This window comes from Pseudomonas sp. P1.8, from assembly GCF_001269805.1.
Classification (GTDB): domain Bacteria; phylum Pseudomonadota; class Gammaproteobacteria; order Pseudomonadales; family Pseudomonadaceae; genus Aquipseudomonas.
Map to the genome: position 1 here is coordinate 172,425 of NZ_LHVM01000016.1, position 55,676 is coordinate 228,100.

A 55,676-nucleotide genomic window follows, 5' to 3' on the forward strand; every position below is an offset into this window, starting at 1 on the left:
CAGTACGGCGGTCGACACGCGCAAGCCGCCATCGCTGCGCGTCACGGCGCGGCTCTTGTAGTCAAGGCTCGTTGTTGCCGGAGGCTGGGAGGCACAGCCGGCGAGCGCGGCTGCGATGGCTGTTACTGCGAGAACGTGTCTCACCATGCGATGCATCGCGTAACCTCATCAAATGAGCTTTACCAATCTCGCTGGCCTGCCAATGTAATCCGTGGCTACTACAAACATTAGTTTCTACATCGCAGCTTTTCATTATGAACCGCCCCGGGAACTCTGGAGGCTTTTTGGTATGAATCACGCCGCCATGGCAGAATAGTCGAACTATCGATAGCAGGCCGCTTCGGCCTTTGCAGGTAATACGTCACCGATGGGCTCCAGCGCCATCGATGGCTGCCCTTTCCCGCCCCGCTAGCAGAGTCTGATTTCGCCGATCAACGTTTTACAATGCTCCCTCCCGGCGAATGAGCCGATTGAAATGGACGTCACTCATGTTCGAACGTAGCAAACTGGTTCCGGAATTAATGGTCACTGACCTGGATAGCAGTCTGGCTTTTTGGGATTCTTGCCTTGGATTTGAAGTGGCCTATCAACGCCCAGAAGACGGTTTCGCTTACCTGGACTATAACGGTGCACAAGTAATGCTTGAGCAGGTTGACCCGCACGCCAGCCAATGGCTAACGGCCCCCCTGACAAAGCCGTTTGGAAGAGGAATCAACATCCAGATTGACGTTGTGGCTGTCGCACCCATCATCCAAAAACTTGGTCAGGCTGGGTTTCCACTCTATCTAGAGTGCAAAGACACTTGGTACCGGGCTAACAATGTAGAAGTCGGCCAGCGCGAATTCATCGTCCAGGATCCCGACGGCTATCTCGTTAGGTTGGTAGAGCGTTTGGGTGAGCGACCGGGCGACCTTTCTAGAGAAGTTACCTGCAAGAAATGAAGCGACACGGCATTCTAAGGAACGAGTTCAGCCTAGCGGACAACGAGAATTGTCTGTCGACAGGAATGGCTTGACGACACATTGGCATCAAAAAAACCGAGGCCGTGGCCTCGGCTTTTTTCGCAACCTAAGACTTATGGTCTGAATTGAATAGGCTTATTACCGCCGAAGTTCTTTTTTTCGATACCAGCTTTCGCGTAGGCCATGAGTTCTTCAGCATTTTTTCCGTCAACGGATTGCGCAAAAGATTTACCCTCTTCAGCGACGCCTAGTCCCATTGCTTTTGTCACTGTCGACGAGAACTCACGCTGCTTATCGGCAGGAAGGCTCTTCATCATTGCCTGAACCGATTCACCGAACGATTCGTACGAGCTGCCATCAATCTTTTTTTCGCCGCAGCCAGCGAGCATGCCCAGTGCCAGGGTCAGTGCAGCCACGCCAAAAAAATTAACTTGTTTCACACAATTATCCTTATCGATGTCGAAAACGAAGCATCACCGAGCATATCAGAGAGGCTTTTAATTACAGGCCGGCTGCGTTCAGCATTGGATTGCTGCTACCGCCAGCGGTGCCATTTGCCTTGTAGGCATTGGCCAGCACGCCTGCTTTGCTCCACTCGAAAACGGTCGACTCCGACTTGTTCTCACCGACGAAAGGGATAGCGGTGATCAGGGTGTAGTTGTACGTCCAGATTTCCTTGCCACTGATCTCGTTACGAGCCGGCGGGTAGCCGATTGCGGAGATCACGTCGGCCTGGCGGGTCTTGCCCTTGACGAAAGTAGCCAGCTGTTCAGGTGATACGTAGGTGCCGGTCTTCATGTCCAGTTTGTCTGCGACTTTCTGCACGCCAGCGCAGCCGCTGAGTAGTGCGACAGACAGAGCTGCTGCTGCGAAAAAGCTTACTTTGTTCAAACTGAATTCCCTATATTACGATCTAGTACGCTTGATGGCTCAGTGACATCTTCAGCGCTCAGATACTAGAACGTTTTCAGTGCGAAGTCACCCAAGATGGTCATTCTAGAGCGGTCGGCCTTTATTCGAACAAACCTGAACTGGAGCAGAAAATGTCCCGTCTCGCATAATTCCGTGCACTTGAACAACAGTTCGCCGCCCAGTTGGCCGAGCTCGAAACCCTGAAAAACGACGACGGTCTGAAGCGCGAAATGGAATTCGCGCAAAAGCTTCGCGACCTGTTGGGGTAGTACGGCTACAGGCGGCCATGGAACGGATCGAGTTACCTGCCACCACTGCACGCGAAATCTCTTCGCGCTCAGCCAACGTCAGCGCCAATCTGGACCTGCGGCGTACAGCGGGTCTGATACCGAATGTTTGCGCCAAGATGCGTGTATCGATGAATGGTTTCGATCAAATAGTTGGGCTATGTGCTGGAGAGAGTCACCTTTGTGCCAGTGATCCAACATCAGTTTTTTCTGGCTTTCGGTGTAATAGATCCGAGGTCTCTGTTTCATCTGCAACACTCCTTCTGCTTACACAGAATTTAGTTGTGTTGCATCGACCGGTTGAATCCACAAATTGATGCTGACCATCACCCTACCCTTGCACCGCCGCATGAAGTCGGCCATGCGCTCATAGTTTTCGAACGGAAAATCCACCCCGTAGCCTGTGGTCTGCCAGTACGGGGGATCCATGTAATGGAAGGTGTGCGCCCGGTCATAGCGCTCGGCGCATTCCAACCACGGCAGGTTTTCCACGTAGGTACCGGCCAGGCGTTGCCAAGCGTTCGAGAGGTTTTCTTCGATACGAAGTAGGTTGATCGACGGGGTGGTGGTGGCGGTGCCGAAGGTTTGCCCGGAGACCTTGCCCGCGAAGGCATGGTGCTGCAGGTAGAAAAATCGGGCGGCGCGCTGTCGGTGAGTCTTCGACGTAGCATTCATCGGGTGGAAACAACGGAATGAGGCGATCGGCCAGGCGGCGTTTGCCACCCATCCAAGGGATGATAGGTGCAGACATGGATAGCAAGGACCGACTCCACCAGGTATGCCTGCTGCGCCGGGCGTCGGGTCAAACGTTCCTGCGCGGCCCAGCGAAACGCCGTCTGCCGGCGCAGTTCATCGAAGGCTGCCGTGTCCAGGTTAAAGTAGAAAGGCCGTTCATTGACCTTCAGGGGGTAGAGAATCAGTAGGTGCGGGAACGGCTTCACCGCGTCGGGAATCGGCGACATGTCGCCGGCAAACCACTCGGTGGGGAAGATGTTGCCCAACGCGGCAGGCGCAAGTCAGCACCGGTCCGAGCGAATCGAGAAAAGGCGCTGCTGAGCGCAATATGGAACTACGCCAGAGACAAGGGTTACACGTCATTGGCCAACCCCTGCGCTGGTGTCAAGGGTAATAAAGAGACCGGTCGGGATACTTACGTCGAACTGCTCAAGCGCGTGCACGATAAGGCTGATACCGGCCTGCAAGATGCCATGGACTTGGCCTATCTGACCGGACAACGAGTGACTGACACACGACTGATGGACGAGCGCGATGTCCGCGACAGCCAAATATGGTTACTTCAGGGGAAAACAAAGGCTAAACGACGAATCGAGGTAACTGGTGAGTTGAAGGTATTGATTGATCGAATCATGACCCGAAAGTCGGGGCACAAGGTCCGCTCGACGCGGCTGATCGTGTCAGAGGATGGCGCACCGATGACGGTGGCGATGTTGCGCAGGAGGTTTGACATGGCCAGGGAGGCCGCTGGTGTTTCCAAACCGGAGTTTAAAATGCGCGTTTTGCGAGCAAAAGCCGGTACGGATAAGGCAGAATCCAGTGGTGACATGATGCAAGCCAAAGATCAACTTGGGCATACCACCGTTGTTATGACGGAGCAGTACATCCGCAACCGTAAAGGCAAAAAATTTTCGCCAACCAAGTGAATTCCGGACCAACTCCAAAACTGCGGACCAGAAACAAAAAAGGGTTTGCATCAGCTTTCGCCCGCAAACCCTTGATTTTAAATGGTGCCCGAAGCCGGAATCGAACCGGCACGCCCTTACGAGCGGGGGATTTTAAGTCCCATGCGTCTACCAGTTTCGCCATTCGGGCGGTAGCGCGGTGAAGCCGTCTAAAACTTGCCGAAATACACTCTGGCCGTCCTGACGCATTTGCAGCAGAGGTGGGAGAATATACATCCCGCCCCGGTGAAGCAAGTTTACAAAACCCCTTTTCAAGACTAAATCTTGCAAGTATTACAAATAAAAAAGCTCCGTAAATCATAGATCTACGGAGCCTGTTTATAAGTGGAGGCCGAGGTCGGAATCGAACCGGCGTAGGCGGATTTGCAATCCGCTGCATAACCATTTTGCTACTCGGCCTCAAAACATTTGCTGTCAGTAGCACAACATCAAATGCGTAAAAACTTGGAGCGGGGAAAGAGAGTCTAATTAACACCCTATCTCCTTGAAAACATTGAGCTTTTTTAGCCGTCAGTGCTTTCGATGGCGTGAATTATGTACTCATTTTTTGAGGCTGGCAACCCCTTGATTTCAAAAAAAATTCCGCTCGCGAATCGGATAACCCCATGAAGGTCCTTCCTCCGTTCGCGTACACCCGACGACAGGGCGTTTCGCCATCAAAACATTCTTTTTACTGCGAATGCATTAAAGCTTCGATTTCCAGGCTTGCCGCTGAGTATTGAGGCTTAAGCCAATAACGCGTGCTTCAACACCGAGTTGGTAGTGGTCTGATAATGGCTGGACAACAGTTCGCACGCCTTGTCGATGTCCTTGGCCAGCGCCGCATCCATCAGCTGTCGATGTTCGTCGGGAACATCACGCTGGCTGCTCTCTTTGTAATGCATCGAAAGAAAGCGATAGCGCGCGGTCTGATCGCGCAGTGATGTGCACAAGCGCAGGAGCGTTGGTGAATTGCAGCTGGAAATCAACGCCTGATGGAACAGTTCGTGGGCGTTTTCCCATTCCGGCTTGAGCAAGCGCTCCGGGCCTTCGACGATGGTCAAGCGATCGAGCCTGTGATGAGCGGCGAGGACCCGACTCTCCCACTCCACATCACCCTGACGAATGGAGTCGGCCAACGCTTTGCATTCAATGTGCAATCGTGCAGCGGTGATGTCGGCGATTTCCGCTGCGGAAATTCGCCCGACACTGAAACCCTTCTGATCCGCCGCCGAAACGAAGCCGCTGCTGGCCAGGCGCGACAAGGCTTCACGCAAGGGAATCACACCCACGTCATAGGCGTCGGCCAGCTCCTTGAGGCGCAGGCGACTGCCTGGGGCCAGTTGGCCGTTGATGATGTCCTGGCGAATCCTGGCTTCGAGTTGCGAGGCCATCGTGCGTTTTTCCGCGACGTCTACGGGTTGCCAACTGATCTGAGGGGAATTCACGCTCGACTCCTTACGCCTTGTTCTGCTGAATCATACACAGAAGGCAAAATTTCTCACATCTGCAGGAATATATATTTTTTGTTGACGATATATTTTATTGGTTTTAGCTTAGTGACTACGCGATCGGCTGCCTTTGAGCGCCGCCCCTTTTCAAATCCAACAAGAGAAACCGTCATGCGCTACGTCCGCTTCCTCAATCAAGGTCAACCTGTCCTGGGTGTCGTCACTGCCGAAGGCGTGCGCGTGCTCGGTACCGAATCTCTTGAATCGCTGCTGGCCCGCGGCGTCGACTTGACTACCCATGGTGCCGAAGCCAACGGGGCGCTGGTCGACATCGCCGAAGACGCTTATCTGCCATTGATGGCGCGCCCTACGAAGATCGTTTGTGTGGGTCTGAACTACGCCGACCACACCAAAGAGTCGCCTTACGCTCAACCAAGCTACCCAACCCTGTTCCCGCGCTGGAACTCCAGCCTGACGGCCCACAACAAACCGCTGGTGCGTCCGCGCGTTTCCGACACCCTCGATTACGAAGGTGAAATGGCCGTGGTCCTGAAAAGTGGCGGTCGTCACATTCGCAAGGAAGATGCGCTCGAACACGTTGCCGGTTACGCACTGTTCAATGAAGGCTCGGTACGTGACTACCAGTTCATTTCGCCGCAGTGGACCGTCGGCAAAAACTTCGATGACACCGGTGCATTCGGCCCGGTCCTGGTCACCGCCGACGAATTGCCAGCAGGCGGCAAAGGCTTGCTGCTGGAAACCCGGGTCAACGGCAAGGTCGTGCAATCGGCCAACACCGACGACATGCTGTTCGATGTCGCCACTATCATCTCCACGCTCAGTGAAGCGGTGACCCTGGAAGCCGGCGACGTGATCGTCAGCGGCACCCCGGCCGGCGTGGGTTTCGGTATGAATCCAAAGGTGTACCTCAAGGCCGGCGACGTGGTCGAAGTGTCCATCGAGGGCATCGGCAAGCTGGTCAACCCGGTAGTCGACGAAGCCTGACAACACCGTTCAAAACTCGTGCAGGGCTGTCCTCAAGCCCTGCACGCTACAATTACAATAATTAAAAATGGAGGCAATCATGAGCGTGTCCCATGGTGTGCATTCAATTGATCACTACGCGCTGAACGTTCCGTCGCTGGACGAAGCCTGCCAATTCTTTGAAAGCTTCGGGCTCGACGTAGAACGTGGCTCGGACCAACTTCTCCTGAGGGCGGCCGACGGACATGTGTGGGCGAAGATCCTGCCGGCTGCCTCCAAATCCCTGGCCTACCTGAGTTTCAATTGCTACGAACAGGACTTCGCTGCGCTGCGTCAGCAGATCGAAGCCGCGGGCGGCCGTTTTGAAGATCGTCCAGGTGCCGGCATCTGGTTCCGTGATCCGGACGGCAATCTGTTGCAGGTCAAGGTCGGCGAAAAAACCATGCCCGACCACAAGACCGCCCACCGCAGCAGTGACACCCCCGCCAATAGCCGTGGCGCAACAACGCGTGATGCCCAGGCACAGGTCCGCCCTCGCCGCTTGTCCCATGTGCTGTTGTTCACCCCGGACGTGCTCGGCGCCCTGCACTTCTATGAACACGCGTTGGGCTTGAAGCTCTCGGACAAGTCGATGGACGTCATCGCCTTCAGTCACGCCGCTCACGGCTGCGATCACCATTTGGTGGCGTTTGCCAAAAGCAGCGCCAAGGGCTGGCACCACGCGGCATGGGAAGTCGACAGCATTGATGAAGTCGGCTCCGGCGCCGCGCAAATGGCCGCAGCGGGACACACCAAAGGCTGGGGCACTGGCCGTCATTGCCTGGGCTCGAACTACTTCCATTATGTGCAGGACCCGTGGGGTTCCTTCTGCGAATACTCGGCAGACATGGACTACATCGCCGAAGGCAGTGAATGGCCCGCTGGCGATTATCCGCCGGAAAACTCCCTGTACCTGTGGGGCCCGGACGTTCCGGACAACTTCATTTTCAACACTGAAGCGCACGCTCCGGCGCCCACCTGAGCCACCTCTAAAAAACCTGACTTCCTGCATCGCGCGATTCCATTGAACCGCGCGACGGGCCCGGCCATGTCCGGAAATCATTGCGAAGTACACGAGGTACAGTCATGAATCAGCACACCACAGTCGATGTCGCCATTGCCGGTTACGGTCCTGTCGGCCAGACCCTGGCCATTCTGTTGGGCCAGATGGGTTACTCCGTAGCCGTCTTTGAACGGTGGCCGGCGCTTTATCCCCTGCCCCGCGCGGTTTTTTACGATCATGAAATCCGCCGTATCTTCCTCTCCATGGGGCTTGGTGAGGAGCTGGCAAAAATCTCCCAGCCATCGGCGCGCTACCAGTGGTTCAACGCCGACTGGAAAGTGCTGGTGGAGATCGACTGGTCAGCCGAATCCATCAGCGACGGTCCGTTCGGTTACCTGTTCAACCAGCCATCCCTGGAAGCTGTACTGGATCGCAAGGCCAAAAGTATCGGCAACGTGCAGATTCATCAGGGCTGGGAAGCTACCGCGCTCAAGCAAGACGCCAATGGCTGCGACATGATGCTCAATCGGGTGATTCGCGAAGACGGCAACTTCTCGCTCGGCGAAGAGCAGCAAAGCGTCCGCGCCCGCTATGTGATCGGTGCCGACGGCGCCAACAGTTTCGTGCGCCAGTCACTGAATATTGAATGGCAAGACCTGGGGTTCCAGGAAGACTGGCTGGTGGTCGACCTGCAGCCCAAGCCGGGTGTGGAACTGGATGTGCCGGACATCGGCCAATGGTGCAACCCCGAGCGTCCGACCACCATGGTCCCTGGCGGCCCCGGTTATCGCCGCTGGGAGTTCATGCGCCTGCCCCACGAGACCCTCGAAGACCTGCAAGACACCGACAAGGTCTGGTCGCTGCTGTCGCGTTGGGTCACGCCGGACACCGCCGACCTGGTGCGCCACGCGGTCTATCAGTTCCGCTCGCGCATTGCCGCGAACTGGCACAGCGGCCGGGTGATGCTCGCCGGCGATGCGGCCCACGTGATGCCGCCGTTCATGGGCCAGGGCATGTGCTCGGGGATCCGCGATGCATGGAATCTCTCCTGGCGCCTCGACCTGCTACTGCGCGGCCTGGCGGACAACAGTTTGCTGGACAGCTACACCCTGGAACGCAAGCCACAGATCCGCGCCGTGATCGAAGCCTCCATGGCCATGGGCAAAGTGGTCTGTGTGTCCGATCCGGTGAAGGCTGCCAAACGTGACACGGCGTACCTGAGCGGCAACGTGGCGCCACTGCCACCGTTCCCGGGTTTGACCGACGGTCTGTTGCAGGAGGAAGGTCAATTGCGCGGCATTCTCGGAGTACACGGTTCGATCGAGATCGATGGCAAGGTCAGCCGCTACGACGACGTCATCGACCGCGGTTTCCACCTGCTGGTCAGCGGTGACGAAGATCCGCTGACACTGCTCGATGCACAGCAACTGGACTTCATTCGCGCCTACGGCGTGCAGGTCGTGCGACTGGCAGCGCAGGCCAACAGCGCCAAAGGCATCTACCGCGACGTCTCCGGCAAGTACCTGCAGTTCATGGCAGAAGCCGGGCTCAAGGTCCTGGTCGTGCGCCCGGATTACTACTGCTTCGGTGGAGTAGCGCAACTGTCGGCCCTGCCGAAACTCCTCGACTCCCTGCGCCGGCAATTGCAGCAGAACGCCCCTGTCGCCAGTGGCGCCCGGGCCTGTCACGTCTGACACCGGTTTCTCGGGGGCATGGATGCCCCCCCTTTCAGCACTCTGACAACAAAAACAAGAGACAGACAATGCACAACATCAAGGTGAAAACGCTTGGTGCGGTTTTGGCCGCCTTCGCAACGCTCAATAGCCACGCCGCCGAAAGCCCCGAGACAGGCGAAGGCACGCTGTTTCGCAGCCTTTTCGGCGACACGCTGGAAAAGGACTACGGGATTCAGGTCTCAGGTCTGTTTGACGCCGCCTACTCACGCAACAACCGCTCAACCCACGACGAGCGCCAGGACGGCCTGAGTAACCTGCCCGTGGTCGGTTTCGCCGACGAAGGCCTGGAATGGGGCAGCCTGCATCTGTTCGTCGACAAGGCACTCAAAGGCGACATGGTGCCGCGCATCACACCCCTGCCCGGCCCGAAACCGACTGAAGCCTCCTTCGGTTTTACCTTCGAAGCAAACTACGGCCGTAACGCCCAATTCGCTCGCACCCAGGGCTGGGACATGCATTGGGACGTCAACTCCCCCGGCGATGACGACCTGGCCAAAGCCCAGCGGGACAAACAGAATTTCCTCGCCGTGCCGAACATCGCCGCGACCGCCTACTTACCCTACGGTCCTGGCATCACCGCCATGGCCGGGGTATTCGGCCCGGCACGGGGCTATGAAATCCCGCCCAACATCCGCGCCGCGCGCAATCCCTTTGGCAGCAAGAGCTACGCCTTCGTCAGCGAGCCCGGCACCGTCGGCGGCGTGTTGCTCGGCACCCGTCTGTACAACGGTGAGTCCGGGATTCTCGGTGCGGAGTTGGGCGTTGTGCAAGGCTGGAACAACCTGCGCGACAACAACGACCGCAAGGCGATGCTGGGCGCCCTGCGCTGGCGCACGCCCGACATGAACACCTGGATCGACTATGAGTTTCTCGTTGGCGATTCACAAAACGACAGTCGCAGCGACATACAAACACCCCGCGGCCGCGTGATCTCCGAAGATGGCCAATTCAAGCAACAGCACTCGCTCAATGGCTGGCACAAATTCAATGAGCGGTGGTCGATGGGCGGCGAAATGGTCTACGGTCGTCAATCGGGCGATGGCAATGCATCGACCGTGGACATCGTCACCGGTCCCGGTTTTGATGGCGCGCATTGGTGGGGAGCCAACGTCGTGTTGACTTACCAGCAACGCAAGGACTTGTCGTTTTCCGTACGGGCCGAGCATTTCGACGACCCGGACGGCTACGTTCTGTTCCCCTCTTCCATTGCTCGTGGCGCGTTCAATGCGCTGACCACCGGCCTGCGCTACGACTTCAACAAATACCTGTCGCTGCGCCCGGAACTGCGCTACGACTGGTTTAATGGTGACGGCGATGCGCGCCCTTTCGGCCAGGGTGATGCACGAAACCAGCTGACTGGAACCGTGGAAACACTGGTGTAATTCTGACATGAAGTTTTGAATGCTCCGGGGTAACGAGCTCTCGCTGCCCCTCCTGAATGACCGTCGATGTTTGAGCCAGACCGCTATGGGCAAATCACTACGCTTTGATCAGGGCGTGCCCGACTGCGCCACCGACACCGCTACCGATGATCGTGCCAATGGTTTCGCCCGCCAGGGACTACCGGGAGAACGCTCAAACACCCTCGAATTACACGTCTCGCTCGACCCTGTACGGATGACCCGAGGTTTCACACCGGCTGCAGCATTGGTTTTCAGACTGATCGGTCGCCCAACCATTGATCGAGCCTGGGCCACATCCGTTTGACCGCGGCCGGCCCCGCCACCAGGCTGACATGACCGCCCGGCAGCATCAGCTCCTCCTTGTCGAGCGAACTCACGCGAGCCACCAGCGGTTGTGCGCAGTCCGGTGGCACCAGGGAGTCGTATTGCGCGATCACGTGCAGTAACGAGACTTCGATATTTTTCAGATCAACCTCTTGGCCACCGATGCGCATGCCGCCTTCGCAAAGTGAGTTGTTTTTACCCAGTTCGTGGTAAATCTGCCGCAAATATTCGCCGGAAAGCGGCAAGGTCTCGGCACTGAAACGCGCCATCATCCGGTAACCCCTGACGTAGTCCTCGTTCCACAAGTTGTCCAGGAGGCGGGCCTTCCCGGCAATACGGCCCGCGGGGCGATGCAGCTCAATTGCTTTGATGATGGTCTCCGGCGGGACAAGGCCTGTCGCATCGATCAAGCGCTCGATGTTGATGTGCCGTTGTTTGGCCAGGGGCATTTTCGTCCAGTCGATGGGGGTGGTGAAACAGACCAGGTTCTTCAGCGGGCCGCCGGGATGCAGTGCGGCGTAAATTGTCGCCAGGACACCGCCCATGCAGTAGCCAATCAGCGTGACGTCTTCCACACCCGTGTCTTGTTGTACTCGACGGATACAATCGGGAATGAAGCCGAGCACATAGTGTTCGAGCTTCAGGTGGGACTCTTCCCGGGTGGGCGCGATCCAGTCCATGACATAGACGTCGTAACCCCTTGCGAGCAGAAACTCGATCAGGCTCTGCCCCTTGGTCAGGTCGAAGATGTCAGCCTTGCTGGTCGTCGCCATTACGAACAACAACGGCACGCGGTAAATCTCGTCCGCTGTCGCGTGATAGTGGTAAAGGCACAAGGTCCCGCGGCGGTGCAGCAGGGTCTTGGGCGACAGGCCTACGGCCGGTGGCGGGGTGCCGAGATACTCAATGCCCTTGAGGCCGCGCTGGACCATCATGCCGAGCTCCGAGCGCAATCTGCCAGCCAACGACGAGTCGGCGACCTTGTTGTCATTCGGCCGAGTCATCTTTGATCCCCTCCTTTTTTTTTCGTTTGGAGGCCGGCTTGAGAAGCGCCGGGCCTGCTTCCGCCAGTGGACCTCGCGTGCGTGGGGGGCGAGGTGCAATTGCCGTGCTGGTGGGCGGCGCAAGCAATCGGTCAAGCTTGTCTTCAACCCGCCGCAGGGACGCGGCAAGGGCGTCGATTTCGCCACGGCCTGGCACGTCCAGACGCTTGTACAAACGCTCCAGCGATGTTTGCGTCAGGTGCTGCAAGCCAAGCGAAACCCTGGTGTATTGGTCGATCACGAGACCCAGTTCTTTCGAGTCGATATTTCGCGCGGCCAAGGCATTGACGCCGTTTTCGAACCGGGTGACAGCCTCACGATACAGTTTGAACGGATCAGGCAATGCCATGATGTACTCCTCGATCAAGGGTTCACAGTGCAGTTTTTTTCTGTTGGCCAGGTTTGCCGAGCAGCCATTCGATCAAGACTGCAAATGGCTTTGCGCCGCATCATGACGGTCGGCAAGCACCACGGCTTGATCAACACCTCGCAGGCTCTGCTCGCCTTTGGCGACAGCAGGCGTAACAAGGCGATGCCCCACCGTTCGGTGACAACCCACGTGGTCAATGTAGTAGTCGCGAGCTCGTCGGTGACGGTACGCAGGCGCGAAGGCTTGCGTGGCAGGCAGTCAGCGATTTCAATCGTCCGGTCCGCCGCCGGTTGCCGCGCGAATGCGCCCTTCAATGCATTGCCGATGCGCTGCAGCGCATCGCGGCTGGCACCGTTGACCGAATCGAAATTGAGGAAACCATGGAACTGACCGCTGTAGTGCAACAGTTCCACCGGCACGTCATCAGCGCGCAGGCGGGCGGAATAATCCAGGCCATCGTCGCGGATTGGGTCGAAACCGGCACTGACGATAACGGCCGGTGCCAGGTCGTGCATATCGGGGTTGCGGCGTGGCGAATACCAGGGATCGAGCAAGTCCAGTGTGGCGAGCGAGGGTGCCAGGGTTCGCTCGATCCATTGCACCGCATGATCGGTCAGAAGGGTCCGCCCGTACGCGTTCTCCGCATAGGAAGGGAACCTATCCACCAACTCGGTTGCCGGGTAAACCAGCACTTGCAGACTCAGGGCCGGGCCGCCGCGACGCAGGCTTTCCTGAGCGACGGCCGCACAGAGATTGCCGCCGGCCGAGTCGCCACCAATTGCCAGGCGAGTCGTATCAATTCCTAGTTGCTCGCCATTTTTTGCCACCCATTCAAGCGCCGCGAGCGCATCGGCACGCCCCGCAGACAGATCGTGCTCCGGCGCCAGACGATAGCGCACGGCGATCACGATGCAGTTGGCTGCCAGAGCAATGCTGCGGCAGATTCCATCGGCGGTGTCCAGATCGCCAATGATGAACCCACCGCCGAAAAACCACATAAACGCAGGCTGCAGCTGCGTGGCCTCGTCAGGTTTGAAGATGCGCAAAGCGATTGCACCGCCCGGTCCCTTGATCAGTTGCTCAGTCACCGACCTCACAGGCGGATTGCGCCCCAGAGCAAGTGCCGTCAATCGCCAGCCCTGGCGCAACCTGGGCAGCGAGTAGTTCTCTGCCGGGCGAAGGCTGGCGGATAAGTTGGCCAGGCGCAGGAACGCACGGGCCTCGCTATCGGGTTGGTGTGCGCGCAATACGCGAGGCATGCCGACAGCCGATGGCTCAGGGACCACCCGTTGTTTTTGATTGTTTTTCATTGCCACTCCACTCGCAGGGCTTCCGTATGCCGTGCACGAGCAACAGCTTACTGAGCGCCACGGTTGCAGTGGCTACCCTCAATGGGGGGGTAAGCTTTTTTTCAGGCCGGCAGACACGATTTCAACCCGCTCACGGCTTTGGCATCTTTCGAACTGACGAACAGATACACGCCACACTCAATGAAGTAGCACGCCCCGTATACGCAATGCTCATACCGAACGCCTGGGCTCGTGCAGCCACTGCTCTGCCTATACGGCCCAAACCGACGATGCCCATTCGTGCGCCAGACACCCGCGCAGTCATCGGATGGCGGCCGGCTGTCCATTCAGATCATCCCAATATGGCGGATCGCCAATCGCACTGATGAAGTAATCCCACACCACGCGAACTTTCTGAGAGCGGAGTCGATTCTCGGAGGAAATCAAATGGATCTGGCTTGGCGTCTGCTCGACCGCCCCCTCCCAATCCGGCAAAAGCTTAATGAGCTGCTTGTTTATTAAACTCTCTCTACTGAAGAGCCAAGAAGGAAAAAACACAATCCCCCGCCCCGCGAGCGCCGCCTCTACCAGTACCTGGCCATTGTTACTTCTGAGCGGGCCATGCACCTCGATGATTTTCACCTTGTCACTGGCCGGTTTCCTAAAATACCAGCGCTGCGCCCCACCGGTTCCCTTGTAGACCTGACATGCGTGGCTCTGCAGATCCTCTGGCGAAACGGCTTTCCCATACTTCGCCAGGTATTTTTCGCTAGCGCATAAAACGTATTGTTGGTTGCAAATTTTCCGGCCAATCAATCCGGAGTCCCCCAAGTGCCCCCCCCGAAATATGATGTCTGCGCCCTCTTGAACCGGGTCGATAAAGGCATCGGTGACCGTCAGTTCAACAGTCAATTGCGGATACTTGTCATACAGACCATTCAACAGTTTCACGATATGCAGACTGCCGAACGCAACCGGCGCGTTGATCCGCACAAGACCACGGATCTCGCCTCCCTTACCAGTGACGTCCTCATCGGCGGCATCCAGCAACTCCAATACTTCGCGGATCTGCACGTAATAGCGCTCGCCCGCTTCCGTCAGCTTGACTGTGCGAGTATTGCGATACAGTAGCTGCTGGCCCACCTCCCTTTCAGCGCTGCGATAAAGCGTGAAACGGACGACGCAGGGACGCGAAAGTGTCGCGCCGTCGCCGAGAAGTTGCCGGTCACGGCAACCATGGCAAAGTACCGGTGCGCTTTGAGGTGCATAGGGGAATTCTCCAACAGAAGGCGCGGTGGATCTGTACTAAAACAGAACGGCTCCTGGTTGTCCTCTTGGACTCGCCGCCCAGACCTGTTTGCATCAGACATGAAAAGGCAGCCGCACCAAATACCGGTGACGGCTGCCAATAGCTCAGGAACTGGAACCTTGCCAGGTCGCGATTGCTTACCCTTGATGAGGCGCGTAATCGACATAACCTGCGGCCCCGCCGCCGTAGAAGGTTTCGCGCTTGGCTTCTGTCAGAGGCCAGTTGTTCTCCAGGCGCGCCACCAGATCGGGGTTGCTGATGTAAGCGGTACCAAACACAGCGAGGTCGATGAGGCCGTCATTGATCAGGTCTTGCGCACGTTGGCGCGACATGCCGCCAGCCAAAATGAGCGCCGTGTCAGGCAATTTTGATTTCAGGGTCGACAGCAAATTGATAAAAGGCGCTTTCGGACCATGACGTTTGGTTACATCGCAGGTACGACACTTGCAGGGCTGTCAGATTGGGAAGAAAGAGACGAAAGCAAAGGTACTGATCCGACTGTTTGAGTGACTGGCCAGGACTCAGAATAAGTCCATGAGTCAAAGCTGGGGCCACCCTTTAAAACCCACCGGTAAGGCACAGCCATATACCTGGCAACCAGGTGCATAATCGGTATGGATAGCTCTTGGCGGCTGGTTAAAGATTGCAAGGGCCGCCAGGATAAACAGGCAAAAGACTACCGTGGTGAAGAGCATTTTTTTTATATTCATCACTGAGCTCACGCAGGGATTTAAGGAGCTATTACACAAATTTTCCGAACACAAAAAACCTATCTTTAGAAAGCAGCTCACTTTCTTTTCACATCAGGTCTCAAGACTTGAATGACATGACTAAGACAGCTATTCGCCCCACTGCTGTTCAAAGAAACGTGCAAGACCTGCGATGGCTTCACGAGCCTCCTCCAGTTGGTCCACCATGCCTTGGAAGACGTGGATCATGCCCGGCCAGACATCCAGCACCACTTTCACATCAGCAGCTGCTAAGCGCGCCACCAGCTGGGTCGAGTCGTCCAACAGACACTCGCTACTGCCCACTTGAATCAATACTGGGGCGAGGCCGCGCAGGTCTGCCAGGACGGGCGATGCCAGCGGGTGGCGAGCATCCACACCGTTCAGATAGAGGTCGGCCATCGAAGGGCCTTGACCGAGGCGGCCTAGCATAGGGTCTACCGCGCGTTTGTTAGCCCAGGATGCGCCACTCTGGGTCATGTCTACCCAGGGTGACATGACCGCCGCAGCAACCGGCTGCGCTAGCCCGGCGTCGCGAATTGCAAGCAGCAGCGCCATGCTTAACCCACCACCCGCACTGTCTCCCGCCACCGCCAGACACTGCGGATCGATGCCACTGCCAAGCAAGCCGCGATACGCGACCACCGCGTCGTCTACAGCGGCTGGAAACGGATGCTCAGGTGCCAGCCGGTAGTCGATGGTGAGCACGCGCGCTTCACAAGCTGCCGCCAGATGGCTGGCCAACGAGCGGTAGGCATTGGCACTTCCGACGGCGTAACCACCGCCATGCAGATAGAGCAATACCCTGCCCGCTTTGACGCGTTGGGGGTGCGCCCACAATCCGGGCACACCACCCACCTGCGCCGGCTCGAAACTGCAACCTGGGGCGATAGAACCTTTTGATAACAGTTGTTCGGTTAGTTGTCGCTGCTGTTCGATGGGCAGCGTGCCCAGCGGCGGCATTTGTTCCAGCATGGCGACGATCGCCCGCAGTTCCTGTTGGCTCATAGCCTATCTCTCGAGGCGAATGACGTTTTACCGTGTTTGAGCTCGTTCGGCTTAACGCCCAGGCACATGTATTTGATTTCCAGGTAATACTCGATGCCGTACTGCGAGCCCTCTCGGCCAGGACCCGACGCCTTGATGCCGCCAAACGGCGCGACTTCGTTAGAGATCAGGCCGGTGTTGATACCCACCATGCTGGCTGTTGTTGCGGTATTTGGAGAGACCCATGCGCCGTCGATAAAGGCCTGCTGACAAAACAGTGAGGCGTCTTGCAATTGCATTGGTCACTCCAACGAGCCCGCCGAAACGGGCCCAACTCAATGGGGAAGGCTGTCCAGAACGCGCTGGCTCAATGGGTCATTATCGCTGTGCTTGCTGGCTTTGTGCTGCGCGGACGACGCTATTGGCCGCAGCGCCGGCTTGAGCAAAAAGCTGGCGAGCGCCGGGAGCAGGATCAGCGCGCCGAGCATGTTCCAAAGGAACATAAAGGCCAGCAAAATGCCCATATCGGCTTGAAATTTGATCGGCGAGAACACCCAGGTGGCCACACCAATTGCCAACGTGGCACCGGTCAACAGCACCACCCGCCCGGTAAACAGCAACGAGCGGTAGTAGGCCTCGGACAACGACTCACCATTGCGCATATGCACCAGTAGGATGCTCAACACGTAGAGTGCGTAGTCGATACCGATGCCGACGCCCAGGGCGATCACCGGCAAGGTGGCCACCTTGACGCCGATGTCCAACCACACCATCAACGCCTCGGCGAGAATTGAAGTGAGTACCAACGGCAGGATGGCGCAGGTCACCGCGCGCCAGGAGCGGAACACCAGGAAGCACAACAGCACCACGGCGCCATAAACCCAGAACAGCATTTCGCGGTTGGCCTTTTTCACCACGATATTGGTGGCTGCCTCGATGCCCGCCGTGCCGGCGGCCATCTTGAACTGCTGCTCGGCACTGTTGTTTTGCGCGGCAAAGTCTTCGACTACCTTGACCACACCACCCAGGGTTTCGGCTTTGTGGTCGGTGAGAAAAACCCGCAGCATCGACATATCGCACACCTGGCTGACCAGCGTCAGCGGCGCGTATTTCACCAGATTATTGATCACCGCCTGGTTGGGCAGCAAGCCAATCCACTTGGGATTTCCCTCGGTCAACTGGCTGGTCATGATCTTGATAAACGAGGCAAACGAGTCGGTCGCGGCCACACCTGGTTGCTGACGCAGTTGCCATTCGAGGCGGTCGATTTTCTCCAGCAGCGCGTAGTCCATGCACTGCCCCTCACGCGAGTTGACCATGACAATAAACACGTCGCTGGCGTTGCCGAAATGCGAGGTGATATAGGCGTTGTCCTGATTATAGCGCGAGTCCGTGCGCAACTCCGGCGCCCCCGGATCAAGGTCGCCGATTTTCAGGTTCAGGCTGACCGTAAAACCCACGAGACCCAACACCAGCGCCGCCACGAGCGTGGGGCCGGCCACCTTTCGCTTGGTGAACTGGTCAAGGAAACGCCAGAGCGGATGGCGAATGCCGCTGCTCATGTCGGCCTGTTCGTTGCGCAGGCTGCGCACGGCGGCCTTGTGCCCTACTCCCACATAGCTGAGCACCACAGGCAACAGAATAAGATTGGTGAAGATCAGAAACGCCACGCCAATACTGGCGGTCGTTGCCAACTGGCGGATCACTTCAATGTTGATCAGCAGCAACACGGCAAAGCCGACTGCATCGCACGCCAGCGCGACCAGCCCGGCCATAAACAAACGGCGGAAAGTGTAGCGCGCGGCGATAAGCTTGTGCGTGCCGCGGCCAATGTCCTGCATGATGCCGTTCATTTTCTGCGCGCCGTGGCTCATGCCAATGGCGAACACCAGAAAAGGCACTAGGATGGTATAGGGATCCAGGTCGTAGCCCAGCAGCGGCAACATACCCAACAGCCAGCTCACCGACACCATCGAACACAGCAGCACCACCAGCGTGCTGCGAGCGCAGCGGGTGTAGTTGTAGACCAGTACGCCGGCGATCAGAATGGCCACGGCAAAAAACACTAGTACCTGGCCCAGCCCGGCAATCAGGTCACCCACCACTTTGGCAAAGCCAACGATGTAGATGCCGGTCGAATCACTCTGGTATTTGTCGCGGATGTGTTCGAGCTTGGCGCTGAACGCGCCATAGTCAAGGGGTTTTCCCGTCTCGGTATCGATATCGAGCAATGGCACCAGTAGCATGCTCGACTTGAAGTCCGGCGCCACAATGCTGCCGATTTCGCCGGAGCGCTCGATGTTCAGACGCAAGCGGGCCAAGGCCTCGGCAGAACCGTCGTAGTTGGAGTCGATAACCGGGCCGGCCTCGATGCCTACTTCGGTAATACCGCGCCACCGCATGGTCGGCGTCCACAGCGACTTCATATACGGCCGGTTAACGCCAGCGAGCAGGTACACCTCATCGCTGATCTTTTGCAGGGTGGCCATGTAGTCGGCATCAAGGATTCTACCCTTACGGTTCTCCACCACGATGCGCACAACGTTGCCCTGCCCGGCCAGATCATCCTGGCGGGCGGTGTAGTTCTGAATGTAGGGGTGGTCGTTGGGGATCATCCGCAAAAAATTGGCGTTGAGCTTCAGGCCGTTGAATTGAGCGACGAAGAACGCCGTCAGAAACAGGCAGAACAGCAACACCCACAGTCGATGGTTAAACAGCAGCCGCTCCAAGGCGGAACCGGAGCGCTGATCAAAGTCCTTGAGGTCGGCAATGACAGGCGCTTCTTCGTGAATAGAATGCATGGGTATTACTCCTCGGAAGCGGTATTGGCCAACGCAGCCGGGGGAATCTGCACAACACCGGCCAGGCTAGACAACAGAATGCTGCCGCTGGTGGTTTCAACGGCGCCGGTTAATGGCGCGCCCCACTCGAATGCCAAGGTGCGGAAACTGCGTCCCTGGTCATGGCTAAGATGAATACGACCGGACTGATCGAGCAGCAACACATCGCCGTTGCTACGGCGAAGGGCGGCGTTGAAGGTGGCGTTGTGGCTGCCCGGCACCTGGGCCTTTTGCCAATTGTCACCGGCATCATCGGAAACAAACGCGTTGCCACGCAGACCATAGGCGAGCACCTTGCGCTGGCCTATTGCGAGCAAACCGAAATAGCTACCGTCATAGGGTGATGGCTGCGCCGCGAGGGTTGCCTGGGCGCCTGCGGACTTGAGCACTAATCCCTGCTCGCCAACCGCTAGCAAGTTGCCGTCGACTTTTTCCAAGGCATAGACATGCATGCCATTGGGGTTGTCGAGTGCCTGGGAAAAGCCCTGCCAGGTGGCGCCGCCATCGGTACTGCGCAGCGCCAGATTGAAGGCGCCGACCACGGTCACGGTGCTCGAGTCTTCAACCAACAGGTCGAGAAACGGCTTGTCCGGCCCGTCGTTTACCAGACTTTCGGCGCGGTCCAGCAGGTCTTCACGAGCGCTCTCGTCGAGACTCGCCGCCTGTTGCCGTGCCTGAGTCAGCAAGGTGCTGGCAGCACCGATGCCATCCAGCTGCTTCTGCCAGCTTTCGCCCGCATCCGCACTGTGCAGCACCACGCCCATTTGGCCGATGGCCCAACCCTGACGCTCATCGGCGAAGGCGACGGCGGTGAGGTTGACGTCCACCGGAACCTTGGCACTACGCCAGTGTTGGCCGTCATCGTCAGACAGCGCGATAACACCGTGCTCGCCAACCGCCACCAGGCGTTCACCGGCTCGGGTTATCGCCAGCAGCATGCTGTGATGCACCTGCGCAGCGGCCGGCGCCGGTCGTTCAAGCGGCGTAGCGGACGCCGATGTTTGCGTGTTCTCTGAGGAACTGTCAGCAGCCATGCCGGGGGTCGCGAGCGCGGCCCCCATGATGACCGCACCGACCATAAACAACTGGAGGTCGAGGCGTTTCATAAGCGTTACCTGTATTGAATTCAGCGGACGCCTGAGCGCTCGAGTTGTTGCGGTGTGAACATCTCCGGCGGCAGCACCTTGAAGTTCACTTCGCCGCTGTCGTTCAACGTGTTCATAAAGGTGTAGTCACCGGCTTGCAGGTTGTAGACGATCATCGGAATCGTCATGTTCACCGGCGCCTCGGGGAAGGTCATAGGCGGAAGTTGAAAGGTCTTCCACAGCTGGCCTTTGGCGTCCCACAGATCGCTGCCGACGATGGTCCAGCTATCTTCGTCGATGTACATGCGGCGTTTAGGTACCACGTGCCGTGCGCCCGGTTTCAGATTGGCTTCTACCACCCACACGCGGTGCAGTTCCCAACGAATCAGGTCAGGGTTGGCGAACTTTTCGCCGACCAGATCGCTGGATTTGGCATACGCCATATTGTTGCCGTTGTAGGGCACATAGAATTCCTGACGGCCCATCAGTTTCCAGGTGTAGCGGTCGATCGCGCCGTTGAAGCCCCAGCTGTCATCAAAGTTGGTCAGCCCCGAACTGAAGTTGTTCGGCACGTCGTACTGCACGTTGGGCGCCTTGCGCAGACGGCGCTGGCCGGTCAGATAAGCCCAGGCATTTACCGGGGTGATCATGCCCTGGTCCGGGTTGGCATGGACCAGTTGCTTTTCGCCTGCCGAATAGGCCGGAGCAGTGGCCGTCACCAGGGTCGGGCCCCAGAGTTTGCCCTGCCAGGGATCGGGACGGTTGTCGGGGTAATGGAACGGCGTAGTCACCTGCAGGATATTGCCCGCCGTCAGCGCACGCTTGCCGCTGGAGGACACGAACCAGGTGTTGGCGTTCACCGTGCTGTCCGTTGCGCGCCAGTTCCACTGCACGTTGAAGATCGCCTGCTCGCCATCCTGCGGAATCGGGAACGGCACACCACCTGCATAGGTGTTCATGTCCAGAATCTGATTGGTCAGCGTGGTGCGGGTGGCGTTTTTCAGGGTGCGGTCATAGATGTACTGCGGTGCCGCCGCGGTGCGGTGGCTGGGGTATACGTCGATGCGGTAGCCGGGGTAGTTTTTCAGCAGCTGCTGCGAACCGAGGAACAGCTTGTCGGCGTATTGCGCGACATTACTGCCACTGATGCTGAACAACGGTTTTTCGTCGGCGAACAGCTTGGGAGGCAGCTTGGGGTCTTCGCGCGTTACGCCCTCGGTCAGGCCGCCGGTCCAGGCCGGAATCGAGCCATCGGCATTAGCGGCCTTGATGGCGCCAAACGGGGTCAGTTCACCGCCCAGGCGCGCAGCTTCGGCGGCGCTGACCGCTGCCAGGGTGTGCAAGGGCAAAGCGGCGGCCACGCACAGGGTCAGCAAGGCGATCTTGTTGTTGTGTTTCATGCAGCGTCTCCAGTCAGAACGAGTAGGCGAGGTTCAGCAGAACGAAGTCGCGATCGTGATAAGCGTTGTTGTCATCGGAGCCGAGGTACTTCGTGTAGCTGATGCCACCTCGCAAGTTGCCGGCGTATTTGAAGTTGAGGGCGGTGGTCACATCGCCGCCGTGGGCAGCACCGGTGTTGTTGAAACCGGCATCCACCGACGACCTGCCGGTGAAGTTGTAACCCAGGGTGATTGGGCTGCTGAGGTCGATTGACGGCAGCGCCTGGTACCAGGTGGGCTCGAAGATCGTGCGCAAACCACCGGCGGTGCGCACGGTGTTGTCCTTGTCCCGGCGCTCCTCGTTCTCGGTCACTTTGTAGAGGTGGTTCAAGCCCAGCTCGCCGGTCAACTGCGAGGTGTCCCACAGCGACACGCGCGGCAGCACCCAGATGGTGGAAATCTGCGCATGGATGGTTTGCCCGACTGCATAGCCGGCATTGCTGCCGCCGTTGATTCGTTGATCGTCGACCACCACCAATTGGCTGGAATCACTCACCAGAGGCACGTTGTCGCGGAAGGAGATTTCACCGGCGACGTTGGCATCGCCGACCTTCGTCGAGGCGCTCAGGCCGTACAGCTTGATGTCTTCGGGATACACAAACAGGTACTCGTCGGGCACCGCGACGCCCGGTGCAACCGTGGCCATGTGAAGGAATACCTGCGGGGTCTTGGCGTGGTAGCGCAGGAAATAAGCGCCGTAATCCCAGTCGTTGTCGAAGTCTCGGTACTTCATGGCCAGGCCCCATTGGCCACTGTGTTCGCGGGGTTCTATATCCCGACCGCGAGGCACGCCAAAGCCTGGCGCCAGCAGCAGGTTTTCACCACCTTTGAACACCATGTCGCCGGTGCTCCAGTAAGTACCCGGTGCGGCGACGCGCGTCTGTTGGTACTCGAACTGGTAGTAGCCTTCGACCGACAATTTGTCCGTCAGCGACAGCGCTGCCGACAGCTGATTGACCGGCAAAAACACTTCCTTGGCCAACGTGCTCGGCACCGAGAGGGCCTTGTAGGCATCGTTGGGTGCTTGGCCGTGGGCAATGCCGTTGGTCGCCAGAAACAGGCTTTCGCCCCACAGCAAGGTGTGCTGGCCCAGACGCCAGGACAGGTAGTGACCGTTTAGATCGATGCCGCTGTGAACAAAGGCGTCGAGCAATTCGATATCGCGTCCGGCCTGGTCTTTGGCCTGGGCGGTGAACTGGTCATTGTCCACCGTCGACATGTTGTAGCTGGCCGCGGGAATGCTGCGATGGTCACGGTTGTAGACGTTGTCGTACCAAGCCGCCGCGCTAATGCGCACGCCACTGTTGGCCGCGTCTTTCAGGTTGAAGTCGAACTCGGTGAGAATATCGAACCGGTTGGTAATCAGATCGTGCTTGTTGAACGCCTGGGTACCGTCGTTGGTGTTGATGTTGCTGGTGTTGTAGTTCGACGGTGCTTCGGTGCGTTGGCCAATCTGGTACTTCACCGTGTTGTCCCAGCGCAGTTGGTAGTCGTCGGTGTCCAGCAACTGGGCGGCCTGGGCCAAGCCCATACCGCTGGCGGAGATGGCGGCGATGGTGGCAGCGAGGGTGGCGCGGCAGACTCGTTGTTGTTGTTTTGTCATGTTGTGTTTCTACCCCGGTGAGATGTGCTCTTTTTCAGGCGTGTAGAGACCCTGCACGAGCACGCAGAGCAGCTCGCGGTTAGGCGTTGAAACAAGAATGGAAGGCGGGCTAGATCGAGCCGGGCACTTCTGGCGCCGGCACCTGAAGCCCGATCATTGCAGGCGGGGAAGATCTCCCGCCACGAACGGGTGGGACGGCGGCACGGGTTGGCGGATACGCATTCATGTCCTGTTTTTTCCTTGTAGTTTCCGGACAATCCAAACGCTGAGGTCTGGAGATGCTTGCGCTTCGACGAGGAGTCCGAAGAGGAGCACGACCTCACATTCCCGCAATCTCTGCCAGGGTTCTCCTATCGAAAGATAGAGCGAAGATAGTTGGCGGCAAGGGGGCACTGCCGCCGGTGCTCAGCCCTGCTCGATCAACCGCTGCGCCAGCCAGCTGCCGGCCCGGCCGGGGGGTGTGTCGACGCGGTGGATCAATGTGAACGACTGCTCGCCCAGCTGACGAATCGGCACCGTCAGACGTACCAGCCGTCCCTGGAGCAAGTCGTCTTCAACTCGGTGCAGCGGCATATGCCCCCAGCCAAGACCGGCGCGCAACAGGGCCAGCTTGGTATCGAAGTCGGTTACCCGCCAGGTGCGTACGCCACTGATGGCCAACGAACGTCCCTCGGTCAGCCCGCTGGCATCATCCAGAATCAGCTGCAGGTGCTCGCGCAGCATGGCCATGGACAACGCTTGCGGTTGCGCCGCCAACGGGTGGCTGGGTGCCGCGACAGGCACCATCTGCAGATGGCCGAAATCACGCGCCTCGATATGGTCTGGCCAATCGTAAAACAGGCCGCTGACACCCAGCACACAGGTACGCGACTCCACCAGTTGCTGTACCCGGCCCAGCGGTACGCTTTCCAGGCGCATCGCCACTCCCGGAAATTCGGCCGCGAAGTGACCCAGCACGGTAGCCAGGCGCTCAGACGGGTAAAGCACATCCACCGCCAGGCCGATCTCGCCTTCCAACCCCTTCACCAGGTTTTCCACCCCGGCCTGCAACTCATCGCTGAGCAGGCACATACGCCGCGCATACGCCAACACCGCCGCCCCGCTCTGGGTAAGGATCGGCCGGCGCTTGCCGCGCTCAAATAGCGTAAGACCCAGCAGCGCTTCCAGGTTGGCAATGCTGTAGCTGATCACCGGCTGCGTGCGCCCCAGACGGCGCGCGGCCGCCGAGAACGAACCGCAGTCCACCACTTCAGTCAGCACCCGTAGTTGATCGAGAGAAGGCGTCGCCATGTATAAAACTTCTGAATACTTTAAATAGCTTTTACCCGGCTTATGCCTATAGATCCAGCCCCCTATGATTCTGCTCAAGCGTGCCCCAACCGGCCGCAATAACAACAAGCGGAGTCCCGCATGACCAGCTATTCCGTCCTACCTGCCGGCGTAACGCAGGAACACTTTGCCCTCGCCATCGACGCCTTTCGCCATTTGCTGGGTGATGCCCAGGTGATCAGCGAACCCCAGCGCCTGGCGCCCTACCGAAAAATCATGTTGCCCCACGATGAGAACGACTACGCCGCCTCTGCCGCGCTGTTGCCGGATTCGGTCGAGCAGGTGCAAGGCATCCTGAAAATCTGCAACCGCTTCAAGGTGCCGTTGTGGCCCATCTCCACTGGCCGCAACTTTGGATATGGTTCGGCAGCGCCCGGCGAACGCGGACAGGTGGTTCTCGACCTCAAACGCATGAACCGCATTCTCGAAGTGGATGCGCAGCTGTGCACGGCGTTGGTCGAGCCGGGCGTGACCTACAAGCAACTGCAGGACTACCTGAAGGAACGCAATATTCCGTTATGGCTGTCCTTCCCTGCCCCCGGCCCGATTGCCGGCCCGGTTGGCAACACGCTGGAACGTGGCGAAGGCAACACCCCCTATGGCGATCACTTCAACAATGCCTGCGGCATGGAAGTGGTGTTGGCCAATGGCGAGGTACTGCGCACCGGCACGGGCGGTCTTCCGAACTCCAACTCATGGCAGATCTTCAAGTACGGCTTCGGCCCTTATCTGGACGGACTCTTCACCCAATCCAATTTCGGCGTGGTGACCAAGCTCGGCCTCTGGCTGATGCCGGCACCTGCCGGCCACCGTACAGTGCTGGTGCAATACGACGAGGCGCAGCTGGAAACCGCCATCGATACACTGGCCCCGCTGCGAATCGCCGGGCTCATTCCCAATGTCGGCGTAATGGCCAACGCCGCCATTGCCCTGACCTCGGCCAAAACGCGCCACGATATCTACCAGGGCACCGGCCCGGTACCGCAAGACATCATCCGCAGCGAAGCGAAGAAGATCGGCCTGGCCGACTGGAACATCATCTTCACCCTGTACGGCAGCGAAGAGCGCATTGCCGCCGACTACAAATTGGTCAGCCAGGCGTTCGAGCGCTCCGGCGCGCGGGTGATCCCTGATATTCATGATCCGATGCAGGTCAACGAGCTGTCGCTGGACGCCTTTCGTTTGTACAACTGGCGCGGCGGTGGCGGCTCCATGTGGTTCTCGCCGATCTGCCCGGCGCGTGGCCGCGACTTTGTCGAGCAAACCCGCCTGGCGCGCTCGATCTACGAAGAGTTCGGCTTCGACTATATGTCCGCCCCGGCCCTCAGCGGCCGCGCTCTGCACCATGTGATGCCACTGGAATACGACCGCACCGACGCTGAAGAAACCCAGCGCGCGCACCGTTGCTTCGAAAAGCTGATGGACGAATTCGCCAAACGCGGGCACGCGGTTTACCGCACCGGCATCGGCTATATGGACAAGCTGGCGGACAGTTACGGACCGGTAAAAAAAGAGGTCAACCGAGCGATCAAACGGGCGCTCGACCCGAACGGCATCCTCGCGCCCGGCAAGTCCGGCATTCGCCTGTGAGGCCCCCTGACATGACTATTTCCCCACTCGCTATTTGCCGCCCGCGGCGCAGTGTTTTGCGTTTTTCACCGCTGCTGCTCACCCTTGCTACCGCCACCCTGCCCGCCCACGCCGAGCGCAGTGCGCAACAGGTCTGGGCCGACACCTGCACCTACTGCCACAGCAACGGTATTGGCCCGGAACTGCGTGGCCGGCAACTGCCGCCAGCGATGATCCAGGCGTTTGCGCGCTTTGGTGTAAGGCAGATGCCGGCATTTCGCGACAGTGAAATCAGCGACTCGGAGTTGGCTACCCTGGCCAACTGGATCAGCCAGCAACCGGCGACAACTGCCGAGGAGAAACCCCATGTGGCGCCGTGATGTGTTGCGTGGTTCGCTGCTGATGGGCGGTGGCGCGCTGCTGGCCGGCCTGCCGCTGGCCAGCCCGGTATGGGCGGGCCCCGTCGAGATGCGCCTGATTGTGTTGCTCGAAGGCGACACCCGCATCGACAGCTTGATTGCCACATTGGGCAGAACGCCTGATGAAATCTGGCGTCTGCCCGCCGGCCAGTGGCTTCAGCCGGACGACTATGTTGCCCGCCTGGCCGGCCGCACCGGAAGTCGCTTATGCAGCTCGCTGGGCGCCGCCAACCATTGCCTGCTTCTCGATGCTTTGCGCGTGCAGGGTGCCGAGTTGCATGATGAACAACGCATTCTTTCAGCTTCAGGTGTCCCCTTATTCACGCTGCAGGCCGTTCTCTAAGGAGCCTTACCGATGATCAACAAAGCTATAGGTGCCGCGCTGCTAAGCGCCTGCCTCAACGTTCAGGCTGCGCCGCTTAGCAACAGGCAGGTGGTACTCGAGTTTATTCACCTGGCCTTCACCGAGAAACAACTGCGCCCAGCCTTCGAGCGTTATGTGGCGCCGAGCTATATCCAGCACAACCCCAACGCACCGGATGGGACCGTGGCCGCCATCCAGTTTCTCGAAGGCTTTCAGCAACAGTTCCCCGACGCGCGCTACGACGTGCAGCGCGTGGCCAGCGAAGACGATCTGGTGTTTGTACACGTCCACGCACGCACCAGTGCCGATGATCCTGGCATCGCGGTAGTGGATATTTTTCGCCTGGAAAACGGGCGAATTGCCGAGCACTGGGACGTGCTTCAACCGGTGCCCGAGAAGTCGGTCAGCGCCCACCCGCTGTTCTGAATAAGTAGGTAAAAGGCGCCAGCATTGCGCTGGCGCCTTGAGTCTCTACGCACTCCCGACCGGTAACTGCGCTACCGCCCGCGACCACACCGGCAGCAAAAACAAGCTACCGCCCCAGGCCACCAGCAGAATGAGCAGAAAGTAACTCCACTGCCCATACGCCAGCGCGGCAAAAAACAGCGGCGCCGATAGCGTGGCGCCAATGCCGGTGATCTGCCCGACCATCCCGGCCGCCGTACCCGCCATACCCGGATCGGGCAACGCACGCGGCAATAATGCGTAGGCCAGCGCAATAAAACCACCTACTGCCAGCTGCTGCAAAATCGCCCCACACCAGGCCAGCGCGGCCCAGCCCCAGGGCACATAGAAGGCCACCCCGCCGGTCAAGGCGACGAATACCAGCAGCCCCCCAATCGGCAGCCCTGCCCACCCTCGCGTCAGCATCCAGCCAACCACAAAGCTGCCCGCCACTCCGGCCAAGCTGGCCAACGCCATCATTTGCGCGCTACGGGCCAGCTCAATGCCATGCACCTGGTTGAGGTACAGCGCTCCCACCGCGCTGGTGCCGATGCCCGCCAGCGCCGACATACTCAGGCTCAGGCCAAAGCGCAGCACCCGCACATTGCGCAGCACGGCAAAGCCGGTGCCCGCGCCAACCCGGGCACGCACGGCAGGTAGCACGACCACCGTCAATGCCAGCACCAGTAACACACCGGCATGCAGCAAAAAACCGCCCTGCCAGTGTGCCCCTCCGGCGAAGGGCGCTACCAACAACAAGCCAAAGGCATAGCCGACCGGCATTACCGTCGACCACAGCGTCAACGCTTGCACCTGACGGCGCCCTTCGGTGCTGATCATCAGCAGCGTCATGCCCGAGGTCAGCACGGCCACCAGCGCTATACCCTCTAGCAACAGGGCAACCCGCAACAGCCCAAAGCTGCTCACCAAGCCATTGGCCAGGCTGCAGGCGGCAATGCACAGCACTCCCACACCCAGCAACAGGCGCGGTCCGACCCGGTCAATCAGCCAGCCGACCGGAATGCCGGCAAACGCCAACGGCAGCAATTGCCCGGCGATGGCGATGCCCACCAACGAACTGGGCACCGTAAAGGCGCGGCCGATATCTGCGGCCAACGGGCCCATCATGCCGAGGGCCGAAGTGCCGGCCAGGCCGAATAGGTAAATCAACAGGATTGCAGGCCATTTGATCGTCATAACGAGCTCCTTAATCGGCGTGACCAAGCAGTGCGCCACCGTCGATGACGATCTCGCTGCCGGTGATAAACGATGAGGCGTCAGAGGCCAGGAGCAGCGCCAGGCCCTTGATCTCCTCGGGCTCGGCAACGCGCTGTTGCGGGTTGGTGGTTTCCAGCAGGCGGCGCATTTCGGGGTCTCGCACATGGCCGCCAGCGATATTGGTGGCGAATGCACCCGGCGCCATTGCGTTAACCTGAATGTTGTAGCGCGCCAGTTCCAGAGCTGCCTGGCGCATCAGGTGCGAAGCGGCGGCCTTGGCGGCGAAATAGGAGGTTCCCACCCCGCCGACGTTGCACAAGCTGGCGACCGACGTGGTAACGATGATCTTGCCGCTGCCGGCCGGCTTCATATGCCGCGCCGCCTCTTGTAAGGTATGCAGCACGCCACCCAGGTTGATGCCCAGGTAAGTGTGCCAATGCTCCTGGGTGATGTTCTCCAGCGCGCCCTCGACACTGCGGCTGCCGTCACGGGCAATAAAGCCTTCGCCGACGTCCACCCCGGCATTGGCAAACACCACATCGATGCGTCCCTCGCGGTGGGCGACCGCCTCGAACGCCGTCGCCAACGATGCCCGTGAACTTACGTCCACTGTCTCGCCGGACACCGCCACCCCCCGTGCACGCAGCCGCTCTACCACCGCCTCCAAGCGGCGAGTGTCTATATCCATCAACACCACCCGCGCGCCGTTTTCGGCCATGGCTTCAGCGCAGGCCAGGCCAATGCCACTGGCCCCACCGGTCACTACACACACCTTGTTGCTTACCTCGAACAATTGCGCAGCGTTCATCGCCTTCCCTCATTTTCTTGTTATGGAGAAAAGGCAGCAGAGCGTCGGGCCTGGCGCGAATCACCTATCTATCGACTGCGTTGGGCCTGCGCTATCCAACGATAGGTGCCCTACTCACTCACCCGACCCAAGCTCCTGGCTCGCAAACCCAGACACAGCCTCAGGAGCCCACAATGTCCAACAACAGCTTCGGCGACGCCCGCGTCGATCACAGCGGTTTCGACCGCCACGAGTACCTGATCGACGGCTGCCCCACCGTGGTGTACAGCGCAGGCGACGGCCCGCCACTGGTATTTCTGCACGGCGGCGGCACATGGCACGGCATCGATTTCGCCCGTGCCTGGACCGACCGTTTTCGCGTGATCCTGCCTTATCACCCAGGCTTCGGGCAGTCTGCGGACAACCCCAACATCGACAGCCTGCAAGACTACCTTCAGCACTATCAGGAGCTGTTCGAGGTCATGGGTCTGGCGCATTTTAATCTGGTGGGTTTTTCCCTCGGCGGGCGCATGGCGGCCGAGTTCGCGATTCAGCACGGCCAGCAGATCGACAAACTGGTGCTGATTGCGCCGGCCGGTCTGGACGTGAAAGAGCACCCTCAGCCGGACTTTATGGTTATTGCGCCGGAAGAGATTCCGTACTATCTGGTGCATGACATCGTCACGCTGCTGCCATTCTTGCCCAACGGCCCGGACGAAGAATTCGGCGCCATGCGCATGCGTGAAGGCATGTCCGTGGCACGTATTTCCAACAACGGCGTGATGACCAATCCCAAGCTGCCGAACTGGCTGCACCGCATCCGCATGCCCACCCTGCTGCTGTGGGGCAGCGAGGACCGCATCGTGCCGCCGGGCCAGGCCGAGCACTGGCAGCGCCTACTGCCGCACGCACAGTTAAAAATGTTTCCCGCCGCCGGCCACCTGGTGCTGGACGAGGCGCCCCAAGCCCGCGACGCCGTCGCCGGGTTCCTGCTGTAACTGCTAACGATGGGCCATCGCGCCCATCACTGCGGCCGCGAAAACGACCCTGATTGGCAGTACGGCCGCACTATCTTTCGGCAGGTGATTGGCACCTCCCCCGAGCACAACCTGCTAGCACGACACAGTGTTCCAGCAGCACGCCAGCCTCGGGAGTACCACCGCGCTATGCAGCCTTTCATCTACAACGCACTACCATCACGAGTCATTTTCGGCTTTGGCACCCTGGCCCAAACGGCCGACGAAATCCGCGCCTTGGGTTGCTCACGCGCACTGGTGTTGACCACGCCACAACAGCGCGACGCCGGCGAACGCCTGGTCGCGCAATTGGCTGAACTGGCCGTCGGCCTTTACGACAACGCCACCATGCACACGCCCGTGGAGGTCACCCAAGACGCCCTCGCGGTGGTCAAGCGCTGCGGTGCCGACTGCGTTGTGGCACTGGGCGGAGGCTCGACCATCGGCCTGGGCAAAGCCATCGCGCTGCATACTGATCTGCCACAGATCGTGATTCCCACCACCTACGCCGGCTCCGAAGCGACGCCCATTATCGGCCAGACCGAGAATGGCCTGAAGACCACCCAGCGCACCCTCAAGGTGTTGCCGGAAGTGATCATCTACGACGTAGAACTCACCCTCAGTCTGCCGGCGCAGATGACTGTCACCAGCGGCCTGAACGCCATCGCCCACGCCGTGGAGGCGCTGTATTCGAAAGACGCCAACCCGCTAATTTCCTCGCTCGCCGAACAGGGCATCGCCGCCATTGGCCGCGCCCTGCCCCATATCCACGTCAACCCGCAAGACCGCGAAGCACGCTCCGATGCGCTGTTTGGCGCCTGGGCCTGCGGCACCTGCCTGGGCGCGGTGGGCATGTCGATTCACCACAAGCTGTGCCACACCCTGGGCGGCAGCTTCAACCTGCCGCACGCCGAAACCCACACGGTGATTCTGCCCCACGCCACGGCGTACAACGCCGCCGCCGCACCCGAGGCCATGGCCCGCATCGCCCGTGCCTTGGGCGTGGAAAACGCAGCGCAAGGACTGTTCGATTTGGCGTTCAAGCATGGCGCACCCACCCGCCTGGCCGACATTGGCATGCAGGCGAAAGACGTAACGCGCGCGGTGGAAATCGCCTGTGCCTCGCCCTACTGGAACCCTCGGCCCATTGAATCGGCGGCCATTGGTGAACTGCTCGACAACGCTTTTAACGGCACCCGTCCGTAACACGCCAACGCGCAGCGAATGCTCAACCACAAGGAGAACGTCATGGAACTCAACCCGCACATCTTGCGTCACCACCACATCACCCTTAACGTCGGCGGAGCCCAGGAAGACTACGACTTCCACACCCAGGTACTGGGCCTCAAAAGCGTAAAGAAAACCGGTCTGTATGACGGTACTGACCCGATCTATCACTTCTACTACGGCAACGACATCGGTGAAGAAAGCACCCTGATCACCTGCTTCCCTATGCGCCAGTCCGGCCGTAAAGGCCGCCCTGGCAGCGGGCAGATCAAGACCCTGGCGCTCTCGGTACCAGTGTCGTCGTTGAGTTTCTGGGCCAAGCACCTGGAAAGCCACGGCTTCAAACCGCAATTCCAGGAACGCTTCGGCGAACAGCTGCTGCACTTCGCCCACCCCTGTGGCATTTGCTACGAGCTGGTGGGCATTGCCGATGATGACCGCAAGCCTTACTCCAACGGCGTAGTGCCATCCGAATTCGGCATTCGCGGCACCCACGGAATTACCGTCTCCGTGCGCGACCTGGAGAACTCGGCCGAATTCATGCACTACGGCTGGAGCGGCAAACTGCGCAACACCGACGGCGCATTTAGCCGCTACGAAGTGGGTAACGGCGGTTCGGGCACCATTATCGACTTCCAACTCGAACCGGACCTGGCGCAAGGCTCCTGGGCCTATGGCGAGGGCACCGTGCACCACTGCGCATTCGAGGTCACCGATCTGGAGATCCAGAAGAGCGTCAAGCTGCACCTCGAAGGCCTGGGCTACACCGACGTGTCCGACCGCAAAGACCGTGGCTATTTCGACTCGGTGTATGTGCGCACGCCGTCTGGCGCGCTGTTTGAAGCGGCGGTGTCGAAACCCGAAGGCTTCCTGGTGGACGAGGCGCTCGAAGACCTCGGCAAAACCATCCAGATTCCGCCGCAGCTCGGCCCGCGCGCCGAGGAAATCGCTGCCTACCTCGAACCCCTGAAATACTGAGGGGCTGCCGGGATGAGTGCGAACCCGCATCTGCAGTATCCCACCCTCGCCTCGGGGCCCGCCCCCGAGGCCCAGGGCGGCGCGGCCATTCTGATTCATGGCCGCACACAGAGCCCGGCAGACATGCTCGCCATCACCGCGCGCATTAACCTGCCGGACATCCCCTATTTCGCCATCCAAGCCGCACAACACTCCTGGTACCCGGACAAATTCATGGCGCCGCTGGAGAACAATCAGCCGGCGCTGGACTTTGCCCTGGCGCGCCTCGAGGCTGCCGTCGTCGAGCTGGAAAATCGCGGCATCGCGCGTTCGCGCATTGTGCTGATCGGCTTCTCTCAAGGCGCCTGCCTGGCCTGCGAATACCTCTATCGCCATCCGCATCGCTGGGGCGGGTTGATCGCCTTTACCGGCGGTTTGATAGCGCCTCCTGGCACGTCCTGGCTAACGCCTGACAAGCTGGCCGGCACGCCGGTGTTCTTCGGCAATAGCGAAGCCGATCCTTGGGTCCCTTTGGCGCGTACTGAGGAAACAGCCGAAGTGTTTCGTCGTATGGGCGCCGAGGTTGAGCTGCAGGTGTACAACGGGCGCGGCCATGAGGTAGGTGACGAGGAAATCGCCCTGGGGCGAGACCTTCTGCAACGCACCCTCGGGCTGTAACGCCGCTCCGCAAGCAGGGCCATGCGGCCCTGCTTGCACTCACGCCGCTTAACCCGCTGCCAACGCCATCAGGTGCCCGGCATCTGCGGCCTTATCCAACGCCCAGAGTCCGTCCAGCAATGGCGCCACGGCACAGCCTGAACGGCCATAGGCCGCAAGCTCACGCAGCTTGGCTTCCAGTTCAGCATCACTCAACGGCAGCGCCAAACCACCGCGTGCGGTCTCCACCCGATGGCTCACCAGCTCGCCGGATTGCAGCCAGATGTGCACCTGCGCCGACTCCACCGAATAGCTGGGGTCATCGCGCATGACCAGCTTCGGGTACAAGGCTCGCAAACGTTCATCGGCCACCGCTGCATCACTGAACGAGGCGAGCCCCGCTTGCCCGGTCAACAGGCTGACAGCCACCGCATGCTGGGCACTGACCTGCGATTCGCGTCCCAGCCCAATAGTCGGCCGGTCCGTGCGCTCGCGCAGCAGCGGGTGGCCGATCAACTCAATACGATCGATGGGCTCCCGCGACCAGTCCCGCTGCTGCGCCAATGCCAGACAAGCCTCGATCACAGGGTTGAGCACCACCCCGCACGGATAGGGTTTGTAGGTATTGGCCGCCAAAGACCACTGCTCGCCGAGCCCTTGCTGCAACGCCGCGTAACGGGGTTGCTCACCCATCACCCGCAGAAAGCCACGCTCACCTTCCAGTGGTTGCTCGGGCCCGGCAAACCCCTGCTCGGCCAGCAAGGCCGACAGCATGCCGTTGCGCGGTGCATTGCCCACACTCAGGCTTTTTGCCGCGCTACCTAACGTTTCCACCAACCCCGACGCCTGCGCGCTGGCGTTGCCCAGCGCCCAGTGCAGTTGCCGGGCATTCAACCCCAGCACGTTGCCCACCGCCGCTGCGGCGCCAAAAACACCACAGGTGGATGTGATATGCCAGCCGCGCTGGTAGTGCCAGGGGTGCAGTGCCATACCCAGGCGGCACTCCACCTCGATGCCCAGCGCCAACGCCAGCAGCAGTTGCTCACCACTGACCGGCCGGGTTTCAGCCAGCGCGAACAAGGCCGCAGCCACCGGCGCCGTAGGATGGATGATGGTCGGAATATGGGTATCGTCGAAGTCATAGACATTGGCACTCATCGCATTGATGGCTGCCGCGTCGAGCATATCCAGGCGTTCGCTGCGCCCGATCACCCGGCCCTGGCCACCGCCGCGCAGGCACCCTTGTAGCGCCAGCACCTTGCCAATATCCGGGTCGTCGCAACCGGCCAGGGCCACCGCGAAGTAGTTCACCAACGCACGTTTGGCTTCGTGCTGAATGGCCGTGGGCAGATCGCTCCACCGTGTGTTTTCAATAAAACCGGCCAGTTGCCGGGTCACAGCAGGGGCGGCGGGAATCGGGTTTTCAGTGGGGCGCATCGACATCTCCTCGAAGGTGGTGCCGCCGATAGATACGCGCGCCACCCCTGGCGCGCACCTATCCATAGGCAGGCGCGGCGCCAGTGCCCCTCACTATCTTTCGGCAGGTGCCTTGGCAGGGGGCAGGCGCAAAGCTGGCCCGGCACTTCAGACAGCCCAGAGGAAACCCGGCATGGCCCCCTTTATCGAAAACCGCCCCCTGCACGGCAAACGGGCGCTGATCACCGGTTCCGCCGCTGGCCTTGGCCTGGCGATTGGCAAGGCGTTGGCGAAAGCCGGTTGCGCGGTGGTGTTGCATGGCCGGGCGCCCGCAAACACCATGGCGGCCACCTGCGCTGAACTAAGCGAGCACCATGCTGTGCCCGTGCATTACCTGAGCGCCGATCTGTCTAGCGCCGAGGGTGTAACGGCGCTGGTGGAGGGCGCCCGCGAGGTGCTCGGCGGCGTCGATATTCTGGTAAACAACGCGGTCACCCGGCACTTCGCCCCGGTACACGAATTTCCGCTAGAGGCTTGGGACCTGGCCTTGGCCGTCAACCTCTCGGCGGTGTTCCAGGCCACCCGCCTGCTGCTGCCGGGCATGCGCGAACAGCGCTGGGGCCGGATCATCAACCTGACCTCGATCTACGGCATGCGCGGCACACCGAACCGGGTAGATTACGTGACCACCAAAAGCGCGATGCTCGGCTTCTCCCGCGTCGTGGCGCTGGAAAACCTCGACCACGGAATTACCTGTAACTCCGTTTCCCCCGGCTCCACCCTTACCCCATCGATTGCCGCCCGCGTCGAGGCGTTACGCCAGCGCGACGGGCTCGACGAAGAAGAGGCCGTGCGCCGCTTCCTGGCTGGCAAGCAGCCATCGGGACGCTTCAACCAGGCCGAACACGTCGGCGAACTGATCACCTTCCTGTGCGGCGAAGCCGGCACCGATATCACCGGCGCCATGCTGCCGGTTGATGGCGGTTGGCTGGCGAGCTGACAACTCACCCGGAGAACTCCAGATGTCCAATCCAAGCATCGGCTTTATCGGCCTCGGCACCATGGGCGAGCCCATGGCCACCCGCCTGGCGCAAGCCGGTTATGACCTGACCGTATCCGACCTCAACGAGGCCGCAGTCGAGCGCCTAGTCGCCCTGGGCGCCAAGCGTGCCAGTAGCCCGGCCGCGGTGGCCTCGCAAGCGGAGATCGTCTTCGCCAGCCTGCCTACTCCAGATGTGGTGGAGAAGGTCGCACTGGGCGACCAGGGCGTTGCCGCTGGCAGCAAGGTGCGGGTCTTTGTCGACTTGTCTACCACTGGCCCGCGTACCGCCAAGCTGGTGGCGCAAGCGCTGGCAAAAAACGCCGTTATTGCCGTCGACTGCCCGGTGAGCGGCGGTGCTGCCGGCGCGCAAAAAGGCAGCCTGGCACTGATGGTGTCCTGCCCGACGCCGACCCATGACGAACTGCTGCCGATCCTCCAGCACCTGGGCAAGGTGATCTTCTGCGGTGAAGAACCGGGTCTGGGCCAGACCATGAAACTGGTGAATAACCTGGTGTCGGTCACCGCCCTGGCCGTGTCCTCCGAAGCGCTGGTGATGGGCGTAAAAGCCGGTCTCGATCCGCAAGTGATGCTCGACGTGTTCAACGCCGGCAGCGGGCGCAACAGCGCTACCGCCGACAAGCTACCGCGCGCCGTGCTACCGCGCACCTTCGACTTCGGTTTCAGCACCGCCTTGTCACTCAAAGACACCCGACTGTGCCTCGATGAAGCCGAGGCCATGGGCGTGCCCATGCCGGTTGGCAGCGCCGTACGCCAGGTACTGAACATGACCCGCGCAGCCTTCGGCGATAACGCCGACTTCACCCGCATGGTCTGCCTGATCGAACAGTGGGCCGGTGTTGAAGTGCCTACCGTCGCCAAAAAACAAGGAAACCACCATGGATAACGCACTGTTCGAAAAAGGCTTCACCAACCGCAAGACGGTACTGGGTGCCACCCATGTGGAGAAATCCTGGGCCAGCGCCGATGCCTTCAACAAGCCCATGCAGGAACTGGTTACCGAGTACTGCTGGGGCGCGATCTGGGGTGACGAAACCCTGCCCTTCAAAACCCGCAGCCTGCTCAACTTGGCCATGCTCACAGCCATGAACCAGCACCACGAACTGGGCGTACACGTCAAAGGCGCGCTCACCAATGGCGTGAGCGAAGAAGAGATTCGGGCGGTGCTGATGCAAGCGGCCATTTACTGCGGCGTGCCGTCTGCCTTGGCGGCATTTCGCGTGGCCAGCGAAGCGATCAAGGTGTGGGAGGCCGAACACCAGAGCTGATTGCCACTCCTGCTGCTCCCGGCCTGCCCCGGCAGGCCACTCTACAAAAACAAGACCGGAAGCCGCCGATGAACAACCCACCCTGCTACGAAGTGTTTGCGCTGCGCTACGCCCATGTGGCGCGTCGGCGTCGTGACAATTTTATGGAAATTCACGACGCCCACGATCTGCCCATGCCCATGGACTATTTCGTCTGGCTGATTCGCGGTGAAGGCCGCACCTGGTTGGTCGATACGGGCTTCAATCAGGCCGCCGCCGACGCACGCGGCCGCACGCTGCTGCGCTGTCCGATCAAGGCCTTGGAAGTCCTGGGCCTCAGCCCGCAGGCCATCAGCGACACCGTCATAACCCATATGCACTACGACCACGCCGGCAATACAAACCTGCTGCCCAACGCACGTTTCCACCTGCAGGAAACGGAGATGCGGTACGCCACCGGGCGCTACATGCTCTATAAACCGCTGCGCCAGCCGTTCAACGTCGAAGACGTGGTCAATATCGTGCGCGGTGTTTATCAGGAGCGCGTGGTGTTCCACGACGGTGACGTCGAACTGGCCCCTGGCATTCAACTGGTTCACGTCGGCGGTCACACCCAGGGCTTGCAAGCGGTGCGCGTCCATACCGCGCGGGGCTGGGTGGTGCTCGCCTCGGACGCCAGCCATTACTACGACAACATGGAGCACGAGGCGCCCTTCCCGGTGGTGCTCAACGTCGGCGACATGCTCGACGGCTACCGCAAACTGCTGGCCCTGGCCGACTCGGCGCAGCACCTGATACCCGGCCACGACCCCTTGGTACGCGCGCGTTATCCGTTCCACGGCGACCCGTTCGACGACGTGGTTGCCCTGCACCTGCCGCCCCATGCCAGTGCTGGACAACCGCAGCCCTTTGCGCCATAAGAACCCACCTGCCGTGACCGGGCTACTCACCCGGCACGCGTTGTTCAGGCATATCAACAAGAGGTCGAGTTATCGACCCAGATGTATAGAGGCGACGTGCATATGCGCAGTAGAACCGCTTCCGACTCCCAGGAACCGACTCAAGTCTTCCTGATCGGCTCCCGACTGCTCCCCCCGGCAGAAACCGCCAACCTGATTGCCCGCCCACGCTTGAACAAGCGTTTCGGCGAAGCCGGTGAAGCCGTGCTCGCATTGGTTCAGGCGCCCCCCAGTTACGGCAAAACCTGCGTGCTCGCCCAGCACTACCACCTGCTGCAGCAGCACGGCCAGCGCGTCACCTGGTTGTCGCTGGACGCCAGCGCCCAAGAGTTGCCGGTATTTGTCGCCTACCTCAAAGGCGCGATTGAACTGGCCGACGTCGAAGGCCTGGCCCACGAACAGCTCACCCGAGTCGGTGAAAACAACCTGCACCGGGCCTTCAACGCGATTCTTGGTCTGGTGAAAACCCAGGCCGGCGCGCCGTTGTATGTCTTCGTCGACGACGTTCACCATCTGGCCGGCACTGACTCAGTGCGGGTGCTGTCGATGCTGATTGACCATGCGCCACCGGGGCTGCATTTCATTCTGTCGTTCCGTGGCGAGCCCTGCCTGTCGGTGGCCCGTCAGCGTATGCACGGCCAGGTCTATGACCTCGGCAACCAGGACCTGCGCTTCAGCCATGGCGAGACCGTGCAGTTGATGGAGCGCCATGGCGTCAGCGGCTTGGATCAGGCGCAACTGAACATTCTCGAAGCCCGTTTGGAGGGCTGGGTAGGCGGCCTCAAACTCGCCGCCATGTTGCTGCGCCGCGACCCGGAACTGCTGCACGACCTGGCGAACTTCTCAGGTGAACGCCGTCAGTTCGCCGACTTTTTTCTGCAGGATGTGCTGCTGCGCCAACCCGACAACATTCGCCGTTTTCTGCAGTACAGCGCCGTGCTGGACCGCCTGTGTGTGCCACTGTGCAATGCGCTGACGCAGAGCCATGACGGCCAGGACATGCTGCGTGAGTGCGAAGCCCGTGGCCTGTTTCTACTAGCAATGGACGAAGAGCAAAAGTGGTATCGCTACCACCCGCTGTTCGCCGAGTTCCTACGCCGCCAGGTGCGCGAGAGCGAGCCTGCGCTGTATCAACAGCTGAACCGCCGGGCCAGCGACTGGTACTCCGACAATCAGTTGCATACCGAAGCCTTTAACCACGCCCTGGCCAGCGCTGACACGCTGCGCGCAGCGGAAATCATGGACGCCAACTGCGAACAGATTTTCAGCGCCGACGAGAACGCGGTAAGCCTGGTGGAAAAATTGCCGGCCGACATGCTGGAGCGTTTTCCGCGCATGCTCCTGGCCAAAACCTGGAACCTGTTGATGGGCTGGCAGTTCGAAACCTGCCGCCACTTGCTGGTGACTGCCCGCCAGAGCATCGACCGCCTGGAGCAGGCCGGAGAGGTGTCGGAAATGGAAATTCGCAACCTCAACCATCAGATGATGCACCGCGAAATGATGCTGGCCATGCTCGCGGACGAGATGCCCCAGGTCGAGGACAAGGCGCGCACCCTGGTCGACGAATACGATGACGCCCACCCCCTGGTACGCGCCAGTCTCTACACGGCGCTGATCTATGCACGACGCGAGCACTACAAGCTCGGCGATATCGAGCGCCTGCATACCCAGGCGCTGGAGTATCTCAACCGTGTCGGCAGCCCGCTGGGCACTGTTTTTCACCAGGCGGTGCTGGGCCCTTCACGCTTTGTCGCCGGGCGCGTGCACGTGGCGCTGCATTCGCTCAACGAAACGCTGAAATCGGCTGAGCGCATTGCCGGTAAAGGCTCGCCACTGGCCGCCGTGGTGGCCATGCACCTGGCGAAAATCCACTACGAGCGTGATGAGCTGACGCTTTCGCGCAACATCCTCGAACAGTACCTGCCGCAGATCAGCTACAAGGGTTTTGTCGACCAGGCCATTGCCGGCTGGCTAACCCGAGCACGGCTGTCGATGATCGACGGCGACGTTTCCACCGCCTTGCGCATGCTCGATGAGGCCGACGTGTTTGCTCAGGAGCACGACTTCGAGCGGCTGCGCCTGTTCACCCTCGCCGAACGACTGAAATGGCTGCTGCGTCAGGGCGACACCGACTCGGTAATTCGCCTGGGACGCAAGCATGACCTGCGCCGGCCGGCCAACCTGTTCACCCCGCACCACGGCATCACCACCCGCGACGAGGCCCGCGCGTTGTCCTGGGTACGGGTCGCCCAGGCCGAAGACCGCCTGCCTGAAGCGTTGGGTCTGGCCAAGCAATGGCACCGCCATATGAGCGCGGCGGATGCCATTCGCAGCGTGCTGCGCTGGGACCTGATCATCGCCCACCTGTCTCTGCTGTCCGGCGACAAGCGCGCAGCATTGCGAATCGTGCGGCGGGCCATGTTCCAGGCCGCACCGGGCGGTTTTATTCGCGTATTTCTCGATGAAGGCGCTTGGCTGCACGGCTTGCTGCGCGAGCAAATGCAGGCCGCCGCGCTGGAAGGTGAGCCGGCCGATGCCTTTGCCACGCAGTTGCTGCAACGCTTTCGCGGTGACAGTGCCATTGCCGCCAAACCGGCCTTGCCGGCCAGCGAACCGGTGGCCATTGCCGGCTCATTGAACAGCCGCGAGCTGGACATTCTCAAGATGGTTGCCGCCGGCATGCTTAACCGCGAAATCGGCGACAAGCTGGGCATGACCGAAGGATCGGTGAAGTGGTACCTGCAGCAGATCTACGACAAGATCGGCATCCGCCGCCGCTCCCAAGCCGCCGAACGCGCCCGGCAGTTGGGCATTCTGCGTTGACCCCTGGTGCGCGCCTATCCATTGATAGGTGCCGCGCCCTTCCTTAGGCTCGCCAGGCCACCGATCAAACCGGCGAACTATTCTCGCAAGCAGCCAAAAGGACAACAAGGTGCCGCCGTTCCTGAACGGCCTGGTCGATCTGCCCGTTGGCCGCAAACTCTGTCGAAATTGCCTCTGCCCTGTTGCAGCTGCTACTGGCTTTGCGTGACCGCGAGTACAGCTATCGCAACGTTTACAGGAGTGGGGACGAGTCGATGCAGGACGCCGCGGCGAACGATCACATAGCGGCCTCCAGCGCTGAACTGGCACGTCAGGGTGGCGAGCAGCAACTGGTGAAGCAATTTCGCACCTGAGCATCGCTATCTTTCGACAGGGTTATTGCGCAGATGTCGACGCCACACTAGCCCTCAATCCGTACAGCTTATGCGTAACAGCTGCAAGACATTCGGCCCTCCCATGCCGCTGAATTTTTAGGGGTGACCGTGCTGAGACTGGGCGGTCGCCCCTTTTTTTGCAGCGGTTGACAGGGCGCGCTGCGCCACTATCCATGGATAGGTGCTCAGCCGCGTCGGCATTTCTAGCATCAGCCCCATTGGGCAGTTACCCACCGACAGGAACAACAGGAATCATCGACATGAGCAACTCCTACGACATCGTCGCCGTGGGCTCCGGCCACAACGGCTTGGTCGCTGCCGCTTACCTGGCTGCCGCCGGTAAAAAGGTTTTGGTACTGGAACGCAACGCCTGGTTCGGTGGCGGCGTAGTGACCCGCGAACTGACCGTGCCGGGTTTCCGTCATGACCAACACAGCGTCGGGCACATCTTTATCCAGGCCAACCCGCTGATCCGCAACGACGAACTCGGGCTGCTGAGCAAATATGGCCTGACCTACATCTACCCCGAAGTACCGCTGATCTCGGTGTTTGAGGATGGCAGTACCCTGAGCCTGTACCGCAACCGAGAGAAGAACTATCAGGAGCTGGCCAAGTTCTCGCAAAAGGACGCCGAGGCCTACCTGAAGTTCTCCGAAATAGCCGCTCACTACCTGCCCATGTTGCTTGGCACCCTGTACTCGGCGCCGGTACCGATGGGCGCGCAGTTCGCCATGATGGACCAGAGCCCGGAAGGCCGGGCCATGTTCGCCACCATGATGAAAAGCAGCTGGGAAATTATCTGCGAGTGGTTCACCCACGAAAAAATTCGGCTGCACTTTGCCCGCATGGTCGGCGAGAACCTGGCCAGCCCCGAGGAACTGGGCTCCGGTATTAGCCTATTTATGTTTCTCGGTTTTATGGAGAAGTACGGCGTCGGCATTCCGATCGGCGGCAGTGGTGCGCTGACCGATGCGCTGATTCGTTGTATTCGCGATCACGGTGGCGAGGTGCTCGCCTCGGTCGACATCGCCAAAATCGAAACTCGTGGCGGTCGCGCCAGCGCCGTGCGCAGCCATGATGGCCGTGTGTTCGAAGCCAAGGATGCAGTCATTGGCGGTATTCACCCGCACCTGTTGCGCAATTATCTGGACGATGCAGGGGTAGCCCCGCAGGTATTCGAGCACGCGGAACGTACCCAGACCTCACCCTGTGCCTGCATCACCATTCATGCCGCGCTCAGTGAAAAGCTGCGTTTCAAGGCCGGCGACCACGTCGACCAGGCCGCGTTTATCGAACTGTTGGCGGTCGATCTCACTCGCTTCCGCCGCTCCTTCGACGACGTACGCTATGGCGAACTGCCGCGCGACCCGTTACTGGCCCTGGTCTCGCCGACCAACCTGGACCCGACACGTGCACCTGCCGGCCGCGCCACCATGCATGCCTGGGCGTACGTGCCATTCCAGATCGGCCAACGCCCGCCGGAGTATTGGGATGAAATCAAGGAGAGCTATGCCGAAGAGCTGCTGGCCAGGATGAGTCCGTTTTTCCACAACCTTTCCAGCGACTTGATCATCGCCAAACACGTCGACACTCCGCTGGATATGCAACGCACCTCGCCCAGCTTTCAGCGCGGCGATCTGCACGGCATCGCCGGCTACCAACACCAATTCGGCGCCCACCGCCCGACCCCGGAACTGGGCCGCAACACAGTGCCCGGCGTCGAGCGCTTCTACCTGGTAGGCCCATTCCAACACCCGGGCGGCGGTGTATTCGGCGCCGGCCGAGCGACAGCCATACGCATGTTCGATGACCTCAAGATGAACTTCGGAAAATTCAACAAGGTGTCCTAATGAAGCTCTTTTCCCCCGATGGCAGTGAACTGATGAAAATCGAAGCACTTGAGCGTGATGGTGAGTTGCTGCTGCTCAAGGGCACCGCCTTTGGTGCCATGCCGATCACCGCCCAACTGCGCCCGCAGGAAATGCGCGGCGGTTTCAGCCTGTTCAATCTCAAGCTGTTGTGCTTTGTCATCAGCATGCTGTTTCGCCGCTGAGAGGTCGCCATGCACACATCCGCCAACAAGCAACTAGTGCTCAACTACCTGCGCCATATGGAGGACGGCAACAGTCCCGCCGCCCTCGCCCTGGCCAGCGATGACGCCCGCTTCTGGATGCCCGGCCCGGGTGAACTGAGCAAGCACCAGGTAGCCGAGTTTTTTAAGCAGGTCGGGCCGCTGATACTCAGCATGCGCTTTACCATCCACGGCGTGATCGAGGAAGGTGAGCGCATCGCGGTCGAGGCCAGCGGGCTTGCGCAACTGGCCAACGGCAAGCAGTACGCCAACGACTACCACTTTCTGTTTGTCGTTCGCGAGGGTCAGGTCACGGCCATGAAGGAATATGCCGACACCGCGCCGGCGGCGGTGTTCTTCGAAACCAGCGCGCAGCACAACGCTGACGGACCGCACAACGATTCCATCATCCGCCCCCAAGAATAAGATCCACGGAGACTCCCTATGAGCAATAAAGGTAAACGCATCGTTATCGTCGGCGCCGGCCCTGCTGGTCTGGTTACTGCCTTGGGCCTGGCACGCCAGGGTGCCCAAGTGACTGTCATCGACCGCGAAGACGACATTCTGCGCTGGCCGCGCGCCATGGTTTATTTGCCTTCGACCCTCAAGGTTCTCGACGAAATCGGCCTTTTGGACAAAGCCAAAAGCGTCGCCGCCTGGGGCTACGAATACAACCTGCGCTTCCCGCTGACCGGTAATATCGGTCGCCTGGACTACCACTTGATAGAAGACCTGACACCCTACTCCTTCAACCTGCATTTCGGCCAGGATGTGCTCGCCGAGATGATCCTTGAAGAGTTCCTCAAACTGCCCGGCGCGCAAATGCGCTGGAAGACTTCATTCGATACCGTCGAGCAAGCAGAGGACTGCATCCAAGTAGCCCTGCATACCCCCGACGGCCCGCGCACCATTGAGGCGGACTGGCTGGTTGGTGCCGACGGCGCGCGTTCCAGCGTGCGCAAGGACATCGGCGTGGCGTTCGATGGCTTCACCTGGGACGACACCTTTATGGCCACCAACGTCCTCTATGACTTCGACCAATACGGCTACGCACCATCGACCATGATTGCCGACCCCGACCACTGGTGCGTGATCGCCAAAATCGATGACAAGCAGCAGTGGCGCATCGCCTATGGCGAGGACAGCAGCCTCACCGAAGAGGCTCGCCTGGCCCGCATCAAGGAGCGGTTCAAGCAATTTCTGCCGGACGCGGACGCCCCGCTCGAACTGCTAGCGGCTAACTCGTACCGGGTGCACCAGCGTTCGGCTTCCACTTACCGGGTCGGCCGGGTGTTCCTCGCCGGTGACGCTGCACACGCCACCAACCCTATCGGAGGCATGGGCTTTACTTCAGGTGTGCAGGATGCTCACGCGCTGATCAAGTACCTGGGCGGGGTCATCAACGGTACCCTGGCCGAGGATGCCTTGGACTGGTATGCCCACGAACGTCGCCGTTGCTTCCTGCAGATCGCCAACCCGACGGCCATCGAATTCAAGCGCCGCACCCAGGAGCGTGACACCGCCAGGCGCATGGAGGATGAAGCCAATATGTTCGCTCTGATGGCCGATCGCGAGATGTCGCGCCAGGCGATGATGTCAATCTTTAACTTGACCGGTCGAGGCTACCAGGAAGATTGGCAAACCACGCTGCTGGTTGAAGATGAAGCAGGACAGACGCCCGCTCTCGGTGCCCACGGCGGGGTCAAACTCAAGGCCTGAGTGCCCACCGCTGCTTCCCGAACGACCGTGCTGGAGAGGCTCGTCAGCACGGTCCCGCAATCCTCCGACTCCGCGAGCAAAGCCCATGATCTTCACCGTCGCCCAAGTTTTTCGCCCCACTCAGATCGCCTATGACCCCGACGCCCAGGAACTCCACGTACAGTTCTGCAACCCGCACCGGGCCAACACCGGGAGAACTTTGCAGGTGCGTTTTGCCACGCCGGCGCTAAAGGAACTGCTGCTGGAAATCCGCCGTTTGGAAGCCGCTCCAGACAAGCCGTTGGAGCGGTTGTTCGCCGACTGATTCAGGCCATCACGAACGTGCCCGCCGATCAGGCTCGGCCTCATCGAGCACGGCAGGAGGCGGTGCGTCCTCTGCCAATGAATGACGCAGCTCCTTTATCGCCGTACCGACGTCCGCACCCATCCCGCGCAAGCGCTTGCCGCCGAAAAACACCAGCACCAGGACCAGTACCAGGCCCACTTTCCACAGACTCAATCCTGCCAATCCCATCGCGACCTCCACCTTTCGAAAATGAACTGATCCGACTCGGCGCACAGCACTACTCGAAGCCAGAACAAGAGCCAGCATGGCAGGTAAGCCAAGGTGAAAACGCTATCTTTGGGTAGGTGATCGGCGCTATCGGCGACCTCGACAATCAATCCTGTCTGCTTGTCCGCCCTGCTATCGCGGCGGCTATAAGAACAAACAATAACGCCGCAGCAAACTTGTGCGCCGGCGGAATTCGATCGGGGAAACCTAATGAATAGACGCAACTTTCTCAAGACCAGCCTGGCCGGCGCGGCGATCCCCGCGCTATCCGGGGTCGGTCAATTCAGCCTGGCCGATACGCTCTCCACGTGGGGCGGCGGCCTGCCCGAACTGGCCGTCTCCGACTCGCGCTTTGCCGCCTGCCAGCGCTTCGGCAGTACCGCAGAAAAAGCCGGTCTAGCCCATAGCGCCATATACGGCGATATCACCGCGTTGTGGTTTGAACACCTCGACCCGCAGTGGCGCAAAGGGCCGACAGTAATCGCCGGGATAACCGCTCGCCAACCGCTGTTCGTGTTGGAGCGCCTGGCCTGGGACCGCGGCATGCGCGTGGTGCTGCGGGTGGAGCATGACTGGAATGCCGATGGTAGCGTTAGCCACACCTTGGATGCACCCGCGCATCAATTGCCGGATCTGACGGCGCTGTTCAACGGAAATGCTGACTGGAGCGAACGCTTCGCCCGGCTCAGCGCCAATTGCTCGTGGAATCTGGCGCGCACCAGCTGCGCTCAGCGTACAGCCCAATCCCCGGCCTATGCCAGCAACGACCAGCAAGCGCCCTTGGTGAGCTGGGTGATTGCCCCTACTCAGCGAGCCTGAGCCTTTATCCCGCTTAGCGCACGACCCAAACAAGAAAAAGGAACCCGACATGCGCCAACCCCCTGGCATCAGCAGCCACGATTTCGCCGAAGTCATCCGCCTATTTGGCGAGGTGGTCGGCAAGGAATGGGTCTTCATCAGCGAAGAAGACTTGCATCTGTACCGCGACGCCTATTCGCCCTACTGGGGCGAGCCTGAAGAGCGCATCGCCTCAGCAGCCGTGGCGCCATCTTCCACCGAGGAAGTACAAGCGCTGATGCGCATCGCCAATCGCTTCAAGATTCCCATGTACCCCATTTCCACTGGCAAGAACCTGGGCTATGGCGGGTCCGCCCCCGCCTACTCGGGTTCGGTGGTACTTGACCTCAAACGCATGAACCGCGTTTTGGAGGTCAACGAGAAACAAGCCTATTGCGTGGTGGAACCGGGCGTCAGCTACTTCGATATGTATCGCCACCTGCAAGATAACAACATTAAGCTCTGGATCGATGTACCCGATCCGGGCTGGGGAAGCATGCTCGGCAATGCCGTCGACCGCGGCGCTGGCTATACCTCCTCGCAGTTTCGCAACCACTTCGATGCGCACTGCGGCATGGAAGTGGTGCTGGCTGACGGCACCCTGATGCGCACCGGCATGGGCGCCATGCCGGGTTCGGACACCTGGCAAATGTACAAGAGCGGTTTCGGCCCCTGGATTGATGGCATCTTCAGTCAGTCCAATTTCGGCGTGGTGACCAAGATGGGCTTCTGGCTGATGCCCGAGCCGGAGGCGTTTCTCAAGGGCGTTGTGCACCTGTCGCGCTACAAAGACATGATTCCCTTGGTCGATATCATGACCCACCTGGAGAACACCAAAGTGTTCACCGGCTACCCGGACATCAATAGCCCGGTGCTCGGCACCCCCAGCCTGGCCGGACTGCACGACTTCCTCGCGCATGGTCCGCAACCGCGTGACGACGAATATATGCAGCTGTTGAAGCGCGGTGCCGCGCCAGAGGAATACGAGGCCTACGGCAAGCGCAACAAGATCCCCTTCTGGAGCTGCGCCTTTACTTTTTACGGACCGGAGAAGGTCATTCGCGCGCAGTGGGAAAACGTGCAGGCACGCTATCTCCAGGCCCTGCCCGACGCCACCTTTGAAGAGCGGGAGTTCTACAACCTGCCGTTAAGCGAGGAGCAGAAAAAACAGGTGCAATATCCGGCGCAGTTCGGCATCCCCAACCTGCGTACCTTCGCCATCGGTGCTCGCTCAAGCTGGAACCCGTCGCCGCCCTCTGACGGCCACGCCTGGTTCTCACCGATCATTCCGCGTGATGGCGCGGCCATCCTCAAGATCAACGACGTGCTCGGCAAAGCGGCCAAAGCGCTCGGTGTACCACTGGTGTTCGCCATGAACGTACCGGTGCCGTCCTGGGAGCGCTGCTTCGTCTTTATCATCCCGTTCTATATCACCAAGGATGCGAAGCGGAACAAGGAAATCCGCGACGCGTTCCGCAAGCTGATCAAACTCGCCGCCGAAAACGGCTGGGGCGAATACCGCACGGCAGCGTCCTTTCAGGATGACGTGATGGACACCTACTCGTTCAACGACCACGCCCTGCTGCACTTCCACGAAACACTGAAAGACGCGGTCGACCCCAACGGCATCCTGTCGCCGGGACGCTATGGCATCTGGCCTAAACACCTGCGCAAGGAGAAGAAGGTATGAAGTTGATCGCTATGCTGGTTCTGGCGTTTTTTTACCTGAGCGCTTCCTTCGGCGTGTGGGCCGGCGAGGACGCGCAAGGCAAGCAGGTCTTTGAAAAATGGTGCATGCCCTGCCACGGCAAGGGCACCGAATACCCCGGCACCCTGGCACTTGACGCACGCTACAAAGGCGCGGTGCCTGCGGCCCTGGAAGACCGCGCGGATCTCACCCCGCCCCTAGTCAAATACTTCGTGCGCAATGGTATTTCGGTGATGCCGTTCTTCCGCAAAACCGAGATCAGCGACAGTGAGCTGGATGCGTTGGCCCACTACCTGCAAAAACAGCCTGCCCAGCCTTGAGAAGCCGCGACTCAACGCCTCTTTGGATCTATGTTGTGGCAGAAAAACATACGAAAAGTCTGATGTCTGCCTTTAGCTGCCGGCAGAGCGTGATCTGACGGCCAGAAGTGGACTTTGCGTGCCTACCACTCAAAATAGAAAGCATCGCGGCTTTAGCCGCTAGCTTTTTTCGATGGTAGTGAAAGATCTGCTTCTTGCCGCTATCTGCCCTTGGTGACCGGCAGCAAAGGGTCGTATTCAGTACTTCGCGACAAGCAGAAAGCGGCCGGGAACAGCCCCTCCCGAAGGGCTGTTAAGGGTCGATTCTGTTGAAAAAGTCGGATTTTCAGCTCGCCTGAACTCAGACACGACCACCACCGGAGCACCTACTCACCACATTGAGTGGTTTTTCGGACCTTCGTTGACCTTTACTGCTTTGTTATTGAGTTAGTTTGAGTTTTTTTGCTTGGTGCAAGCGCACCTATCCCGTGACTGGCGGCCCTTGAGATGAAAATTTGGCCAGCCGTCGCAGGTTCTGCACCGCAGCGGCCAGCGTGAATTCATCGGTCGCATCACTCATGCCACGTAGTCGCAAGCGATCCAATTTCAAATGCAGAGATTTTGCAGCAGGCCGAACAGGGAGCTACTTTTTCAACAGAATCGACCCATAGCGGTCATCCAGAACAAGTGACTATCCCTGTGCTTTCTTCAGCCCTTTCAAGCGCACATTCGCCCTTTGCACCGCGGCCATTTTTTCAGGTCGCTTCATGCGTTTCCACTTTCTGATGTCTTCCTTGCTTCGCCCGCAGCTCACACACAAATCACCACTGAGCTGGCAAACTGAGATGCACGGATTCTCGATTTCCTTAGCCATTGTCAGCCACCTTTGGCCACACGTGATTGAGTCAGGCGGATTTTCCAGTCGCCTCCGTGAGTTCGCTGACACTCCTCCTCAGAGTCGAATCGGACACTGTGGTCTGAAGGGATCAGGTCGATGTTGGCGTCATTCAACGCGATGGACGTCAACTCAAAGATGCGCGCCTTAGCGTCAACCAGGGCGTTCTTTCTGTCAGCCAGGGTCTCGAATACCCAGATTACCTTCAGGGTTTCAGACAACGCGTTCAGGTTTGCGATGTGGGTGAGCCAAGCAAAGCCTTTGATTTCACCTTTTGCTGTTTCGCACGCTTCGGTGAGCGTAGTTATCAACCGACGTTCGATTCGTGCCAGTTCACGTTTCCCTAGAGGCATTGCGGGTTCCTTTGGAGACAATGGTGGGGAGGCGCTGAATCAGACAGGTCGAAACTCGACCGTCAGATGACTGACTTCGTGAACTGGCTTGAGACGTTCACGAATGCTATCGGCGTTCGCAGTGACCTCACCAAGGACGCTGACGATGGCCGCATGGGCTTGCGGTCCAACCCGCCAGACGTGCAAGTCCGTGATAGTGGCATCCCCCGGTTTCTCAACCAGCTCGCGGATTTCCTCGGCAACGTGTGCGTCTGTCTGATCCAGCAGTACTCCTGCGGTGGCCCCCATCAAGGTCCATGCCCAGCGCGCAATAACAATGGCGCCGACAATGCCCATGACCGGGTCCAGCCACACCCAGCCGAGATACCGGCCGGCGAGCAGTGTAGCAATGGCCAGAACGGAAGTCAGCGCGTCTGCAATGACGTGGACGTAGGCCGATTTCAGGTTGTTGTCGTTACCGTGATGGGCGTGGGCATGAGCATGGCCGTGCTCGTGCTCGTGCTCGTGCCCATGACTGTGCCCGTGACCCAGCAGCAGGGCACTGACAATGTTGACGATCAAACCGGCAATCGCGATGAGCGTAGCGGTGCCGAACTGAACTTCCGTTGGCTGCAAGAGGCGCATGACAGACTCAACACCAATTCCCAGGGAGACCATACCCAGAATCAGCGCCGAGGCGAATCCGCCCAAGTCTCCAACCTTTCCGGTACCGAAACTGTAGCGCTGGCTGCAAGCGTGCCGTTTTGCGTATCCATAAGCGGCCGCCGCGATGCCCAATGCGCCGGCATGAGTTGCCATGTGAAAGCCATCAGCCAGTAACGCCATCGAGCCCGTGATATAGCCAGCGGTGATCTCGCCAACCATCATCACAACGGTCAGCGCCACAACCCAAAGCGTACGCCTGGCATTTTCGTCGTGCGCTGAGCCAAGGAACACATGGTCGTGTGTGTAGTTGATGTTCGTGCTGTTCATGAGCGTGTTCCTGGATGCGTTCACTTGGAGTAACGGCGAATGGCTTCAAGAAGCTCCTCAACGCCTTTGTTACGCTCTTCTTCGCTGAGAGCAGGGCTCGCGGACGGAGGGATTATCTACGCGCCCTTGCGGGAAGTAGAGACTTCAGTTTCGAGGGGGAAGCGAGGGGTTTGGAGGTTCCGCTTCTGGCCAACTGCTGCCTACCACGACCGGCTGAAACCGGCCAGAAGCGGTCGGTCATTCCAACCTGCAACATCCAGCCTGTATAGCCACATAGATCTCAACGTAAAAAAGAATGCCTGGGCGCAATCCCCACTTGGGGCACGCCAAAGGGGCTTTCACACCAGTAACGCTAACGCGGTCCGACTTGCGCCGTCGAAGGCTGACTCTTCAGGACTGCCGTATCGGCGTAAAAGCTGCAACAGAAACGCAGGTAAGTCACGCAGCGTTTTTTTGCTGCTTCGGGAGGTGATGTAGTCTGCATGCTGCTGATAAGCTTGCTCGAATCTGCTGACGTCGACAGGCAACGGACCCAGGTCGATTTTCTAACTACAGCGTGGATCAATACTTGATTAACACAAAGACCAGCGCCGTTTTACTGTTCGTAAACTGATCAAGAGTCTACCGCGTTGGATTTTCACAACGGATAAAGCAGCAGTTCACAGGCAGGGTCTGCGCCCCAAAATGTCTCGAGCTGTGGCATTTCCCTGCACCGGTGCATCAAATGAGCGCAATAAAAACACCCGAAGCCTCCCTGCGTAACAGTAAGCAGAACCGCAAAGAGATCTTGCAGAGCATTCGCAGCGCCGCCATCAGCGAATTCAGCTTGCACGGTTACAGTGGTGCTTCGACCCAGTCGATCGCCGAGCGCGCGGGGCTGAAAAAATCCCAGTTGCACTACTACATCGAGGACAAGGAAAGCCTTTATAACGAGGTGCTGGCCCAGATTTTCACCCGCTGGGAAAAGCTGTTCATATTGAGCGACGCAAGCCACACGCCGGCACAAGTGATCGCTGACTATGTACGCCAGAAGCTGGATTTCGCCCTGCAGGAACCCGAGTTGTCACGGGTCTTTACCCACGAACTTATTAGCGGCGGGCTGCGTCTACAGCCGTTTTGGCCCCAGGCGGTTGCGGCGACTGAAGAGAAAGTCGAACGCCTGCAAGCTTGGGTCGATGCTGGCCAGTTACGCCCTCTCAACCCGCGGCTGCTCATCATGCATATCTGGGCGCTGACCCAATATTATGCGGACTATTCCGTGCAAGCCGAGCGCATGTTGGGCGAGTCGCTGCAGAACCCTGCCCAGCGCCAGAAAATACTCGACGAATTAGTTGAGTTCGTCCTGGCTGGATGCGGCTTGAGCCGCTAAAGCCACCTTCCCTTCCCCGCCCAAGCGTCCAACCGGACCGCTTTGGCACACCTATTGCTTTTTCCTGACCATTCGATCAAACCAATCGGTCAAATATGAAAAAGCTTAGCGACATACGTGTTCAGATTCAGCAACGGCACGCCCTGACAGCGCACATTGACTGCTGGCGCCTGACCCCCGGGGAGGATTCGGTGCTGCCTGCATTCAGTGCCGGAGCACACATTGAAGTGCAGATTGCACCGGGTATTCGTCGTGCCTACTCACTGTGCAGCGACCCGGCACAGCGCGGTTTTTATGAGATAGCGGTCAAGCGTGAGGAGGATGGGCGCGGCGGCTCGCAGGCGTTGCACCAGACAGCTCGGGTCGGCAAAGATCTGTGGATCAGCCCGCCACGCAATGCCTTTGGATTGGCGGACAACGCCGGTAGCCATTTGCTGGTGGGTGCGGGCATTGGCCTGACGCCGATGATCGCCATGGCTCACAGCCTGCACGGCTGCAAGGCAGACTTTCACCTGGTCGCCAGGGTCCGCAGTCGCGCCGAACTCCCCTTCGCTGACTTGCTGACACAAGGCCCGTGGCGCACCAGAGTGTCGCTGAGCTTCAGCAGCGAGGGCGAACTGCAGCTGCCAAGTCAGCCCAATCATGTGTACTGCTGCGGTCCGAGCGGATTCATGCAAGCTGTTCGGACGCGCTTTGCCGAACTGCCTGGCGTCGGCTGGCACCAGGAGCACTTTGGCGGTGAATCGGTTGAGGTAGCAGCGTCTGGCTACCGGCTCAAATTGGCCCTGCGCAATCAGGAGATTGAAGTGGCCGCGGGGCAACGGCTTATCGATGCACTACGTTCCCACGGGGTGGCCTGCAATACCGTTTGTGAACAGGGGGTATGTGGCAGTTGCGTAGTGCCTTGGACGGACGGGGAGCCGCGTCATCTCGATGAATGCCTCAGCAATGAGGAACGCCAGACACTCCTCGCCTTGTGCTGTGCCGGTTGCAGTTCCACCAGCCTGACCCTGGAGCTGTAATCATGCCTTTGCAGCTCGAGAACATCCGCCTTCCCGCCTGGCTGCTCCCTCCTGCATGGCCACGGGTGTCCGACCAACCTCGATTGGCAGACTTGAGTATCGATGCCGGTCGAGTCCAGGCCGTGACACCCGCCACAGGCCAAGGTAACGGTCTCGACTGCAAAGGCTCCCTGGTGTTGCCGGGGCTGCTTGAAGCCCACGCCCATCTGGACAAGACGTACACCCGTGCTCGCCTCGGGCGCATTGCGCCGGGCTTGCTCGGCGCAATCGCTGCCACACAGATCGACCGTTCGCGTTGGAGCGAGGACGATCTGCGTCAACGTGCCGGCCGCGCCTTGTTGCAAGCGCAGGCAAACGGCGTCACCCATCTGCGCAGCCATGTCGACTGGTGGAGCCCGCAGGTGCCCAAGGCCTGGGCAGTGTTGCGCGAGCTCGCCGAGGACATGCCGTGGCCATTAGAGCGGGTCGCTCTCGTACCGCTACCGCTGTTCGAAGATGCCGGCCATGCCCGACGCATTGCCAATGCGCTAGCACGTCATCGCGACGCCCCCGGCGCGGTGCTCGGTGCCTTCATCCACAGCAGTAATTTCAGCCTGCAGAGCGTGCAGAACCTGCTTGCCTGCGCGGCAGACCTGGGGCTGCCCCTGGACCTGCACATTGATGAAGAGCTTTCGGTTACGGCTTGCGGCCTGGCGACTGTCGCGCGGCTGGCGCGCGCTTCGGCATTCCCCACGCAGATCATCTGCAGCCATGCTTGTGCCTTGGCGAGCCAGTCGGACGCAGTGGCCAGGCAGACCCTGGATCTGGTTGCCCGCGGCCCTATTACTCTGTTGGCCCTGCCCGCCACCAACCTGTATCTGCAAGACGCCGTACCTGACCGCACCCCACGCCTGCGGGGCCTGACCCTGTTGAAGGAAGCACGCCAACGTGACATCCCACTGCTGATCGGCAGTGACAACGTACAGGATGCCTTCAACCCCATCGGCAACTACGACCCGTTAGCGAGTTTGCAGCTGGCTGCATGGGTCGCTCAACTCGACGACGTATTCGACATCTGGTCCCAAAGCATTTGTCGCGTGGACTGGCTGGGTAGACCCCAGGCAACACCCACCCTCTGCGGTCAGAGCGCCAACCTTACTTTGCTTCATACCACGGACCCGTGGACCTGGCCTGCCGAACGTCATCGCAGCCTCTTGCGTGGCGAACAGCTACCAGCCAATTACCTGACTTTCCTGCGGAGCTTGCCATGACCCACTCCCCCACATTTTCCCAACCCCTTGCGCGGTACGCGGCATTTCACCGTGCGGGGGATTTTATTTTTCTGTCGGGCGTGATCGCCGTAAACCCCGGCGCAAATCTGATCGTGCGCGGCTTCAACGATATCCCGGCGACGGCAGCCGAAATCCTGGGCCGCACCGGAGAGTTCTCCACCGACTACAAGCAGGGTCCAATCCTGGCCCAGAGCTGGTACGTGCTCGACAGCATCCGTCAAATCATAGAGAGCGCCGGAGGCCGCATGAGCGATGTGTTCAAGCTGGTGCAGTACTTTCGTGACCTCGATCACTTCCCGCTCTACAGCGGGGTGCGCAAAAGCTTTTTCCCCGATGCACCGCCCATTTCCACCGTCGTGGAGGTCAGCGCCATGCTGCCATCCCCCGACATTCTGGTGGAAGTCGAAGCCACCGCCTATCTGCCACAACGTTAATCGTTTCTACCCTCGCCCTGGAGTTTTGCCATGTTAAACGGATATACCCCCGCTTCACGCTTCCTGCCGTATCTGAGCTGGTGCGCCATCGACAGCCTGCCGGACAAGGAAAACACCGTCATCGTCCTGCCCGCAGGTGCCATCGAGCAGCACGGCGCTCACTTGCCTTGTGCGGTTGACAGCATTGTCGCTGCCGGCGTCGTGGGCAAGGCCATGGAACTGCTTGGTGAAGATATCCCTGCCTATGCCTTGCCCCCGATCACCTACGGCAAATCCGATGAGCACCTGCATTTTCCCGGCACAGTCACCCTGACCGGCGAGCTGGTGCTGAACACCGTGATCGAGATCGGCGAGTCGATCTACCGGGCGGGCTTTCGAAAGTTTCTGATCGTCAACACCCACGGTGGCCAGACACAGCCACTGGAAATGGCGGCCCGAGAATTGCGACTGCGCCACGGCGACTTTGTGATCATCGCTCGATCAGCCTGGAGCGTTGCGCACGACGAAAGCTTCGTCTCGCACCAGGAAAAGCAGTTGTCCATGCATGCGGGCCATGCAGAGACCGCCATCATCATGGCGTTGGCCCCCGATACGGTGGACATGACCAAGGCCCAAGCCCATTTCCCGCCGCCCTTCCCTTGCCCGACGCTGTCCTCGACCCGCTCGGCCGCCGCCTGGTGCGCGATGGACTTCGGTCCGAGCGGGGTGATTGGCGACCCCACCCCGGCCACGCTGGAACAAGGCCAGATGCTGCTCGATCAGCTCGGTAGCCAATGGGCCAAAGCCATCGGTGAAGTCCATCGGATGCAATGGCTGACCCGCGCGCAAACCACC

55 protein-coding genes, 2 tRNA genes and 7 pseudogenes (2 of these 64 cut by a window edge) are annotated in these 55,676 nt (G+C 59.8%); 34 read left to right on the top strand and 30 right to left on the bottom strand.

Going from position 1 to position 55,676, the window contains the following annotated elements; genetic code table 11:
- Positions 1-156, bottom strand: the beginning of a protein-coding gene (locus AD668_RS17355) for an LssY C-terminal domain-containing protein (RefSeq protein WP_053160783.1). Its footprint begins 1,137 nt before the window's first position; the window shows 156 of its 1,293 coding nt (coding positions 1-156); its start codon is at positions 154-156; the stop codon falls past the left edge of the window.
- 332 nt (positions 157-488) lie between these two features.
- Here AD668_RS17355 and AD668_RS17360 point away from each other — a divergent pair, with 332 nt between their 5' ends.
- A complete protein-coding gene (locus tag AD668_RS17360; protein ID WP_053160784.1) occupies positions 489-941 on the top strand; it encodes a VOC family protein in 453 nt (150 codons plus the stop codon).
- A gap of 134 nt (positions 942-1,075) precedes the next feature.
- On the opposite strand, the gene AD668_RS17365 is transcribed toward AD668_RS17360, so the two are convergent.
- Positions 1,076-1,402: a DUF6694 family lipoprotein gene (locus AD668_RS17365; protein WP_053160785.1), complete on the bottom strand. Its 327-nt coding sequence runs from the start codon at positions 1,400-1,402 to the stop codon at positions 1,076-1,078.
- Between the two features lie 61 nt (positions 1,403-1,463).
- On the bottom strand, positions 1,464-1,853 hold the full coding sequence (locus AD668_RS17370; protein WP_053160786.1) for a hypothetical protein: 390 nt from the start codon (positions 1,851-1,853) through the stop codon (positions 1,464-1,466).
- Between the two features lie 152 nt (positions 1,854-2,005).
- Here AD668_RS17370 and AD668_RS30020 point away from each other — a divergent pair.
- Positions 2,006-2,140, top strand: a pseudogene (locus AD668_RS30020) (transcriptional regulator); the annotation flags it as partial.
- A gap of 16 nt (positions 2,141-2,156) precedes the next feature.
- Here AD668_RS30020 and AD668_RS30025 read toward each other — a convergent pair.
- From AD668_RS30025 to AD668_RS29520, 3 pseudogenes are all read right to left on the bottom strand, one after another.
- A pseudogene (locus AD668_RS30025) lies at positions 2,157-2,410 on the bottom strand (IS30 family transposase); the annotation flags it as partial.
- A 63-nt stretch (positions 2,411-2,473) separates the two neighbouring features.
- A pseudogene (locus tag AD668_RS17380) lies at positions 2,474-2,912 on the bottom strand (hypothetical protein); the annotation flags it as partial.
- A gap of 28 nt (positions 2,913-2,940) precedes the next feature.
- Positions 2,941-3,165, bottom strand: a pseudogene (locus tag AD668_RS29520) (phage tail protein); the annotation flags it as partial.
- On the opposite strand from AD668_RS29520, the pseudogene AD668_RS17390 reads away from it, so the two are divergent.
- Positions 3,163-3,822 (top strand): annotated as a pseudogene (locus AD668_RS17390) (tyrosine-type recombinase/integrase); the annotation flags it as partial. The pseudogenes AD668_RS29520 and AD668_RS17390 sit on opposite strands and share 3 nt — an antisense overlap.
- An 82-nt stretch (positions 3,823-3,904) precedes the next feature.
- Here AD668_RS17390 and AD668_RS17395 read toward each other — a convergent pair.
- The 3 genes from AD668_RS17395 to AD668_RS17405 form a co-directional block, all read right to left on the bottom strand.
- Positions 3,905-3,991 (bottom strand) — tRNA-Leu (locus AD668_RS17395).
- Positions 3,992-4,186: 195 nt separating this feature from the next.
- Positions 4,187-4,260 (bottom strand) — tRNA-Cys (locus AD668_RS17400).
- 326 nt (positions 4,261-4,586) lie between these two features.
- Positions 4,587-5,288, bottom strand: a complete 702-nt coding sequence (locus tag AD668_RS17405) for a GntR family transcriptional regulator (RefSeq protein WP_256220699.1) — start codon at positions 5,286-5,288, stop codon at positions 4,587-4,589.
- Positions 5,289-5,462: 174 nt separating this feature from the next.
- Between AD668_RS17405 and AD668_RS17410 the strand changes: the two genes are divergently transcribed.
- From AD668_RS17410 to AD668_RS17425, 4 genes are all read left to right on the top strand, one after another.
- Entirely contained in the window at positions 5,463-6,296 is an 834-nt protein-coding gene (locus tag AD668_RS17410) for a fumarylacetoacetate hydrolase family protein (protein WP_053160789.1), read from the top strand.
- 79 nt (positions 6,297-6,375) lie between these two features.
- Entirely contained in the window at positions 6,376-7,296 is a 921-nt protein-coding gene (locus AD668_RS17415) for a VOC family protein (RefSeq protein ID WP_053160790.1), read from the top strand.
- A gap of 104 nt (positions 7,297-7,400) precedes the next feature.
- Positions 7,401-9,011 (top strand): bifunctional 3-(3-hydroxy-phenyl)propionate/3-hydroxycinnamic acid hydroxylase, encoded by a 1,611-nt coding sequence (locus AD668_RS17420; RefSeq protein WP_053160791.1) that lies wholly within the window; start codon positions 7,401-7,403, stop codon positions 9,009-9,011.
- A 68-nt stretch (positions 9,012-9,079) separates the two neighbouring features.
- On the top strand, positions 9,080-10,435 hold the full coding sequence (locus AD668_RS17425; RefSeq protein WP_053160792.1) for an outer membrane beta-barrel protein: 1,356 nt from the start codon (positions 9,080-9,082) through the stop codon (positions 10,433-10,435).
- Positions 10,436-10,707: 272 nt separating this feature from the next.
- Here AD668_RS17425 and AD668_RS17430 read toward each other — a convergent pair whose 3' ends face one another.
- The 13 genes and pseudogenes from AD668_RS17430 to AD668_RS17485 all read right to left on the bottom strand — a co-directional run bounded on the left by AD668_RS17430 (position 10,708) and on the right by AD668_RS17485 (position 24,763).
- Positions 10,708-11,784 (bottom strand): alpha/beta fold hydrolase, encoded by a 1,077-nt coding sequence (locus AD668_RS17430; protein WP_053160793.1) that lies wholly within the window; start codon positions 11,782-11,784, stop codon positions 10,708-10,710.
- Positions 11,768-12,172, bottom strand: coding sequence for a hypothetical protein (locus AD668_RS17435; RefSeq protein ID WP_053160794.1), 405 nt, complete (start codon positions 12,170-12,172; stop codon positions 11,768-11,770). The genes AD668_RS17430 and AD668_RS17435 overlap by 17 nt, the downstream gene beginning before the upstream one ends.
- 14 nt (positions 12,173-12,186) lie before the next feature.
- Entirely contained in the window at positions 12,187-13,503 is a 1,317-nt protein-coding gene (locus tag AD668_RS17440; protein WP_053160795.1) for an alpha/beta hydrolase, read from the bottom strand.
- A gap of 130 nt (positions 13,504-13,633) precedes the next feature.
- Entirely contained in the window at positions 13,634-13,807 is a 174-nt protein-coding gene (locus tag AD668_RS30030) for an NAD(P)-dependent oxidoreductase (RefSeq protein ID WP_371259811.1), read from the bottom strand.
- Complete coding sequence (locus AD668_RS17445) at positions 13,804-14,625, bottom strand: LysR family transcriptional regulator (protein WP_256220701.1); 822 nt, start codon at positions 14,623-14,625, stop codon at positions 13,804-13,806. Before AD668_RS17445 ends, AD668_RS30030 begins: the two co-directional genes overlap by 4 nt.
- A 303-nt stretch (positions 14,626-14,928) precedes the next feature.
- A complete protein-coding gene (locus AD668_RS17450) occupies positions 14,929-15,123 on the bottom strand; it encodes a hypothetical protein (RefSeq protein WP_177330209.1) in 195 nt (64 codons plus the stop codon).
- Positions 15,124-15,630: 507 nt separating this feature from the next.
- The gene (locus AD668_RS17455; RefSeq protein WP_053160797.1) at positions 15,631-16,527 is read right to left on the bottom strand and encodes an alpha/beta hydrolase; all 897 of its coding nucleotides are present in this window, start codon (positions 16,525-16,527) and stop codon (positions 15,631-15,633) included.
- Positions 16,524-16,718 (bottom strand): annotated as a pseudogene (locus AD668_RS17460) (aldehyde dehydrogenase family protein); the annotation flags it as partial. The gene AD668_RS17455 and the pseudogene AD668_RS17460, both read right to left, overlap by 4 nt.
- 123 nt (positions 16,719-16,841) lie before the next feature.
- Positions 16,842-19,307: an RND family transporter gene (locus AD668_RS17465; protein ID WP_053160799.1), complete on the bottom strand. Its 2,466-nt coding sequence runs from the start codon at positions 19,305-19,307 to the stop codon at positions 16,842-16,844.
- A 5-nt stretch (positions 19,308-19,312) separates the two neighbouring features.
- The gene (locus tag AD668_RS17470) at positions 19,313-20,452 is read right to left on the bottom strand and encodes a YCF48-related protein (protein WP_053160800.1); all 1,140 of its coding nucleotides are present in this window, start codon (positions 20,450-20,452) and stop codon (positions 19,313-19,315) included.
- A 20-nt stretch (positions 20,453-20,472) separates the two neighbouring features.
- A complete protein-coding gene (locus tag AD668_RS17475) occupies positions 20,473-21,831 on the bottom strand; it encodes a DUF1329 domain-containing protein (protein WP_053160801.1) in 1,359 nt (452 codons plus the stop codon).
- A gap of 13 nt (positions 21,832-21,844) precedes the next feature.
- Positions 21,845-23,473 (bottom strand): DUF1302 domain-containing protein, encoded by a 1,629-nt coding sequence (locus tag AD668_RS17480; RefSeq protein ID WP_053160802.1) that lies wholly within the window; start codon positions 23,471-23,473, stop codon positions 21,845-21,847.
- Between the two features lie 405 nt (positions 23,474-23,878).
- Entirely contained in the window at positions 23,879-24,763 is an 885-nt protein-coding gene (locus AD668_RS17485; protein WP_053160803.1) for a LysR family transcriptional regulator, read from the bottom strand.
- A gap of 120 nt (positions 24,764-24,883) precedes the next feature.
- On the opposite strand from AD668_RS17485, the gene AD668_RS17490 reads away from it, so the two are divergent.
- Genes AD668_RS17490 through AD668_RS17505 form a run of 4 tightly spaced genes read left to right on the top strand, consistent with a single transcriptional unit; the run spans position 24,884 to position 27,580 of the window.
- Entirely contained in the window at positions 24,884-26,392 is a 1,509-nt protein-coding gene (locus AD668_RS17490) for an FAD-binding oxidoreductase (RefSeq protein WP_053160804.1), read from the top strand.
- Positions 26,393-26,403: 11 nt separating this feature from the next.
- Positions 26,404-26,751 carry a cytochrome c gene (locus tag AD668_RS17495; RefSeq protein WP_082344503.1) on the top strand — a complete coding sequence of 116 codons (348 nt, stop codon included), beginning with the start codon at positions 26,404-26,406 and terminating at the stop codon, positions 26,749-26,751.
- Positions 26,738-27,133 carry a twin-arginine translocation signal domain-containing protein gene (locus tag AD668_RS17500; RefSeq protein ID WP_053160806.1) on the top strand — a complete coding sequence of 132 codons (396 nt, stop codon included), beginning with the start codon at positions 26,738-26,740 and terminating at the stop codon, positions 27,131-27,133. The genes AD668_RS17495 and AD668_RS17500 overlap by 14 nt, the downstream gene beginning before the upstream one ends.
- A gap of 12 nt (positions 27,134-27,145) precedes the next feature.
- Positions 27,146-27,580, top strand: a complete 435-nt coding sequence (locus tag AD668_RS17505) for a nuclear transport factor 2 family protein (protein WP_082344504.1) — start codon at positions 27,146-27,148, stop codon at positions 27,578-27,580.
- A gap of 45 nt (positions 27,581-27,625) precedes the next feature.
- On the opposite strand, the gene AD668_RS17510 is transcribed toward AD668_RS17505, so the two are convergent.
- Both AD668_RS17510 and AD668_RS17515 read right to left on the bottom strand, forming a co-directional pair.
- Positions 27,626-28,795 (bottom strand): MFS transporter, encoded by a 1,170-nt coding sequence (locus AD668_RS17510; protein ID WP_053160807.1) that lies wholly within the window; start codon positions 28,793-28,795, stop codon positions 27,626-27,628.
- A gap of 10 nt (positions 28,796-28,805) precedes the next feature.
- Positions 28,806-29,624: an SDR family NAD(P)-dependent oxidoreductase gene (locus AD668_RS17515; RefSeq protein ID WP_053160808.1), complete on the bottom strand. Its 819-nt coding sequence runs from the start codon at positions 29,622-29,624 to the stop codon at positions 28,806-28,808.
- A 173-nt stretch (positions 29,625-29,797) separates the two neighbouring features.
- On the opposite strand from AD668_RS17515, the gene AD668_RS17520 reads away from it, so the two are divergent.
- The 4 genes from AD668_RS17520 to AD668_RS17535 all read left to right on the top strand — a co-directional run bounded on the left by AD668_RS17520 (position 29,798) and on the right by AD668_RS17535 (position 33,481).
- Positions 29,798-30,601 (top strand): alpha/beta fold hydrolase, encoded by an 804-nt coding sequence (locus tag AD668_RS17520; RefSeq protein WP_053160809.1) that lies wholly within the window; start codon positions 29,798-29,800, stop codon positions 30,599-30,601.
- A 168-nt stretch (positions 30,602-30,769) separates the two neighbouring features.
- Positions 30,770-31,825 (top strand): maleylacetate reductase, encoded by a 1,056-nt coding sequence (locus AD668_RS17525; protein ID WP_053160810.1) that lies wholly within the window; start codon positions 30,770-30,772, stop codon positions 31,823-31,825.
- Between the two features lie 42 nt (positions 31,826-31,867).
- Entirely contained in the window at positions 31,868-32,824 is a 957-nt protein-coding gene (locus AD668_RS17530) for a VOC family protein (RefSeq protein ID WP_156322363.1), read from the top strand.
- A 12-nt stretch (positions 32,825-32,836) separates the two neighbouring features.
- Entirely contained in the window at positions 32,837-33,481 is a 645-nt protein-coding gene (locus AD668_RS17535; protein ID WP_053160812.1) for an alpha/beta hydrolase, read from the top strand.
- Positions 33,482-33,529: 48 nt separating this feature from the next.
- Here AD668_RS17535 and AD668_RS17540 read toward each other — a convergent pair whose 3' ends face one another.
- On the bottom strand, positions 33,530-34,897 hold the full coding sequence (locus AD668_RS17540) for an MmgE/PrpD family protein (RefSeq protein ID WP_256220702.1): 1,368 nt from the start codon (positions 34,895-34,897) through the stop codon (positions 33,530-33,532).
- A 172-nt stretch (positions 34,898-35,069) separates the two neighbouring features.
- On the opposite strand from AD668_RS17540, the gene AD668_RS17545 reads away from it, so the two are divergent.
- From AD668_RS17545 to AD668_RS17595, 11 genes are all read left to right on the top strand, one after another.
- On the top strand, positions 35,070-35,876 hold the full coding sequence (locus AD668_RS17545) for an SDR family NAD(P)-dependent oxidoreductase (protein WP_053160813.1): 807 nt from the start codon (positions 35,070-35,072) through the stop codon (positions 35,874-35,876).
- Between the two features lie 22 nt (positions 35,877-35,898).
- Entirely contained in the window at positions 35,899-36,822 is a 924-nt protein-coding gene (locus AD668_RS17550; RefSeq protein ID WP_053160814.1) for an NAD(P)-dependent oxidoreductase, read from the top strand.
- The gene (locus AD668_RS17555) at positions 36,815-37,204 is read left to right on the top strand and encodes a carboxymuconolactone decarboxylase family protein (RefSeq protein WP_053160815.1); all 390 of its coding nucleotides are present in this window, start codon (positions 36,815-36,817) and stop codon (positions 37,202-37,204) included. Before AD668_RS17550 ends, AD668_RS17555 begins: the two co-directional genes overlap by 8 nt.
- 68 nt (positions 37,205-37,272) lie before the next feature.
- Positions 37,273-38,103, top strand: a complete 831-nt coding sequence (locus AD668_RS17560) for an N-acyl homoserine lactonase family protein (RefSeq protein WP_053160816.1) — start codon at positions 37,273-37,275, stop codon at positions 38,101-38,103.
- 102 nt (positions 38,104-38,205) lie between these two features.
- Positions 38,206-40,965 carry a LuxR C-terminal-related transcriptional regulator gene (locus AD668_RS17565; RefSeq protein WP_053160817.1) on the top strand — a complete coding sequence of 920 codons (2,760 nt, stop codon included), beginning with the start codon at positions 38,206-38,208 and terminating at the stop codon, positions 40,963-40,965.
- Positions 40,966-41,111: 146 nt separating this feature from the next.
- A complete protein-coding gene (locus tag AD668_RS17570) occupies positions 41,112-41,318 on the top strand; it encodes a hypothetical protein (protein WP_053160818.1) in 207 nt (68 codons plus the stop codon).
- Between the two features lie 281 nt (positions 41,319-41,599).
- On the top strand, positions 41,600-43,189 hold the full coding sequence (locus tag AD668_RS17575) for an NAD(P)/FAD-dependent oxidoreductase (RefSeq protein WP_053160819.1): 1,590 nt from the start codon (positions 41,600-41,602) through the stop codon (positions 43,187-43,189).
- Complete coding sequence (locus AD668_RS17580) at positions 43,189-43,392, top strand: hypothetical protein (RefSeq protein ID WP_053160820.1); 204 nt, start codon at positions 43,189-43,191, stop codon at positions 43,390-43,392. The genes AD668_RS17575 and AD668_RS17580 overlap by 1 nt, the downstream gene beginning before the upstream one ends.
- 9 nt (positions 43,393-43,401) lie before the next feature.
- Complete coding sequence (locus AD668_RS17585) at positions 43,402-43,836, top strand: nuclear transport factor 2 family protein (protein ID WP_053160821.1); 435 nt, start codon at positions 43,402-43,404, stop codon at positions 43,834-43,836.
- Positions 43,837-43,854: 18 nt separating this feature from the next.
- Positions 43,855-45,129, top strand: a complete 1,275-nt coding sequence (locus tag AD668_RS17590; protein ID WP_053160822.1) for an NAD(P)/FAD-dependent oxidoreductase — start codon at positions 43,855-43,857, stop codon at positions 45,127-45,129.
- 85 nt (positions 45,130-45,214) lie between these two features.
- A complete protein-coding gene (locus AD668_RS17595; RefSeq protein WP_053160823.1) occupies positions 45,215-45,433 on the top strand; it encodes a hypothetical protein in 219 nt (72 codons plus the stop codon).
- A 9-nt stretch (positions 45,434-45,442) separates the two neighbouring features.
- Here the strand turns inward: AD668_RS17595 and AD668_RS17600 are convergent, their stop codons facing one another.
- Positions 45,443-45,643, bottom strand: a complete 201-nt coding sequence (locus AD668_RS17600; protein WP_053160824.1) for a twin-arginine translocase TatA/TatE family subunit — start codon at positions 45,641-45,643, stop codon at positions 45,443-45,445.
- A gap of 249 nt (positions 45,644-45,892) precedes the next feature.
- Here AD668_RS17600 and AD668_RS17605 point away from each other — a divergent pair, with 249 nt between their 5' ends.
- From AD668_RS17605 to AD668_RS17615, 3 genes are read left to right on the top strand one after another with little or no spacing between them, the layout of a single operon-like run.
- On the top strand, positions 45,893-46,501 hold the full coding sequence (locus AD668_RS17605; protein ID WP_053160825.1) for a twin-arginine translocation signal domain-containing protein: 609 nt from the start codon (positions 45,893-45,895) through the stop codon (positions 46,499-46,501).
- A gap of 49 nt (positions 46,502-46,550) precedes the next feature.
- Positions 46,551-48,209, top strand: a complete 1,659-nt coding sequence (locus AD668_RS17610; RefSeq protein WP_053160826.1) for an FAD-binding oxidoreductase — start codon at positions 46,551-46,553, stop codon at positions 48,207-48,209.
- On the top strand, positions 48,206-48,547 hold the full coding sequence (locus AD668_RS17615; protein WP_082344507.1) for a cytochrome c: 342 nt from the start codon (positions 48,206-48,208) through the stop codon (positions 48,545-48,547). The genes AD668_RS17610 and AD668_RS17615 overlap by 4 nt, the downstream gene beginning before the upstream one ends.
- Before the next feature lie 670 nt (positions 48,548-49,217).
- On the opposite strand, the gene AD668_RS17620 is transcribed toward AD668_RS17615, so the two are convergent.
- The 4 genes and pseudogenes from AD668_RS17620 to AD668_RS29525 all read right to left on the bottom strand — a co-directional run.
- Positions 49,218-49,400, bottom strand: coding sequence for a DUF1289 domain-containing protein (locus tag AD668_RS17620; RefSeq protein ID WP_008033373.1), 183 nt, complete (start codon positions 49,398-49,400; stop codon positions 49,218-49,220).
- 2 nt (positions 49,401-49,402) lie between these two features.
- A complete protein-coding gene (locus AD668_RS17625) occupies positions 49,403-49,774 on the bottom strand; it encodes a hypothetical protein (protein ID WP_053160827.1) in 372 nt (123 codons plus the stop codon).
- Positions 49,775-49,813: 39 nt separating this feature from the next.
- Complete coding sequence (gene dmeF, locus AD668_RS17630; RefSeq protein ID WP_053160828.1) at positions 49,814-50,746, bottom strand: CDF family Co(II)/Ni(II) efflux transporter DmeF; 933 nt, start codon at positions 50,744-50,746, stop codon at positions 49,814-49,816.
- A 20-nt stretch (positions 50,747-50,766) separates the two neighbouring features.
- A pseudogene (locus AD668_RS29525) lies at positions 50,767-50,847 on the bottom strand (metal/formaldehyde-sensitive transcriptional repressor); the annotation flags it as partial.
- Between the two features lie 623 nt (positions 50,848-51,470).
- On the opposite strand from AD668_RS29525, the gene AD668_RS17640 reads away from it, so the two are divergent.
- The 5 genes from AD668_RS17640 to AD668_RS17660 form a co-directional block, all read left to right on the top strand.
- Positions 51,471-52,115, top strand: a complete 645-nt coding sequence (locus tag AD668_RS17640) for a TetR family transcriptional regulator C-terminal domain-containing protein (protein ID WP_053160830.1) — start codon at positions 51,471-51,473, stop codon at positions 52,113-52,115.
- 95 nt (positions 52,116-52,210) lie between these two features.
- Positions 52,211-53,137, top strand: a complete 927-nt coding sequence (locus AD668_RS17645) for a PDR/VanB family oxidoreductase (RefSeq protein ID WP_053160831.1) — start codon at positions 52,211-52,213, stop codon at positions 53,135-53,137.
- A gap of 2 nt (positions 53,138-53,139) precedes the next feature.
- On the top strand, positions 53,140-54,387 hold the full coding sequence (locus tag AD668_RS17650; RefSeq protein WP_053160832.1) for an amidohydrolase family protein: 1,248 nt from the start codon (positions 53,140-53,142) through the stop codon (positions 54,385-54,387).
- Positions 54,384-54,842, top strand: a complete 459-nt coding sequence (locus tag AD668_RS17655) for a RidA family protein (RefSeq protein ID WP_053160833.1) — start codon at positions 54,384-54,386, stop codon at positions 54,840-54,842. The genes AD668_RS17650 and AD668_RS17655 overlap by 4 nt, the downstream gene beginning before the upstream one ends.
- 30 nt (positions 54,843-54,872) lie before the next feature.
- A protein-coding gene (locus tag AD668_RS17660; RefSeq protein ID WP_053160834.1) for a creatininase family protein crosses the window boundary here: on the top strand, positions 54,873-55,676 show its 5' portion. It continues 45 nt past the right edge of the window; the window shows 804 of its 849 coding nt (coding positions 1-804); the start codon lies at positions 54,873-54,875; the stop codon falls past the right edge of the window.

Bases quoted from the DNA above. Each gene is read 5' to 3' on its own strand.
- AD668_RS17360 (WP_053160784.1), top strand. From the start codon at position 489: ATGTTCGAACGTAGCAAACTGGTTCCGGAATTAATGGTCACTGACCTG.
- AD668_RS17410 (WP_053160789.1), top strand. From the start codon at position 5,463: ATGCGCTACGTCCGCTTCCTCAATCAAGGTCAACCTGTCCTGGGTGTC.
- AD668_RS17415 (WP_053160790.1), top strand. From the start codon at position 6,376: ATGAGCGTGTCCCATGGTGTGCATTCAATTGATCACTACGCGCTGAAC.
- AD668_RS17420 (WP_053160791.1), top strand. From the start codon at position 7,401: ATGAATCAGCACACCACAGTCGATGTCGCCATTGCCGGTTACGGTCCT.
- AD668_RS17425 (WP_053160792.1), top strand. From the start codon at position 9,080: ATGCACAACATCAAGGTGAAAACGCTTGGTGCGGTTTTGGCCGCCTTC.
- AD668_RS17430 (WP_053160793.1), bottom strand. From the start codon at position 11,784: ATGACTCGGCCGAATGACAACAAGGTCGCCGACTCGTCGTTGGCTGGC.
- AD668_RS17435 (WP_053160794.1), bottom strand. From the start codon at position 12,172: ATGGCATTGCCTGATCCGTTCAAACTGTATCGTGAGGCTGTCACCCGG.
- AD668_RS17440 (WP_053160795.1), bottom strand. From the start codon at position 13,503: ATGAAAAACAATCAAAAACAACGGGTGGTCCCTGAGCCATCGGCTGTC.
- AD668_RS30030 (WP_371259811.1), bottom strand. From the start codon at position 13,807: ATGACTGCGCGGGTGTCTGGCGCACGAATGGGCATCGTCGGTTTGGGC.
- AD668_RS17450 (WP_177330209.1), bottom strand. From the start codon at position 15,123: ATGTCGCGCCAACGTGCGCAAGACCTGATCAATGACGGCCTCATCGAC.
- AD668_RS17455 (WP_053160797.1), bottom strand. From the start codon at position 16,527: ATGAGCCAACAGGAACTGCGGGCGATCGTCGCCATGCTGGAACAAATG.
- AD668_RS17465 (WP_053160799.1), bottom strand. From the start codon at position 19,307: ATGCATTCTATTCACGAAGAAGCGCCTGTCATTGCCGACCTCAAGGAC.
- AD668_RS17470 (WP_053160800.1), bottom strand. From the start codon at position 20,452: ATGAAACGCCTCGACCTCCAGTTGTTTATGGTCGGTGCGGTCATCATG.
- AD668_RS17475 (WP_053160801.1), bottom strand. From the start codon at position 21,831: ATGAAACACAACAACAAGATCGCCTTGCTGACCCTGTGCGTGGCCGCC.
- AD668_RS17480 (WP_053160802.1), bottom strand. From the start codon at position 23,473: ATGACAAAACAACAACAACGAGTCTGCCGCGCCACCCTCGCTGCCACC.
- AD668_RS17485 (WP_053160803.1), bottom strand. From the start codon at position 24,763: ATGGCGACGCCTTCTCTCGATCAACTACGGGTGCTGACTGAAGTGGTG.
- AD668_RS17490 (WP_053160804.1), top strand. From the start codon at position 24,884: ATGACCAGCTATTCCGTCCTACCTGCCGGCGTAACGCAGGAACACTTT.
- AD668_RS17495 (WP_082344503.1), top strand. From the start codon at position 26,404: ATGACTATTTCCCCACTCGCTATTTGCCGCCCGCGGCGCAGTGTTTTG.
- AD668_RS17500 (WP_053160806.1), top strand. From the start codon at position 26,738: ATGTGGCGCCGTGATGTGTTGCGTGGTTCGCTGCTGATGGGCGGTGGC.
- AD668_RS17505 (WP_082344504.1), top strand. From the start codon at position 27,146: ATGATCAACAAAGCTATAGGTGCCGCGCTGCTAAGCGCCTGCCTCAAC.
- AD668_RS17510 (WP_053160807.1), bottom strand. From the start codon at position 28,795: ATGACGATCAAATGGCCTGCAATCCTGTTGATTTACCTATTCGGCCTG.
- AD668_RS17515 (WP_053160808.1), bottom strand. From the start codon at position 29,624: ATGAACGCTGCGCAATTGTTCGAGGTAAGCAACAAGGTGTGTGTAGTG.
- AD668_RS17520 (WP_053160809.1), top strand. From the start codon at position 29,798: ATGTCCAACAACAGCTTCGGCGACGCCCGCGTCGATCACAGCGGTTTC.
- AD668_RS17525 (WP_053160810.1), top strand. From the start codon at position 30,770: ATGCAGCCTTTCATCTACAACGCACTACCATCACGAGTCATTTTCGGC.
- AD668_RS17530 (WP_156322363.1), top strand. From the start codon at position 31,868: ATGGAACTCAACCCGCACATCTTGCGTCACCACCACATCACCCTTAAC.
- AD668_RS17535 (WP_053160812.1), top strand. From the start codon at position 32,837: ATGAGTGCGAACCCGCATCTGCAGTATCCCACCCTCGCCTCGGGGCCC.
- AD668_RS17540 (WP_256220702.1), bottom strand. From the start codon at position 34,897: ATGCGCCCCACTGAAAACCCGATTCCCGCCGCCCCTGCTGTGACCCGG.
- AD668_RS17545 (WP_053160813.1), top strand. From the start codon at position 35,070: ATGGCCCCCTTTATCGAAAACCGCCCCCTGCACGGCAAACGGGCGCTG.
- AD668_RS17550 (WP_053160814.1), top strand. From the start codon at position 35,899: ATGTCCAATCCAAGCATCGGCTTTATCGGCCTCGGCACCATGGGCGAG.
- AD668_RS17555 (WP_053160815.1), top strand. From the start codon at position 36,815: ATGGATAACGCACTGTTCGAAAAAGGCTTCACCAACCGCAAGACGGTA.
- AD668_RS17560 (WP_053160816.1), top strand. From the start codon at position 37,273: ATGAACAACCCACCCTGCTACGAAGTGTTTGCGCTGCGCTACGCCCAT.
- AD668_RS17565 (WP_053160817.1), top strand. From the start codon at position 38,206: ATGCGCAGTAGAACCGCTTCCGACTCCCAGGAACCGACTCAAGTCTTC.
- AD668_RS17575 (WP_053160819.1), top strand. From the start codon at position 41,600: ATGAGCAACTCCTACGACATCGTCGCCGTGGGCTCCGGCCACAACGGC.
- AD668_RS17580 (WP_053160820.1), top strand. From the start codon at position 43,189: ATGAAGCTCTTTTCCCCCGATGGCAGTGAACTGATGAAAATCGAAGCA.
- AD668_RS17585 (WP_053160821.1), top strand. From the start codon at position 43,402: ATGCACACATCCGCCAACAAGCAACTAGTGCTCAACTACCTGCGCCAT.
- AD668_RS17590 (WP_053160822.1), top strand. From the start codon at position 43,855: ATGAGCAATAAAGGTAAACGCATCGTTATCGTCGGCGCCGGCCCTGCT.
- AD668_RS17595 (WP_053160823.1), top strand. From the start codon at position 45,215: ATGATCTTCACCGTCGCCCAAGTTTTTCGCCCCACTCAGATCGCCTAT.
- AD668_RS17600 (WP_053160824.1), bottom strand. From the start codon at position 45,643: ATGGGATTGGCAGGATTGAGTCTGTGGAAAGTGGGCCTGGTACTGGTC.
- AD668_RS17605 (WP_053160825.1), top strand. From the start codon at position 45,893: ATGAATAGACGCAACTTTCTCAAGACCAGCCTGGCCGGCGCGGCGATC.
- AD668_RS17610 (WP_053160826.1), top strand. From the start codon at position 46,551: ATGCGCCAACCCCCTGGCATCAGCAGCCACGATTTCGCCGAAGTCATC.
- AD668_RS17615 (WP_082344507.1), top strand. From the start codon at position 48,206: ATGAAGTTGATCGCTATGCTGGTTCTGGCGTTTTTTTACCTGAGCGCT.
- AD668_RS17620 (WP_008033373.1), bottom strand. From the start codon at position 49,400: ATGGCTAAGGAAATCGAGAATCCGTGCATCTCAGTTTGCCAGCTCAGT.
- AD668_RS17625 (WP_053160827.1), bottom strand. From the start codon at position 49,774: ATGCCTCTAGGGAAACGTGAACTGGCACGAATCGAACGTCGGTTGATA.
- dmeF (WP_053160828.1), bottom strand. From the start codon at position 50,746: ATGAACAGCACGAACATCAACTACACACACGACCATGTGTTCCTTGGC.
- AD668_RS17640 (WP_053160830.1), top strand. From the start codon at position 51,471: ATGAGCGCAATAAAAACACCCGAAGCCTCCCTGCGTAACAGTAAGCAG.
- AD668_RS17645 (WP_053160831.1), top strand. From the start codon at position 52,211: ATGAAAAAGCTTAGCGACATACGTGTTCAGATTCAGCAACGGCACGCC.
- AD668_RS17650 (WP_053160832.1), top strand. From the start codon at position 53,140: ATGCCTTTGCAGCTCGAGAACATCCGCCTTCCCGCCTGGCTGCTCCCT.
- AD668_RS17655 (WP_053160833.1), top strand. From the start codon at position 54,384: ATGACCCACTCCCCCACATTTTCCCAACCCCTTGCGCGGTACGCGGCA.